Genomic DNA, 57,214 nt, shown 5'->3' on the forward strand with positions numbered 1-57,214 from the left:
CGTCACGCGGTGGCCGTGCAGGAACAACTGGGACTGGATGTGCTGGTGCATGGCGAGGCCGAACGCAACGACATGGTCGAGTACTTTGCCGAACAGCTGGATGGCTATGCCTTCACCCGTTATGGCTGGGTGCAGAGTTACGGCTCGCGCTGCGTCAAACCGGCGATCATCTATGGCGACCTGAGCCGGCCACAACCGATGACCCTGGACTGGATCCGCTTTGCCCAGAGCTGCACCGACAAACCGATGAAGGGCATGCTGACCGGGCCAGTGACCATGCTGATGTGGTCATTCAGCCGCGATGATATCCCCCGCGAGCAGCAGGCACGGCAACTGGCGCTGGCGATTCGCGACGAAGTGGTGGATCTGGAAGCAGCGGGTATCGGCATTATCCAGATCGATGAGGCGGCTTTCCGCGAAGGCCTGCCGCTGCGTCGGGCTGGATGGCAGGCTTACCTGGACTGGGCCACCGAGGCCTTCCGCCTGACTGCCAGCGGGGTGCGTGACGAGACGCAGATCCATACCCACATGTGCTACAGCGAGTTCAATGATGTAATCGAGTCGATCGCGGCAATGGATGCCGATGTGATCACCATCGAGACCTCACGCTCGGACATGGAGCTGCTGCAAGCCTTCGAGCGCTTCGACTACCCCAACGAGATCGGGCCCGGGGTGTATGACATCCACTCGCCACGGGTACCCGCGGTGGAAGATATGCTCAGGCTGCTGCGCAAGGCGGCTGAGCGCATTGCCCCGGAGCGGCTGTGGGTGAATCCGGATTGCGGCCTGAAAACCCGCGGCTGGGAGGAAACCCGTGCGGCGCTGGGCAATATGCTGGAAGCGACCCGGCAGCTGCGCGGGGAACTGGTTCAGGAATGAGCTGCACGCTCTGGATTCCCGCCTTCGCGGGAATGACGGGGTAAAGGGAGGGGTGACTGACTGGATTCCACATGCACAAGTATGACCAGCCAGTGTGTCTGCACAACTCACCGTCATTCCCGCGAAGGCGGGAATCCAGGGCGCCAATCCAAGTAGCAGTCAGCCCCGTGCAACGCGGGACTGACTGCACAAAGCAACTCAGCGGGTCTTGATCACGACCTTGCCAACAGCCTTGCGCGAGGTGAGCATGGCCAGCGCGTCTTCGTACTGGTTCAGCTCATAGGTCTGCGAGACCAGCGGCTTGAGCTTGCCTTCGGTGTGCCAGGCGAACAGCTGCTGGAAGTTGGCCAGGTTGTCCTGCGGCTGGCGCGCGGCAAAGGCGCCCCAGAATACGCCAACCACGGCGGCGCCCTTGAGCAGCGGCAGGTTGGCCGGCATTTCCGGGATGCGGCCACTGGCAAAACCGACCACCAGCAGACGGCCATTCCAGTTGATGCAGCGCAGCGACTGGTCAAACAGATCGCCACCCACCGGATCATAGATAACATCAGCGCCCTGGCCCTTGGTCAGCGCCTTGACCTTTTCCTTCAGCTCGCCATCGGCGTAATTGATCAGCTCGTCAGCGCCAGCCTGGCGGGCAATTTCCAGCTTGTCGTCACTGGAGGCTGCGGCAATCACCCGCGCGCCCATGGCCTTGCCGATTTCCACGGCAGCCAGGCCCACACCACCGGAGGCACCCAGTACCAGCAGGGTCTCACCCGGCTGCAGGTTGGCACGCTGCTTGAGTGCGTGCATCGAGGTGCCGTAGGTCATGCTGAAACCGGCGGCAGTGACGTAGTCCATGTCGTCGGGCATCGGCAGCACGCGACCTGCGTCGGCGGCGACCTTTTCGGCAAAGCTGCCGAAGCCGGTGAGCGCCATCACCCGGTCACCCGGCTTGAGGTGCTTGACGTTTTCACCCACGGCGCTGACCACACCGGCTGCCTCGCCACCCGGGGAGAACGGGAACGGCGGTTTGACCTGGTACTTGCCTTCGATGATCAGGGTGTCGGGGAAATTCACGCCGGCGGCATGGATGTCGATGATTACATCGTTTTTCTTCGCAACCGGATCAGTGGTTTCTTCCAGAACCAGACTACTGGCAGGTCCATAGGCTTTGCAGAGTACGGCTTTCATGGTGGCTCCCTTGGGTTTTTATTTCATCTAGCCAGTGCCGGACACAGGCGTCAACAACCATAGCAGAGGCTGATTGGCTGTCATTGCTGGAGCTGGCAGTACAGCTTCGCTATGCTTGATGCAATTTCAAGGAGCCGAACCCATGCGTTTGATTACCGTATTGCTGCTGGGCAGCCTGTTAAGCACGCCGGCGCTGGCGCAGACTGCGCCGCAATACCACGAACTGTCTCCGGCCTTTGTTGGCGTGCTGGCTGGAAGTGGCGCGCGCATCCAGTACCTGAAAGCCGATGTGGCACTGCGCATCAATGATCCGGCAGCGCTGGCACGAGTGCAGTACCACGACCCGCTGATCCGCAACGAGCTGGTCAGCCTGTTCGGCCAGCAGACCCGCGAAACGCTGGACTCGCTGGAAGGCAAGGAAGCGCTTCGCGCGACTGCCCTGGAACGGGTGCGCGCCGTACTGGAAAGCGAGGAAGGTCAACCCCTGGTCGACGACCTGTTATTCACCAACCTGATCACCCAGTAGCCAGTACATCCTGCCCGGCATCGGCCAGGTAGGCGGCGACAAAGCTGTCGAAATCGACAGTGTCCGCCGCCTCGATGGCCGCCTGCGCCTGCACTGACTGCTCGGCCTCGGCGACAAAGGCCTGCTGTCCGGCCGGCTCCAGCGGGTGCGCGAGGAACCAGCCACGATGCAACTCGGATTGCGCCAGGGCGAAGCTGACGAAGCTGTCGCCATGCTCGCGAATACCTTGCAATACCCGCGCCGAGGGTGTCAGGTCTGGGTTTTCGAGGCGTGCGCGGGCCTCAGCCAGACTGTCAGCGTGCGCGCTGCCGCCTTCAACCCTATCCAGCTGGGCAGCACAGGCGCCAATTTCGTCCAGTAACGCCAGTCCCCACTCACGCAACTCGCGCGGCTCCCCTTGGCAACCCAATTGCAGGCCGGGCTGACGCCCCATGCGCACGGTGCAGGCGAAGTTGGCAGCCACCTCCTCGCACTCGTCATTCTCCAGCAACGGGCTCTCCTGCAGCGCGCAGTAGAGCAGGAAACTGTCGAGGAAACGCGCAGCGGACGGATCGATACCCAATGGCAGAAAAGGATCGATATCCATACAACGCACTTCGATGTACTCCACGCCGCGTGCCGCCAGTGCATGCACCGGCTTCTCGCCGCTCTGGGTCACACGCTTGGGGCGGATCGGACTGTAGAACTCGTTCTCGATTTGCAGCAGGTTGGTATTCAACTGCTGCCACTGGCCGTCGGCATCGTGGGTGCCGAGGGCAGCATAGGGCGGGTAGGGCTGGCTGATCGCTTCGCGCATGCTGCGGATGTAGTTATCCAGACTGTTGTAACAGACATTCAGCCCGGCCTGAGCGTTGTTGTTGTAGCCCAGGTCGCTCATGCGCAGGCTGGTCGCCCAGGGCAGATACAGGGTGTCTTCCGACAGTCCCTGCAGGTCATGCTCGCGGCCCTGCAGAAAACTCCGGCAGACCGCCGGGGAGGCGCCGAACAGGTACATCAGCAGCCAGGCGTAGCGGCGGAAATTACGGATCAGTGCCACATAGCGCTCGGACTGGAAGTCCTGTGCACTGCCCTCACTGCCCTCGTGCTCGCGCAGCAGCGACCACAGCTGCGGCGGCAGTGAGTAGTTGTAGTGGATACCGGCAATGCACTGCATGGCCTTGCCGTAGCGCACCGCCAGGCCGCGCCGGTAGACGTACTTGAGCAGGCCGATATTCGAGCGGCCGTAGCGGGCGATCGGAATACCGGTATCGTCGGCCGGTAGCTGACACGGCATGGAGGCGCTCCACAGGCGCTCGTCACCCAGCTGACTGACGGTAAAGCGGTGGATGCGCTCGAGCTGGCTGAACAGCTCAGCCTGCGAATCGCTGACCGGAGTAATCAGCTCCAGCAGCGCCTCGGAATAGTCGGTAGTGATGCTCGGGTGGGTCAGCGCCGAGCCCAGCGCCTGTGGGTGCGGGGTTTGTGCCAGCTGCGCGCTGGTATCGATGCGCAGGCACTCGCGCTCGATGCCGTGGCGGCTGTGGCCCAGCAGTTGCGGATCGGCATCGGCCAGCCAGGCCAGGCGTTTTTTCAGTGATGACATGGCTGTCACTCCGGAATCAGGCCCGCAGGCCGGGGGTTATTCAATGGTCGCTCAGATTCGCGCAAAGGTGCCCAGCGCCTTGGCCACCAGCTGGTCGTCCTGCCACACCTCGCCGTCCACCACCACGGTGCGGGTACCGGCATGCACCACCTTGCCTCGCCCCTCGAGGGCGCCACCGGTGACCGCCCGAGTGTAGTTGATCTTGCACTCAACGGTGGCCGTCACCTCATGCGGCTCCAGTACACTGAAGGCGGCAGCACCCATGGCCGAGTCGAGCAAGGTGAATACCACCCCGCCATGCACCCGGCCGGTTGAATTGAAGTGCTGCTGCTGGATCTCCAGATGCAGGAAGCATTCACCCCGGCTGATATGCCGGAATTCCAGCCCGACCAGACGGGTAAAATCACTCATGCGGCTTTCGGCAAAGCCCTTGAGGGCGGGATGATCAACCATGGTCAGCGCTTCTTCAGATTCTTTGCATTGGCAAACAGGGCGCCCAAGGTAGCACCGGGCGGTGTGCTGCTGCCAGCGGATTTGCCGCTCTGGCGCGCGGCTGTCCGGGCTTTGGCGGAATCCCCCGCAGGACTGCCGACACGCCCGGCGCCGCTGGCTGCGCTGACCTCGGCATCCAGCCGCATGCTCAGGCTGATGCGCTGGCGTGGAATATCCACCTCAAGCACCTTGACCCGCACGATATCACCGGCCTTGACCACCTCGCGGGGATCCTTGACGAACTGCTGCGAGAGCATGGAAATGTGCACCAGCCCGTCCTGATGCACGCCGATATCGACGAAGGCGCCAAAGTTGGCGACATTGGTCACCACCCCTTCCAGGGTCATGCCGGGCTTCAGATCCGCCAGGGTCTCGACGCCGTCCTGGAAGGTCGCGGCCTTGAACTCCGGACGCGGATCACGACCGGGCTTGTCCAGCTCGCGCAGGATATCGCTGATGGTCGGCACACCAAAGCGCTCATCGGTGAAGCGCGCCGGCTCCAGCTTGCGCAGGAAGCCCGAATCGCCAATCAGGCTGCGGATGTCGCGCCCGGTGTCGACGGCGATGCGCTCGACCAGCGGATAAGCCTCGGGGTGCACCGCCGAAGCATCCAGCGGGTTGTCACCATTCATCACGCGCAGGAAGCCGGCAGCCTGCTCAAAGGTCTTCTCGCCCAGCCGGCTGACCTTAAGCAGGTCGCGGCGGCTGCGGAAGGCGCCATGCTGGTTGCGGTAATCGACGATGTTCTGGGCGATGCCCGGATTCAGGCCGGAGACCCGGGTCAGCAGCGGCACCGAGGCGGTGTTCAGGTCAACGCCGACGGCGTTCACACAGTCCTCGACCACCGCATCCAGACTGCGCGCCAGCTTCAGCTGCGACACATCGTGCTGGTACTGGCCGACGCCGATGGATTTCGGCTCAATCTTCACCAGTTCCGCCAGCGGATCCTGCAGGCGCCGGGCAATCGACACCGCACCGCGGTAGGTCACATCCAGATCGGGAAACTCGCGGGCTGCCAGCTCGGAGGCGGAATACACCGAAGCACCGGCTTCGGAAACCACCACCTTGGTCAGCTGCAGGTCCGGGCATTGGCGCAGCAGGTCGGCGGCCAGTTTGTCGGTCTCACGCGAGGCGGTTCCGTTACCGATAGCGATCAAGCCGACCCGGTGCTTGCGGCACAGGCTGGCCAGCTGTGCCAGCGACTGGTCCCACTGGTTGCGCGGGGCATGCGGGAACAGCGTGGCGCTGTCGAGCAGCTTGCCGGTGGCATCCACCACCACCAGCTTGACCCCGGTGCGCAACCCCGGATCCAGCCCCAGGGTAATCCGCGGGCCGGCCGGGGCGGCCAGCAGCAGGTCCTTGAGATTGCTGGCAAACACCCGGATTGCCTCATCCTCGGCGGCTTCGCGCAAGTCGCCAAGCAGCTCGGTTTCCAGCTGGCCAAGCAGCTTGACCCGCCAGGTCCAGCGCACCACCTCGCCCAGCCAGCGGTCCGCGGCGCGGCCTTGCTGGCTGATGCCGACTGCCTCGGCAATCAGGCCTTCGCAGGGGTGACTGGTGCCGGCCGCCTGCTCACCCTCGCCCAACGCCAGACTGATGCTCAGCACCCCTTCGTTGCGCCCGCGCAGAATGGCCAGGGCGCGGTGCGAGGGCACCTTCGACAGGGGTTCATCGTATTCGAAATAGTCACGGAACTTGGCGCCCTCGGTCTCCTTGCCGGGCACCAGCCGCGATACCACCCGACCATCCTGTTTCAGGGTCTGGCGCAGCCGCTCCAGCAGGTTGGCATCCTCACTAAAGCGCTCCATCAGGATGTACTTGGCGCCGTCAAGTGCGGCCTTGATATCGGCCACGCCCTTGTCGGCATCAACAAAGCCGGCGGCCAGTTGCTCAGGGTCGAGGGTCGGATCGCCATACAGCTGATCGGCCAATGGGCCAAGACCGGCCTCCAGGGCAATCTGCCCCTTGGTGCGGCGCTTCGGCTTGTACGGCAGGTAGAGGTCTTCCAGGCGGGTCTTGGTCTCGGCGGCGCGGATGTCGCGCTCCAGATCCGGGCTCAGCTTGCCCTGTTCGGCAATACTGTTGAGGATGCTGCCTCGCCGGTCTTCCAGTTCGCGCAGGTAGCGCAGCCGCTCTTCCAGGTAGCGCAGCTGAGTATCATCCAGACTGCCGGTGACTTCCTTGCGGTAGCGGGCGATGAAGGGCACGCTGGCACCTTCGTCCAGCAGGGCTACGGTGGCATTCACCTGTTCGGGGCGCACCGCCAGTTCACTGGCGATACGTGCGGCTATGCTTTGCATCAGACTCGGCTTCCACGTGACTTGTTACAGGCGGCGCAGTATAACCGACTCGAACCGCCGGATTGTGCAACCTCGGCAATCACCGGGAAACCTCTTGTAACAGCGCCGGACAGCCCTTCGGACAGGCTTCGGCGACAATAGCTACATCTCACTGCAGGTAGACAACCATGAGCACTGAAGGCGAAAAAATTCTGATTGTCGATGATGACGCGCGCCTGCGTCGTTTGCTGGAGCGTTTTCTCAGCGAGCAGGGTTACCGGGTTCGCGCGGTGGAAAACACCGAGCAAATGGATCGTTTACTGTCCCGTGAACTCTACTCACTGATAGTGCTGGACCTGATGCTACCGGGCGAAGATGGCCTGAGCGCCTGCAAGCGCCTGCGTGATCAGGGCAACGAAACACCGATCATCATGCTCACCGCCAAGGGTGACGAAGGCAGCCGCATCCAGGGCCTGGAAATGGGTGCCGATGACTATCTGCCCAAGCCGTTCAATCCGCGTGAGCTGGTAGCCCGTATCAAGGCCGTGCTGCGCCGACAGGCGCCGCAGGTGCCGGGTGCACCGAGCAGTGATGATGACAGCGTGGCGTTCGGCGAATTCGTGTTGAATCTGGGTACTCGCGAACTGGTACGCGGCAACGAGGTACACATGCTGACCACCGGGGAGTTTGCCGTGCTCAAGGCACTGGTGCAGCATTCGCGTGAGCCACTGACGCGTGACAAGTTGATGCAGCTGGCACGTGGCCGCGAGTGGGATGCTCTGGAGCGCTCGATTGACGTACAGATTTCCCGGCTACGTCGCATGCTCGAACCCGATCCGTCAAAGCCGCGCTATATCCAGACCGTCTGGGGTGTTGGTTACGTGTTCGTGCCGGACGGCAAGTCGGCGTGAAGGGCGGGCCCGGTTGGCATCCGTTGCTGCCACGCAGTTTTTTTGCCAGAACCCTGCTGCTGGTATTGCTGGTCACCCTGTTCTCCAAGGTGCTGACCATGCTGTACCTGCTGAGCAACGAGGATCTGCTGGTCGACCGGCAGTACAGCCACGGCACCGCCATGCTGGTGCGTGCCTACTGGGCCAGCGATCTGCCGGCGCGTGCCGACATCGAGCAATTGACCGGGCTGCAGCTGATTCACCAGGACGTTTTGCCACGTGGCGAGGTGCACTGGCCCTACACAGGCATTTTCATCAACCAGTTGCGTGACGAACTGGGTGATCGCACCCGCGTTCGCGTGCGCATCCAGGACAAGCCGGCACTGTGGATACATCAGCCCGGCTATGGCGAGTATTGGTTAAAGGTCCCCATGTACACCCATCCGCTGCGCGGCCAGCGGATCTGGATGGTGATTACCTGGTTACTGCTGATCGGCATGCTGTCGACCGCTGCTGCCTGGATCTTCGTACGCCAGCTCAACCATCCGCTGAAAGTGCTGGAAAGTGCTGCCCGGCGTATCGGCCAGGGGCACAGTGTGCGTCTGCTGGATACCGGTTGCCCGGCCGAGATTGCCGAGGTGTACCGCGCCTTCAACCAGATGTCGGCAGATGTAGAGCAGGCCAGCCGCGACCGCTCCCTGCTGCTGGCCGGCGTGTCCCACGACCTGCGGACACCCTTGACACGCATGCGCCTGTCCACCGAGCTGCTGTCGTCTGCGGAACCCGAACTGACCGAGGGCATGATCCGTGATATCGAGGATATGGACGAGATCCTCGACCAGTTTATGGCCTATATCCGCGATGGCAACGACGAGCCCAGCGAACTGGCAGACATCAATGAGGTATTGCGTGAAGTGGCTGCGCCGCACAACGGCACCGGCGAATGCGTGCGTCTGTGCCTTGAGCCGGTACCGCTATTCAGCTTCCGTCGACTGTCGGTCAAACGGCTGCTGGCCAATCTGGTGGAAAACGCGGTGCGCCACGCCGGCTGCGGCGTGGAAGTGATCAGCGCGGTGACGCGCAATGCGGCGCAACCCTATCTGGTGATTTCGGTGCTGGATCGCGGGCCGGGTATCGATCCGACCGATGTTGACTCCTTGTTCGTGCCTTTCATCCGCGGTGACCGGGCGCGCTCGACCAAGGGCACCGGCCTGGGTCTGGCGATCGTCAAGCGCATCGCTGACAGCCACGGCGCCACTGTGCAACTACTGAACCGCGAGGGTGGCGGCATGGAAGCACGGGTCAACTTTCCGCTACCCCAGGATAGCTTCTCCTGAATTCAGGCGGCCGGTGGACGCAGCAACTGGTGCTCGTCAAGCAGCTGCTCGATGGCCGGCAGGTCGGGAATCAGCATATCCAGTGCATCATCCGCCAGCCGTACCGACTGCACACTCAGCACCGACGCCTCGCCATGAGCCGACAGCTCGCCACGTTGCACCCTGCGCGAACGCGGAATACCACCCACGCGCAGACCGATAAAGCTGATACCCGGACGCCCGCCCAGGGCATTCAACACCAGGCCGCGGGGGATACCCTCAGGGGCCTGTAGCGGCTGCCCCTGCATGGCCTCAAAATCGACCATCGGCACCTGCTGCTCACGCCACAGGCTCCAGCCGAGAAACCATTGTGGCGCACCTGGCGGTGCCGGCCGGGTGATCCGGTAGCCTACCAGCTCGGCCACAGCCACGTTGGGCAGCAACAGCGTCTCGTCATTCAGTGGAATGATCAGGCTGTTAAGCGTTTCCTGGGCATCAGATGACATTCGACATTTTCCTCATTGATAGTCGCGGGCCGGACTCTCGTGCTGCAGCCAGTCCTGCAGGGCGTCGGCCAGCTGTTCCGGTGTACCTTGCAAGGTACTGTGCCCGGCCTGATATACCGCATCCGGCATCACGGTACAGGTGGCGCTGGCATCCTGGGTCCATATCTCGATACCACGCTCGCGCAGACGGGCGCAGGCCTCCACGCCATCCTCACCCATGCCACTGAAAATGATTGCGCCACAGGCTGGCTGGAAACTGCGGCCCAGCTCATCAAGCAGAACTTCGATGGATGGCTGGTACGGTCCCGGCCAGGGCTGGGCAAGCAACCGTGCACGGCGATCAGCGCTGAAGTGCACGCGCTGGCCGATAGGTGCAATCAGCACCTGTCCGCAGCCAATCGCCTGACCATTATGGCAATTGACAACCTCCCATCCATTGTCCCTACCGACAATGCGCGGTAATTGCTGTTCGAAGCCGGGGTCTATGTGCTGGGCATAGATAAAGCCTACCGGCAGGTCGGCCGGCAGCCGATCCAGAAAAGCTTTTACCGCCGCAGGTCCACCCATGGATGCTGCCAGCAACCAGACACTCCAGGCTTGCGTCCCATGCTCGCCGACAACCGGTCGAGCAACGTTGTGCGGTACACCCAGAACCTCACCCAGCCGCTGCTGCAGGCGGCGACGCCAGCGGGGATAGTCCTCGCTGTCGGTTACCGGCATGTCCCCTGCACCACAGAACACCGGTACACCGGCCTGCTCCAGCAGTAAATCGGTCAAGGCCCAGTCGTCACTCATCTCCAGCAGCCATACCCCCGGCCGCAACTGCTCGACAGCCTCGGCAGTCAGCGTAAAGGGGTCGCCATCAAACGCCAGGACATAGCCCATCTCGAGCAACTCGGCGGCCAAACGGCGACGGCGTTCGGGCTGACAGACCAGCAATCCGATGCCGGCGCCAGCTGGTTCAGTCACGCCGTCCTGCCAAACGCTCGATCAGGGCAAGCAACTCGGCTTCGTGGTAGGGCTTGCCGAGATAATGGTCAACACCGATCGCCAACGCCCGTTCACGATGCTTCTCGCCGGTACGCGAGGTGATCATGATGATCGGCAGATCCTTCATCTGTTCGTCGTGGCGTATCAGCGTGGCCACCTCAAAACCGTCCATGCGTGGCATCTCGATATCCAGCAGCATGATATCCGGCTGCGCCTCCTGCAAATGCGCAATGGCATCCAGCCCGTCCTTGGCGGTAACAACCTCCATGCCATGGCGTTCCAGCAGGCGGCTGGTGACCTTGCGCACGGTGATCGAGTCATCCACCACCATCACCCGCAGTGCGCGCTGTTCAACGGCCGGCAACTCGTTGGCCGCCGGTATCTGCTGCAGATGCAGTGCCTGCTGTGCACGGATTACCGCCAGCAGATCAAGAATCACCACTACGCGGCCATCACCAAGAATGGTTGCACCGGACAGGCCCGGCACCACGGCAAACTGCCTGCCAAGGGTCTTCACTACAATTTCCCGTGAGCCGGCCAGTGCATCGACCTGCACCGCCACACTGTGTTCCGCCGAACGCACCAGAATCACCGGCAACGGCAAGGGCTGACCATGCAAGCGAGGCTGCTGTCCGGTACCCAGCAGGTGGCCCAGGTAATTCAGTTCGTATTGCTTGCCGGCATATTCGAACGGTGGCGCATCACCGGAGTAATAAGCCTCCAGCTCGTAACCGGATACGCGTACGATACCTTCAATACTGTTCAGCGGGATTGCGTAGAGGTCATCACCCGAGTAGACCATCAGCGCACGGTTCACCGACACGGTGAAGGGCAGGCGGATGTTGAACTGCGAGCCCTGTCCCGGATGGCTGTCCAGGCTCATGCTGCCACCGAGCTGACGCACTTCGGCGTTCACCACGTCCATGCCCACGCCGCGTCCGGAAATCTGCGTGACCTGTGCGGCCGTGGAAAAACCCGCCTCCAGAATGAACTGACTGACTTCCTGATCACTCAGCTGTGCATCAACGGCCATAAGGCCGCGCTCGATCGCCTTGCGCCGCACCGCCTCCAGCTGGATTCCCGCACCATCATCCGTCAGCGTCAGCAGTATCTCTCCGCCCTGACGCTGCAGATCCAGGCGAATCCGGCCCTGTTCTGGCTTGCCGGCGGCGCGCCGTTGTTCGGGTTTTTCGATCCCGTGATCCACCGCATTGCGCAGCATGTGCTCCAGCGGACCTATCATCCGCTCCAGTACGCTGCGATCCATTTCACCCTCGGCGTTCAGTACTTCCAGCTCGACCTGTTTGCCAAGCTCTGCCGCCACCTGCCGGACTACCCGGCGCAAGCGCGGCATAAGTCGCTCGAAGGGCACCATGCGTGTACGCATCAGGCCTTCCTGCAGCTCGGTATTCACCCGCGCCTGCTGCAACAGCAAGGTTTCGGCGTCACGGCTGCGCGAGGCGAGGGTTTCCTTCAGATCCATAAGGTCGGATGCGGACTCGAACAGCGAGCGCGAGAGCTGCTGCAGTTGTGAGTACTGGTCCATTTCCAGCGGATCGAAATCCTCATAACCGGTCGCCAGTTCGTCCTGATGGCGCGAGATGATCTGTGCCTGGGTTTCCATGTCCAGCCGGCGAAGCTGGTCTCGTACCCGCTCGATGGTCGCCTCCATATCACCCAGCAACTGGCCGAAATCGCTGACCTGCTGTTCGACGCGACCGCGGAAAATCGAGGTTTCACCCGCCAGATTGACCAGTTCCTCAAGCAGCGGTGCGGCTACCTTGACGCTCTCCTGTACCGCTGCCCGGGCTGGTTGTGCATTCTCCTCGCTGCCGGCCTCCATCGCCTTGCGCAACATGTCGCGTACAGCCTGCAACGAAGGACCCTGAGGCATTTCGCTGGTGCTGGCGGGCGCAGTTAGCGGCTGATCCTGTTGCGGCTGCGGCTGCGGCTGCGGAACGCTCGGCTCTTCGGCAGCAACCTCCGGCTCGGCGGCCGGCGGCATCTGGCTAAGCGCATCAAGCTCGCCCAGCAGTTGCCGCAGGACATCGGTGGCATGCGCGTGTTCCTGGCGGTGCAATCGGGTAGCCAGGGTCTCGGCGCCTTCGGCGAGACTGGCCTGACCGGCCAAACGCGCACTACCGACAAAGCTCTGCAAGCGGTGCTGAAGGTCTGCGGCGGATGCCGGATCGTCGCTCTCGAGCAAGCCAAGGCAGGGCCGCAGCAACTCGTCGGCCTCTTCGAGGAACATGGCCAGCATCGCACCGGATACACCGTCCGCGGAAAACTCCATCGGCATTTCCGCCGGCGTCGTTGCGGGAACCTCTTCCTGCGGCGCCACCACAGCCGCCGGCTGATTGCCGGGCAGCAGCAGCGGTGCATCAGGATTGCGCCGCCACTGCTCAATGCAGGCAATCAATTGACGGCCGTCGCTGATATGCCTGCCAGCGGCAACCCCTTCGATCATGTCGGCAAGCTGGTCATGGCAGGCGTGCAGCAGGGCAAACAGGTCTGCGCCGGGCTGATAGCGCTGGTTGCACAACCCTTCGTAGAGGAACTCAAGCTCGTGACTCAGATCACCAATCGGCCTGATTTCGGCCATCCGTGCGCCGCCCTTGAGCGTGTGCAGGTCACGTTGCAGGGCTTCCACCGGCTGCAGATTTTGCGGCTCGGCGAGCCACTGCTGCAGGCTGGCAGTGGCGCTATCAATAATTTCGTTGGCTTCTTCAAGGAAGATTTCAACCAGTTCGGCGTCGGCATCCGCTTCATCCGGACTCCATTGCCCACCCTCGGTCGGCGCTGCAGCCTGCTGCTCAAGGGTAGCCGGCATGAATTCCGGCTGGTCACTAACCGGGCTATGCGACAACAGGCCCTGCAACACCAGCAACTCGGCATCCGGGCTGCTGACATGCTGATGTGCCGCTACCTGATCCATCATGCTGATCAGCCGCTCATGGGACTGGATCAACGCCTCGACCAGCGCGGATTGCAATGCCAGGCTGCCATCGGCAAGGGCCCGGTATACCTGCTCCATGCCCAGCGCAAGGCGCTCGATATCCGGCAATTCGACATCTGCTGCGACATCCGCAAGATTGGTAAGGCTCTGACCCAGTGCCTCGCTATCCGGGGCCTGGCCGTTACCTGCCTGGTGGTCAGCCAGTTGATCGGCGGCATCAAGCAGCAACTCGATACCATCGGTAAGGAAGATGGACAGCAGGTCTGCGCCGCCCTGTCCCTCGGCCAGATCACTGCGGCTGCTCTCACGCTCGCTGAGCATTCGCTGGTGACTCTGCTCAAGCCGCTGCAGGAATGCCTGACTGCCGGCAATATCGCGTTGTGGGGCGCTGGCCAATTGCTGCAGGCCCTCGGCAATCAGTTGCGAGGCTTCCTGCAGTATCGCCAGTTGCTCTTCGCCAGCCGGTACCAGATTGGCCTTGAACTCCTTGACCATTTTTTCCAGTGGCGTTGCCAGCATGGCAATCGGCAGTATGCCGGCCATATGGGCACTGCCCTTGAGCGTATGCAGGGCACGCTGCAGTGCGTCGCTGAAGGTGCGGGGCAGGCCCTGTTGGCGGCACTGATCGATAAACAGGTCGATCTGCTCCAGATGCCCCTGGGCTTCGTTGGCAAAGATTTCCAGCAGCAACGGGTCAATGATCTCCAGTGACTCGTCGGGCGTTTCGGCTGCCTGGATTGCCACTATCGGCGCACTGACTTCGGGTATCTCTTCCAGCGTGTCTGCCGGCTCTTCCGCGAACGACTCATCCAGCAACAACGGCAACGCGTCGACCGGCTCCGGCGTCTCGGCTTGCTCGATCTGCGTCAGGTCTGCCGGCTCTTCGTCATCCACTGCCGACAGAGACACCGCCTCGCCACGTGCCAATTGCGCAGCCCGCTCACTCAACTGCCCAACCTGCGGGTAGGCTTGCTGGCGCGATGCGGCAAAATCCTCAACCAGTTGCGGCATCAGAGCGCGTACATCATCAATCAGCGCAAAGAGCTCGGGTGACGGCTGTATGCTGTGATCCATCACCCGGTTGAGCATGTTTTCTACCGACCAGGCCAGTTCACCGATAACCAGCGCACGCACCATCCGCCCGCTGCCCTTGAGCGTATGAAAGCCACGCCGGACTTCGGTCAGCGAACGCTGGTCTTCGTGATCTGCGGCCCACTTCGGCAAATACTGGTCAATGGTTTCGAGAACCTCTCCGGCTTCCTCAACAAAGATTTCCAACAGCTCGGCATCCAGCTCGTCCTCTGCTGGTGCTGGTGCTGGTGGCTCTGGCTCTGGCGCTGGCACTTGCAAAAATGGCTGTTCAACAGCTTCTTCGGCGGGCTCTTGCAAAGCGTCGTCGATATCAGCCGGCAATTCGAAAATGAAATCGTCAGCAGCCGTGTCGACCGGTTGTTCCTGTACCGCCTCGCCGTCGGGCTGGGCTGGCGGCTCGACAGCGGTCTGCCGGTCGCTATCGGGAACCCCTGCAGTGACCCCCGCCGCCTCGGACATGCTGCCGCGCAAGCCCTGCAGGGCATCCTCTGCCATACCCAGGATGCCATCGCTGCGCTCGCTGTCATCATCTGCCAGCCGCTCAAGGTAGTAATCGACACTCGTGACCACATCGGCCAGTGCGTCCAGGGCTACCCAGTCAGGCACCCTGCCTGCCTCAATGAGTTCGGTTTGCAGATAGTTGCGACAACCCGCAATGAGGTCGGCAGCACGCTCCAATGGCAGCATTTGCAGGCCGCCCCGCACCGAGTCAAGCCATTCGCAGGCAGGCGTCAGGCACTGTTTGTCCCACTGGTTGATGACATAGGCATTGATTGCTTCGCGCGTCTGCTCCAGTGCGCTGCGTGCCTCGTTGATCACCTGTTGGCGAATTGCCCTCAAGTCTTCTGCCGCCAACATGTGTGCCTTGGGTTCATCCTCCGGCACTGCTGGCGAAGCGGCCTGGTCTGACGGCTGAGGTTCGATGCCGAGAATGCCTTGCACACTGGCCTCGACAAACAACAGGCCGCCTGCCAGATCCATCAGCGCCGCATCATTGATGGCAACGTCGCCGGCTATCAAGCGACCCAGCAGTTCTGCCTGCTGCTGCATGACACGTCTTGGCTGACCCAGCGCCAGCATGGCCAGGGTATCGGCGATACGCTTGAACTGCGGCATAAGTTCGGCCAGCGGTGCGGCACTGCGGTCATCCTGGCGTACATACAAATCCAGCTGATCCTTGACCAGCACCAGCTCTTCGGTGAGCGCCTCGGCCACCGAGTCCATCACGTCACGCCCAGGCCCCGAAGCAGCAACCTGCTGCGGATCCTCGCGCCAGAGTGCCTGCAGCTCGTACTCCTGCTTCAGGGCATCGATACGCGGACTGCCCTCGGGACATTTGGCAATGTAAAACAACAGATTGCGCAACAGTTCGTCAGTCGTACCAGAATCCTGCTGTGCCTGCCCTTCCAGCAGCCCGCGCAGCTCACGATCGCCCTGACGCAGCAGATGACGGATAGCCGCACCGTTTTCAATCCCGCCATTTTGCAGACCTTCGGCAAGACCAGCCAGAACCCGCCAAACGGGTGCCTGCCAACAATGGGACAGGAAACCGGCCAACCGGTCGAACACCCTGACCAGTTGTTCGGCATTGCTGGCAACGTCCTGGTTTCGCACTATGCCGGCCTGAGCCATCTGCATGGCCTGACGCAAGCGACGCAACTGCAGGCTCTGCTGCTGGTCCGGCTGCCAGTCACGGTTGTCGGCGGGCGAGGCGCTGATCACCTGTTTGCCCGGAGAAAAGAGTGCGCTCTCGGAGAGCATCTTCTCGCCACGCGCCGTGCGTACATCATTGAGGATCGGCAGCAACGCCATCGGCAAATCGTGCCTCACCGCCTGGACCCGCTCCAGATAGGCCGGCAACTGCAAAATCGCCTGCATCAGCACTTCCAGTGCCTCGTCATGGCGTGCCACTTGCCCTGCCATGGTCAACCGCAGCAACTTCTCGACTTCTTCGGCAAGCAGAGCGGCGCCGTAGAATTCGACCATCTGCAGGGTTCCATGCACCTGATGGATGTAACTCAGGCAGAAGCCCAGACGGGTGCTGTCTGCCGGGTTGGCGGCATAATCTTCCAACGCCTGACGCGCCTGATTCAGCGTTTCGCTGATTTCGCCTTTGACCCAGTCGAGGGCGACATAATCATGCCGATCACCCATACTCACTCCAGACTCTCGTTGCTGCTGCGGCGCCTGTAGGCCTGTATCCGGTCATCCGGCAGCCGCTCCAGCAGGGAATTGTTCCAGTCCATGACCTCACCCAGCCCGATCACCAGTACGCCGCCCGGCACCAATCGCTTGGCCAGCAGATTGAGCAGGTCGCGACGCCGCCAGCGACGGAAATAGATGAGCAGGTTCTGACAAAAGATCACATCCAGATTGGCAATGGGTGCCTGGGCCAGCTCCAGCACATTGAGGCGGCTGAAACAGACACGCTGACGCAGACTGTCGACCACCTGGTAACGTCCGCCTTCCACCGCCTGCAGGTAACGTGTTCGTTCCTGGTCGGTAAGACCATTCAGACGGGCGCCGGAATAATTCCCGACCCGGGCCTGTTCCAGTGCCTTGAGGCTAATATCGGTGGCCCATACGGCAAAACCGGCATTTTCAGGCACTGCCGAAACAGCATCCGACGCCACCATCGCCAACGAGTAGGCCTCTTCACCGCTCGCGCAACCCAAACTCCAGAGTTGCAGCGGCCGACTGGCATCCTCCTGCAAGCGCTGCTGCAGATGCCTGGCAACCCCGTCAAACGACGGACGATGACGCATAAAGCAGGTTTCGCGCACCGTCAGATGATCTATCAGTGCAGACCACTCGATAATGCCGGTAACGCCATCGGTCACATATTGGTAATAGGCTTCGTAACCATCGATCTGCAGGCTGCGCATGCGTGCCAGCAAACTGGTCTGCAAATAGCTGCGGCGCTGCTCGGAGACGCAGACTCCTGTGCGCGCTTCAAGCAATGCCTGCCACTGACGGAACTGTTGGGTATCCATCTCCGGCAGTTGCTGCAATGACCAGTTCGGCGTTTTCTGCACCCTTTGCCCCTCGCTCATGCCGGTTTCCGGGTAGCCACCATGGCCACCCGGAGCTCAGTCTCAGCCGTTCTGTTGCGGCAGGGTGAAACCTTCCACCGAGTGGCTCATTTCCTCGGCCAGTTTGGCCAGCTCGCCAATGTTGCGGGCAGTAACCGTGGTGCCGGCAGAGGTCTGCGAGGTGATTTCCTGAATCACGTTCATGGTGTTGGAAATATGACCGGCAGAGGAGGACTGCTGGCGCGCCGCGTTGGAAATGTTCTGGATCAGGGCCGCCAGGGTGGTGGATACCTTCTCGATCTCTTCCAGTGCCACACCCGCATCCTGGGCCAGTCGTGCACCACGCACCACTTCGGAGGTGGTCTGCTCCATCGAGATAACCGCCTCGTTGGTGTCGGTCTGAATGGTTTTTACCAGCGCCTCGATCTGCTTGGTAGCCGCCGAGGAGCGTTCCGCAAGACGCTGTACTTCGTCCGCTACCACCGCGAAGCCTCGACCGGCATCACCAGCCATCGACGCCTGAATCGCGGCATTCAATGCAAGGATGTTGGTCTGGTCAGCAATGTCGTTGATCAGGCTTACGATATCGCCGATCTCCTGGGACGATTCACCCAGTCGCTTGATCCGCTTCGACGTGTCCTGAATCTGCTCTCGAATGGTATCCATGCCGGTGATGGTGTTCTGCACCACCTCGTTACCCTTGCCGGCAATGGCTACCGAACGCTCCGCTACCGCCGCCGATTCGGCGGCGTTGGCGGATACCTGATCGATGGACACAGCCATCTCGTTGATCGCTGCAGAAGCCCCGGCAATTTCCTGGGCCTGGTGATCAGAGGCCTCGGCCAGATGCACCGCAGTATCCTGGGTTTCCTGGGCAGCCCGGGTCACCTGTACCGCTGTCTGGTTGATGGTCTGTACCAGTGCACGCAGCTGGTCGATCGAGTAGTTGATGGAGTCGGCGATGGCGCCGGTAAAATCCTCGGTTACCGTCGCTTCTGCGGTCAGGTCACCGTCCGCGAGGTCGGCAATTTCGTCGAGCAGTCGCAGAATCGCTGACTGGTTACGCTCGTTGCGCTCGGCCGATTCGATCAGGCGGGAACGGGTTTCACGACTCAACTGCAAACCGATCAGCACAATACTGAGCAGCGCCGCTACCGCCAGCACATAACCGAGCAGGGTATTGATCCAACGACCCTCGGCACGTACCTGCAGGCTGTCGGACAGCGCCGACAGGCTGTCGAGTACCAGCTGGGAGTCTGTGAAGATATCGTTGGCGGCGGTACGCACCTGATACAGTTCGGGGGAGGTGAGCAGAATCTCTTCTACCGATTCGGATACGAAAGCGAACAGCTCGGCAATTTCCTGCAGACGAATCAGTGCTTCGTCATCGGTTACCTGACCAATATTCGCCGCAGGATTGCCCTGCAACATACCCTGCAGAACGCGACCGAAAAGACTTGCGTCACGGCCGAAGCTCTCGGCTGCCATTACCGCATCGGTGTCACCTGCCAGTACCCGGTTTACCGAACCGAGAATACGCTCGGCCAGCAGTGACTGACGCTGGGCGATGGCGACCTGGTCGACCGGCGCACCGGACTCGATCAGCACCTCGACCACCTCTTCATATTCAACCTGCAACTGGGGCACTGTATCGGCAAGGGTACGTGCCACTTCATGCAGGCCAAGAACCGTGTCACGGCTGCTGACAATGGCATCGGCATTGCGGCGCATGCGATTCCACAGTTGATCCACGCCCTCGACCTGCGGGGCCAGTTGCTGCGGAACCGGTGGCAGACCGGTTTCCTCGCGGCCCTGGGTCAGGTAGTCCCAGCGCAACTGGAAATCGTTTCGCGAAGCCTGCAGCAGATCAAAGGCCTGCGGTGTACCTGTTGCCGCTTCGGTAGCGGATGTCGCGGCCTGCTGTGACAGTACCCGCAGCTCACCGACATGACCCGCATATTCGGTGTCATTGTTGCTCTGGATGTTCACATACACGAAGTTGATGAACAGCAGCAGCAATGAAAGGATCAGCAGCGCGAACAGTCCGGTGACCGTTCTGTTGCTGAACATGGTGGCAATCAACTGTTTGTCGAGCTTTTTCATCATCTGGCCCCTGCCTGGCCTACCACATGGTCTTGTTGTTTGACTCGGTTTGCCGCGCCATCAGCGACGGCGGCCACTGTTGATCAGACGGCGACATCAAGAAATGCCTGATCACGGGCCAGAGCCCGAAAGTTGAAGACGTGCACAGGCGGACGGTCATCCAGCAGATAACCGCCCACCACAAAAGGTTCGATGTCGGCCGGCAACGTCTGGGCGCCCAGCCGGAAGCCGCTTACCGGGAAATGCTGCATGCCCAGTAACTGGTCAACCAGCAAACCGACAAACAGGTCATCGCGATCAAGCACCAGTACTCGCCGCTGCTTGCGCGGAGTCACCACAGAACTGGAAAAGAAGCGAGCAAGATCAACAACCGGCAGCAGACGGCCACGCACGTTGGCCACGCCACGTACCCAACCTTTAACCCGGGGTAGCGGCGTATATCGTGGCTCATGGAGTATTTCACTGACCTCGCCCATAGCCGCGACAAAGTCGCAGCCTGCCAGGCGAAAGCCGATCCCGCTCCAGGTTTCGGACAGCTGCTCCTGAGCCGGAAGACCGGCGGCCTGACGCCGACACTGTCCGGCCAACGCCTTGAGCAGGTCGAAGGGATGTACTGTCTGTGTCATGCCGTCCCTGTTCTGATTGTTATGCGGCAGCAAGTAAGTGTGGCTCAGCTGGCCAGAACGCCCTTGAGCGTACTGATCAGCACAGCTTCGTCAACCGGCTTGGTCAGATAGTCTCGGGCACCCTGACGCTTACCCCAGACCCGGTCGGTTTCCTGATCCTTGGTAGTCACGATGATCACCGGGATCTGGGCAGTTTCCGGATCCTTGGTCAGCTGGCGGGTCGCCTGAAAGCCGTTCAGTCCAGGCATGACAATGTCCATCAGCACCGCGTCTGGCTTTTCGGCACGCGCCAGGGCAACGCCATCGGCTCCGTTCTCGGCCTTCAGTACCTGATGACCGTGCTTTTCCAGCATGCCGGTGAGCTTGTACAGCTCGGTCGGCGAATCGTCGACAACCAGAATTCTGGCCATGTATGTTCTCCCCGCAAAATGAAATATACGCGCAGGAATCAGGCCTGCACGTCTGCCGATTGGGCTTGGGCACCGGACTGCTTGACGTGGGTACGGATGGCGCCAAGCAGCTCCTCCTTGCTGAACGGCTTGGTCAGGTACTGGTCAGAACCGACGATGCGCCCCTTGGCCTTGTCAAACAGGCCATCCTTGCTCGAGAGCATGATGACCGGCGTGGAGCGGAACGCGCTGTTGTTCTTGATCAGCGCACAGGTCTGATAGCCATCCAGGCGCGGCATCATGATATCGACAAAGATGATGTCCGGATGATTGTCAGCGATCTTGGCCAGCGCATCGAAGCCATCGACTGCAGTGATCACCGAGCAGCCAACCTTGGTCAGCAATGTTTCGGCAGTTCGACGGATGGTCTTGCTGTCATCAATGACCATCACCTTCAGGCTCTCGAAATTTTCTTCCATAACACCAGCCCTTTTATTAATTGTGGCGCGCAGCCATCCCGATGCTATCGGGCGCTGCCAATCCCTTTGCGGCTACTTTTAACACAGTTTTTGCAGCCAATCCATAAAGCAACTCCTGTTCGCGCAAGCCTGCCCTTTTACCTGCTGTGGCGCAAGGGTACACTCGGCCCACACTGAATTGTGCACTGGAATCTGCTCATGCGAACCCGCCTTGGCATCGTCATGGATCCGATCGACCGGATCAGCTACAAGAAAGACAGCTCGCTGGCCATGTTGCTGGCCGCCAGCCAGCGCGACTTTGAACTCTTTTACATGGAGCCGCAGGACCTGTATCTGGCCGACGGCCGGGCCATGGGTTGCATGGCGCCACTGCAGGTACATGCCGACCCGCAGCACTGGTTCGACCTGGGGCCTCAGTCCAGACAACCGCTTGCCGACCTGGATATCCTGCTGATGCGCAAGGATCCGCCGTTCGACAACGAGTTCCTCTATGCCACCCACATTCTTGAAGCCGCCGAGCGGGAAGGCCTGCTGGTGGTGAATCGCCCGGCCAGCCTGCGCGACTGCAACGAGAAACTCTTTGCCACCCAGTTTCCGCAATGCACGCCGCCGCTGGTGGTGAGCCGCCGCGCCGATATACTGCGCGCCTTTGCCCACGAACAGCGTGATGTGATCCTCAAGCCACTGGACGGCATGGGCGGCTCGATGATCTTCCGCATCCGCGAGAACGACCCGAATCTCAGCGTGATCATCGAAACCCTGACTGACCATGGCCAACGCCAGATCATGGCCCAGCGCTACCTGCCGGAGATAGTTGCGGGTGACAAACGCATCCTGATGATCAATGGCGAACCGGTTCCCTACTGCCTGGCACGCATCCCGCAACAGGGTGAAACCCGTGGCAATCTGGCAGCCGGTGGTCGTGGCGAGGCCCGCCCGCTGAGCGAGCGCGACCGCTGGATTGCCGATCAGGTTGGTCCAACCCTGCGCGAGCGCGGTCTGCTGTTTGTGGGGCTGGACGTGATCGGCGACTACCTGACCGAAATCAACGTCACCAGCCCGACCTGCATACGCGAAATCGATGCCGCCTTTTCCACCGACATCGGCGGGCAACTGATGGACCTGCTGCAGCGAATGCTGGATGCGCGCCACAGCGACTGATCTCGACACCAGGGAGCACCCATGATCAAGGAAGGCAATACAACAGAAGCCCGTCCGGCAGACCGGCTGGGCTTTACCCTGTTCATTGCCGCAGTACTGCATGCACTGCTGATCATCGGCGTGACCTTTACCCAGCCAACTCCGGATACCCGTAGCAAGAGCCTGGAAATAACCCTGGCCACCCAGCCCAGCGAGAAACCACCGGAGCAGGCCGACTTTCTGGCGCAGCATGACCAGCAGGGAAGCGGCACACTGGATCATCAGGCCGCACCGGAAACGCCGCTGGAGAGCCCGTTCCAAAGCAGTGAGATAGCCGAAACACTGCCGCAACCGGAAGCCGCAAGCCCGCCACCAACAGAGCAGGAAAAACCGGCCATCGTCAGCAGCAGTCGACCGGCACCCGAGCAGGTTTCGCGCACACCGCCACCCACGCCTGTCGAGCCGACACCCAGCACCAGTTTCACCCTCGACTCTCTGCGAACCCAGGCCACCGAGATCGCGACACTCGAGGCACGCCTGAGCGACAGCCGTCAGGAGTATGCACGCCGACCGCGCAAGCACATCATCAACTCGGCCTCGACCATGCGTGACAAGGGCGCTTATTACAAAGAGGACTGGCGACGCAAGGTAGAACGGATCGGCAACCAGAACTACCCGGCCGAAGCCCGCAGCCAGCGCATTTATGGCAGCCTGCGCATGCTGGTATCGATCAACCGTGACGGCAGCCTGCGCGAGGTCGAAATTCTCGAATCCTCCGGTCATGCCCTGCTGGACGAAGCGGCCCTGCGTATCGTCAGGCTCGGCGCCCCCTATGCTCCCTTCACTGGCGACCTGGCCGATGTCGACATCCTTGAGATCATCCGCACCTGGCGCTTCGAACCCGGCGACCGCATGTCCAGCCGCTAGCCTGCCGGGCCTTGCCCTGCCGCTACGCAACCCCAATACTATGGGCATGAGCACACTTGAACCGACCTATCTGAAAGACCAGTTTTTGATTGCCATGCCACAAATGGCCGATCCGCGCTTTGCCCACAGTCTGATTTATCTGTGCGAGCACAATGCCGAGGGCGCCATGGGCCTGATCATCAACCAGCCCAGCGGCCTGAATCTGGGCGACGTGATGCTGCAACTGGTTCCCGATCTGGATATCGTCGGCAACACCGCCGTCCAGCCGGTGTTCAATGGCGGACCTGTACAACCGGAACGCGGCTTCGTGTTGCATGCCAATGGCCAGCCCTGGCAAGCCACGGTGGAGCTGGGTGTGCTGCAGTTGACCACCTCGCGGGACATATTGCTGGCCATGGCCCGTGGCGAAGGGCCAAACGCTGCACTACTGGCGCTCGGCTATGCCGGATGGGGCGCCGGCCAGCTGGATCAGGAGCTGGCAGACAACGTCTGGCTAAGCTGCCCGGCAGACCAGCAAATTCTCTTCAAACTGCCCGCTGACAAGCGCCTGCAAGCGGCTGCCGACAAGCTCGGTATCGACCTCAACCTGCTCAGCAGTCAGGCAGGCCACGCCTGATGGGTAACATCCGCCGCGCCCTCGGCTTCGACTATGGCACCCGCCAGATCGGCGTTGCCAATGGTCAGTCGCTGACCGGCAACGCCGAGGAACTCTGCGTGCTGCGCGCTCGCGACGGCGTACCCGACTGGGAACAGCTGGGCCGACTGATCCGTGAATGGCAACCAACTGATCTGGTGATCGGGCTGCCACTGAACATGGATGGCAGTCCCAGCGAGATGAGCGCCCGCGCCGAAAAATTCGCCCGCCGCCTGCACGGTCGTTTCAACCTGCCGGTACACATGGTCGACGAGCGGCTGTCCACCTTTGAAGCAAAATCCAGCCTGCGCGAGGCAGCCCGCTCGCCAGGCAGCTATCGTGAACAACCGGTTGACGGCCTGGCCGCAGCGCTACTGCTGCAGTCTTGGCTGGCCAGCCTTGATGAGGAAAGCGCATGACCGACCTGCCCGCCGTAGAACCCCTGCTGCAGCGATTGTCCGAAGCCTTGCCGGCCTTGCTGGCGCAGCTGGGCCGCAGCGACCCGGCACTGATCGGCATCCGCACCGGCGGCGTCTGGATCGCCAGCGAACTGCAGCGCCGCTGTCTGCCGGACGCACCGCTGGGTATCCTGGATATCGCCTTCTACCGTGACGACTTCGCGCACAACGGGCTGCCGCAGAAGGTCCAGCCCTCCGACCTGCCGTTCAGCATCGACGGCCGTCACCTGGTGCTGGTGGATGATGTACTGATGAGCGGGCGAACCATCCGCGCCGCACTCAACGAACTGTTCGACTATGGCCGGCCCGCCTCGGTAACCCTGGTCTGCCTGATCGACCTGCAGGCCCGCGAACTGCCGATCCGCGCCGACGTGCTGGGCGCCAGCCTGCAACTGCCGGCCGGTCAGCGGCTCAAGCTGAGCGGTCCGCAACCGCTGCAATTCAACCTGATCTCCCACCCCACTGCCTGAGACGCCCATGAGCCAGACACCTGCCCATCTGCAACTCAACGATCAGGGTCAGCTGCGCCACTTCCTGACCATCGAAGGTCTGTCGCAGGCACTGCTGACCGAAGTGCTGGATACCGCCGACTCCTTCCTCGAAGTGGGCGAGCGGGCGGTGAAGAAGGTACCGCTGCTGCGCGGCAAAACCGTCTGCAACGTGTTCTTCGAGAACTCCACGCGCACCCGCACCACCTTCGAGCTGGCGGCCAAGCGACTGTCCGCCGACGTGCTCAACCTGAACATCGCCACCTCCTCGACCAGCAAGGGCGAGACCCTGTACGACACCATGCAAAACCTCGAGGCGATGGCCGCCGACATGTTCGTGGTGCGCCATGGCGATTCCGGGGCGGCGCACTTTATCGCCGAACGGGTCTGCCCACAGGTTGCGGTGATCAATGCCGGCGACGGCAACCACGCCCATCCGACCCAGGCGATGCTCGACATGCTGACCATCCGCCGTCATCGCGGGGATTTCAGCGGCCTCTCGGTGGCTATCGTCGGCGACATATTGCACTCGCGGGTGGCCCGCTCGAACATGCTGGCGCTGAAAACCCTGGGCTGCCCGGACATCCGCGTGATCGCCCCGCGCACCCTGCTGCCAGCCGGCATCGAAGACTATGGTGTGCGGGTGTTCAATGACCTGCGCACCGGTCTGCGTGATGTCGATGTGGTGATCATGCTGCGCCTGCAGAAGGAGCGCATGCAGAGCGGACTGCTGCCCAGTGAGGGCGAGTTCTACCGACTCTACGGGCTGACCTCGGAGACCCTGGCGCTGGCGCGGCCGGACGCTCTGGTAATGCACCCCGGTCCGATCAATCGCGGGGTGGAAATCGAATCTTCGGTGGCCGACGGACCGCAGTCGGTGATTCTCAATCAGGTGACCTACGGCATTGCCGTGCGCATGGCCGTGATGTCGATGGCCATGACCGGACAGACCAGCCAGCGCCAGCTCAACCAGGAAAGCCCGTAACATGCGACTGACCATTGAAGGAGCGCGGGTCATCGACCCGGCCAGCCAGCTTGACCAGATCACTGACCTGCATATCGACGACGGCCGCCTGCTGGCCATGGGGCCGGCCCCAGAAGGCTTCCGTGCCGACCAGCGCATCGATGCCCGTGGCCTGATTGCCGCCCCCGGCCTGGTCGACCTGAACGCCTCCCTGCGCGAGCCCGGACAAACACGCAAGGGCACTATAGCCAGCGAGACCCGCGCCGCTGCTGCCGGCGGGGTCACCAGTCTGTGCTGCCAGCCGGACACCCGACCGGTACTCGACACCCCGGCAGTGGCCGAGCTGGTTCTTGACCGCAGTGAACGCGCCGGTCAATGCCGGGTTTTTCCGATCGGCGCACTGACCCGCAATCTGGACGGTGAACATCTCAGCGAGCTGGTGGCACTGCGTGACGCCGGCTGCATGGCCTTTACCCAGGGACTGGCGTCAATGAGCAGCAACCGCCTGCTGCGCCGTGCACTGGAGTACGCGGCGGGCGCCGACCTGCAGCTGATCTTCACCCCGCAGGACCCCGGTCTCGCCGAAGGCGGTCTGGCCCACGAAGGTCCGACAGCCACCCGTCTGGGCCTGACCGGCATTCCGGAAAGTGCGGAAACCGTGGCCCTGGCCCGCGACCTGTTGCTGGTCGAGCAGACCGGTGTACGCGCGCACTTCAGTGGCCTGACCAGCGCCCGCTCGATGGATATGCTGGCTGACGCCAAGGCGCGAGGCCTGGCCGTTACCGCCGATGTAGCCATGTACCAGTTGCTGCTGTGCGACGAGGATCTGGCCGGCTTCTCCAGCCTCTACCATGTGCTGCCACCGCTGCGCAGCAGTGCCGACCGCCGCGCCCTGCGCCAGGCAGTGCAGACGGGGCTGGTCGAGGCGATCGCCTCGCACCACCGGCCCCATGAACCCGAAGCCAAGCGTGTCCCCTTCGCGGCGTCCGAACCCGGTATCAGCAGTATTGAAGTGCTATTGCCGATGGCCCTGACCCTGGTCGCCGATGGCCTGCTGGAACTGCCGGCCCTGCTGGCGCGCCTGACCAGCGGCCCGGCAGGTGCGCTACGCCTGCCAGCCGGTCGCCTGGAGCCTGGCTCAATCGCCGACATTGTACTGTTCGACCCGGCTGCCGCCAGCCTGATCGGCGAGCACTGGCTGTCGCGCGGCGACAACTGCCCGCTGCGGGGTCTGGGTACGCCGGGCCGAGTGACCCATACAATCTGTCAGGGAAAACTGGTATACCAGTACCAGCCGGGCTGACACCGGCGCTACAGCTCAACTTGCGGACGGACAGGCAACATGGCGGCTTTCGGATTGCGCGGCAAATCCCTGCTGGCACTGGCACTGGTGTGCCTGCTGGCAATCATCCCGGCGGCACTGGTCGGCTGGCTGGTCCTGCAGGGCATCCACCAGCACTTCGGCGACGCCTATGCACGCAATGCCACCCTGCTGCAGCGCGAGCGCATCTATGCGCCCATTTCCCGCGAGCTGGCCCTGTCGCTGCGCTTTGCCAACTCTGAGGTGACCCGTCAGTGGTTACTGGACGAGAGCAGCGCAGACAAGCGCGCACTGTTCTTCCGTGAGGCCGAGGGCTACCGTCAGGACTTCCGCGACCACGCCTACTTTCTGGTGAATGCCGAGTCCTTCAATTACTACTTCAACAGTGATGCCGAGCCCGTCAATGACCAGCCGCGCTACCAGTTGCGCGAAGGCAACCCGGATGACCGCTGGTTCTTCAGCAGCCTGAGCAACCCGCAGCCGTTCAACATCAACGTCGATGCCAACCCGCAACTGCAGACCACCAAGGTCTGGTTCAATATCTTCGTACAGGACCGGCAGCAGCGAGTGATTGGTTTGGCCGGTTCCGGCCTGGATCTGTCCGGCTTTATCCGCGACTTCATCAGCAGTGCCGAGCCCGGCGTCAGTCCGATGATCGTCAGTGCGGATGGCGCCATCCAGGCCCATCAGGACAACAACCTCATTGCGCTCAACTCGGGCGCCGACAGCGCCAGTCTGACCGAGTCGGATACCCTGTTCGGACTGCTTGGAAGCAGTGCCGAACGCGATCAATTGCGCCAGCAGCTGCTGGCCTTGCGCGACACACCCGGTAGCGTCACCAGCCTGCCGGTTCAGCTGGACGGACGCGACCAGTTGCTGGCCGCCAGCTATATCCCGGAGCTCGACTGGTATGTGGTGAATGCCATCGACCTGCGCGCCGCTCGGGTAATCGACAGCAGCTGGCTGTTGCCGATCCTTGGCATCCTGTTGCTGCTGATGCTGGCACTGATCCTGTTGTTCGCCCTGACCATCGAGCGGCTGCTGCTGCGCCCGCTGCAACAACTCAAGCAGGGCGCCCTGGCGCTCGCCGCCGGACGCTACGACGTGCGCCTGCCGAGCAGCCGGAAAGACGAAATCGGCGAGCTCAGCCAGGCCTTCGGCAGCATGGCAGGGCGCATCCGCGAGCACACCGAACAGCTGGAACAGCGGGTGCATGAGCGTACCCATGAGCTGGAGCAGGCCAACCGCGAAATGGCCGCCGCGCACAAGAAGATCGGCGACTCAATCGACTATGCCAGCCTGATCCAGCGCTCGATCCTGCCGGACCGCGACCTGCTGCGCCACCTGGGCGAACACCACGCAGTGCTGTGGAAGCCCCGCGATGTGGTGGGTGGTGATTTCTACATCTTCCGCAATCAGGATCAGGGCTGCCTGCTGGGCGTGGTCGACTGTGCCGGACACGGCGTACCCGGTGCGCTGATGACCATGCTCGCGCATGCCACCCTGGATCAGGCCATCAGTGACTGTGGCGCAGAAGACCCGGCGGCCATACTGGCGCGCAGCGACGACATCATCCGGCATATGCTCGGCGACAGCCCGGAAGCCCGGGTACTGGCCACCAATATGGATGTCGGTCTGGTCTGGGTCGACCGAGCAGCACGCCAACTGGTTTTTGCCGGTGCCAAGATTGCCCTGTATTACAGTGATGGCCAGCAGGTCGAATGCCTGCCGGCCGGTAAACGACCGATTGCCGGCAAGCGCCCCGGCCAATACCAGAACCAGCAGCTGGCACTGGAGCCGCAGCATACCTACTACCTGTGTACCGATGGCTTCCTTGATCAGGCTGGCGGCGAGCAGGGTTACGGTTTCGGCAACAACCGCTTTGCGCAGATGCTGCGTACCCATGCCAGCTTGCCACTGGCCGAACAAAGCGCCGCCTTTGCCGCGACCCTGGCCGACTACCAGGGCGACTATCCGCAGCGCGACGACATTACCATGCTATGCTTTCGCTACGATTGACTGGCGCAAGCACGCCATTTCAGGTCTTTTCGAGGATTTCCGATGCAGCAGCTTGATCTTTACGCCCTGCGCGAGCAGTTCAACCAACGGCAGATACTGCTGTGCTTCAACGGCCCCATCTCGCGCAGTCTGATCGAGGAAATCGGCAACGCCTTGCGCAATTACCTGAGCGCCGAGGATGCGCCCCCGTCAGCGGCGATGGACGTCTTTGCGGTGTATATCGAAATGACCCAGAACATTCGCCACTACAGCCGCGACAAGGGCTGGAGCGAGCAGGAATCCAGCGCCACCGTGATTGTTTCCCGCGATGATCAGGGGCGTTACGTGGTATCCGCTGGCAATCTGGTCGATACCGCCGACGGCGAACAGATGCTGGCCTCTGTGCACTCGCTGGCCGGACTGGACAAGGTCCAGCTAAAGGCAGCCTACAAAGAGCAGCTGCGCCGTCCGCGTGATGCGGAAAAGGTCAGCGGCGCCGGCCTTGGCCTGATCGATATTGCCCGCAAGTCCAGCGAACCGCTGCAAGCCTCCCTGCAAACCCTTACAGAAGGCCGCAGCTTCCTCAGCCTGCGTGCCGTGATCTGATCAACAAGAGCCATGACCATGAGTGATCTGTCCATCCCCGCCACCCAGTCCACACCCGAGATCCGTACCGATCTGGGCAACGGCAAGGTGTTCATGCAGGGTGACTCCTACCCGGAAAATTCCTACGAACTGTTCAACCAGTTGATCGAATGGATTGAACAGTTTCTGTCCGCCGACAGCCGACCGTTGCATATGGAGCTACGCCTGCTGTACCTGAACACCAGCAGCATCAAGGTGATGATGGATATTTTCGACATCTTCGAGCAGGCACATCAGGACGGCCGCAGGGTGTCTGTGCAATGGCTGTACGACCAGCGCAACGAACGCGTTGCCGAGCTCGCCGAAGAGTTCCGTGAGGACTGCAGCTTCCCCTTCGACATCACCAGCGAAGTGGCTGCCTGACATGTCAAGATCGAGCCATGTAAAGCTCGAGGAGCAGATTACTGCCCTGCTGGACAGCGATGAGCAGCAGGGCAATCCGCTCTACCCCTTGCTGAGCGAACTCTGGGAGGTCCATCAGGAACTGGCGCGACGCATCGACCGTATCAGTCATATCTCCGATGCCTACCAGAGCCTGGCCAAAGAGCGCGAACAAAGCCTGAGCGAGCGGGTAAACAAACAATTGCGGCAACTGGAAAAGGTCGCGCGTATTTCCGACCGCTACCAGAAAATGATGCGCGATCTGAATATCGCCCTGCACGAAGCCTCAACCCACGACCCGCTGACCGGTCTGGGCAACCGTCGTCTGCTGATCGAACGACTCAAGGAAGAAAGCGAACGCGCCCGGCGCAACGGACACAGTTTTTCTGTGGCCATGCTGGATATCGACCATTTCAAGCGAATCAACGACCAGTATGGTCATGAGGTAGGCGACAAGGTGCTGACCGAGGTGGCCCGCGTACTGGATGCGGAAATTCGTGAGGCAGACCTGTGCGGGCGCTGGGGCGGTGAAGAGTTCATCATACTGCTACCGGAAACCACAGCCTTCGACGCACAGCAAGTGATCGAACGGGTGCGTGAGGCAGTGCTTCACCTGCACCTGCACGTCAACGCCGAGAATTTCAGCCTGAGTATCAGTGCGGGCATCGCTGCCCACCACATCGGCAACAGCTACTCGGAAACCGTCAACCGTGCCGACGGCGCCCTGCTGCAGGCCAAGCAACAGGGACGCAACCTGTGTCGGGTAGCCGCTGACCACCCCGCCTGACCCGTCTCTCAGCGGCGCAGACGCGCCTCCTCCTCGTCCAGTTCCAGCGAAAAGCCGCCGCCCTTGTTCATCAGGTGCTTGCCGTCGGTTTCCGAAGCCAGCTTGATCATCAGACGCAGGTCGTTGGCCGAATCGGCATGTGACAGCGCGTCCTCGTAGGTAATCTCGCCATCGCTGTAAAGCCTGAACAGGGCCTGATCGAAAGTCTGCATACCCAATTCGTTGGAGCGCGCCATCAACGGCTTGAGCTCATGCACCTCACCCTTGCGGATGATGTCGGCAGCCAGCGGGGTATTCAGCAGCACCTCGATGGCAGCGCGGCGCCCCTTGCCGTCCGGTGTTGGCAGCAACTGCTGGGCAACGATGCCCTTGAGGTTCAGCGACAAGTCCATCCACACCTGCTGGTGCATGTCCGTGGGGAAGAAGTGGATGATCCGGTCCAGCGCCTGGTTGGCATTGTTGGCGTGCAGGGTCGCCAGACACAGGTGGCCGGTTTCGGCAAAGGCTACCGCATGCTCCATGGTCTCGCGGGTTCGCACCTCGCCGATCAGAATCACATCGGGCGCCTGGCGCAGGGTGTTTTTCAGCGCCACTTCGAAGGAATCGGTATCGATACCAACCTCACGCTGGGTGATGATGCAGCCCTGGTGCTGATGGATAAACTCGATCGGATCTTCAATGGAAATGATATGACCGGTGGAATTGCGGTTACGATGACCGATCATCGCCGCCAGCGAGGTGGACTTACCGGTGCCGGTGGCGCCAACAAAGATCACCAGCCCACGCTTGGTCATCGACAGCGTCTTGATCACCTCCGGCAGGCGCAGATCGTCAACCGTGGGAATGGTGGTCTCGATACGCCGCAGCACCATACCGACCAGATTGCGCTGGTAGAAGGCGCTGACGCGGAAGCGGCCAATGCCGCGCGCACTGATGGCAAAGTTGCATTCACGCTTTTCGGAAAACTCGCGACGCTGAGCCTCGGTCATCACACCCAGTACGGTTTCGCGGGTCTGCTCCGGCGACAGCGGCGCCTTGGTCACCGGCAACAACCTGCCATGCACCTTCATGCTCGGCGCCACACCGGCAGTAATGAACAGATCCGATGCGCCTTTCTCGACCATCAGTCGCAGCAGCTTGTCAAACTCCATGATGTTCCTCTTGTATCCCTGGTGCGACAGATGTGCCGCTGTCTGTTAGTCAGAATCCGTCGGTAGCCTTGGCTTTCTCGCGCGCCGCATCCTTGGTGACAATCCCCTTGGTCACCAGATTCTTCAGACACATATCGAGGGTCTGCATGCCGAGGTTGCCGCCGGTCTGGATCGCTGAGTACATCTGCGCCACCTTGTCCTCGCGGATCAGGTTGCGGATAGCCGGGGTACCGATCATGATCTCGTGGGCCGCCACCCGGCCACCACCGATCTTCTTCAGCAGGGTCTGGGATACCACGGCGGTGAGGGATTCCGACAGCATGGAACGCACCATCGACTTCTCTTCGCCAGGGAATACGTCAACCACGCGGTCAATGGTCTTGGCCGCCGAGGTAGTGTGCAGGGTGCCAAACACCAGGTGGCCGGTTTCTGCGGCAGTCAACGCCAGACGGATGGTTTCCAGGTCGCGCATCTCGCCAACCAGGATGATGTCCGGGTCTTCCCGCAGGGCCGAGCGCAGTGCTTCGGCAAAGCCCAGGGTATCGCGGTGCACCTCGCGCTGGTTGACCAGGCACTTCTTCGACTCGTGAACGAATTCGATCGGGTCCTCGATCGTCAGAATATGCTGGTACTTGGTGTTGTTCAGGTAATCGAGCATCGCCGCCAGGGTGGTCGACTTGCCCGAACCGGTGGGCCCGGTGACCAGTACCAGGCCGCGCGGCACATCGGAAATCTTCTTGAACACATCGCCCATGCCCAACTCTTCCATGGTCAGCACCTTGGAAGGAATGGTCCGGAACACTGCACCGGCGCCACGATTCTGGTTGAAGGCATTGACCCGGAAACGCGCTACGCCAGGCACTTCGAAGGAGAAGTCGGTTTCCAGAAACTCCTCATAGTCCTTGCGCTGTTTGTCGTTCATGATGTCGTAGATCAGCGCATGCACCTGTTTGTGGTCCATGGCCGGCACGTTGATGCGGCGTACATCGCCATCGACGCGGATCATGGGTGGCAATCCTGCCGACAGGTGCAGGTCCGACGCGCCCTGTTTGGCGCTGAAGGCTAACAGCTCGGTAATATCCATAGGGTTCCCCATTGCGTCCTGCAAGCATGTAGAATGCCGGCAGTGCCACTGGTCATGACAAGGTTCTCGGTCAGCTAATGTCCACGATAGCAGAGAATATTGCAAACGTTCGCCGTCAGCTTCAACGCGCCGCACATAGTGCCGGGCGATCAGCAGACAGCCTGACACTGGTGGCGGTCAGCAAGACCCGCCCGGCCGGGGATATCCGTGCGGCCCATGCCTGCGGCCAAACGCATTTCGGCGAGAACTACCTGCAGGAAGCCCTGGAAAAAATCGCCGAGCTGAGAGACCTGCCGCTGATCTGGCATTTCATCGGGCCGATCCAGTCAAACAAGACCCGGGCGATTGCCGAACATTTCGACTGGGTGCACAGCGTTGACCGTCTGAAAATCGCCGAACGCCTGTCGGCCCAGCGCCCGGCGTCACTGCCCCCACTGAATATCTGCCTGCAGGTAAATATCAGCAATGAACCCAGCAAGGCCGGCGTATCGCCAGCCGAACTGCCTGAGCTGGCCGCCGCCGTGGCCGCCCTGCCGAACCTGCGTTTGCGTGGCCTGATGGCGATCCCCGCCCCAGCCAGTGACAGCGACTCACGCCGCGCACCACTACGTGCCTTGCATGAATTGCTGGAATCGCTGCCACTGCCGCTCGACAGCCTGTCGATGGGCATGAGCGACGACCTGGTCGAGGCGGTGGCCGAGGGTGCCACCCTGGTGCGCATCGGCACGGCGATCTTCGGTGCCCGCCACTACCCGAACTCATCCACCCCGCAAGGACATCCGCAATGACTGCTCCCCGCATCGGTTTTATCGGCGCCGGCAATATGGCCAGCAGCCTGATCGGTGGCATGCTGCAGCAAAACTTCAAACCGGCCCAGCTGCTGGCCAGTGACCACAACCCCGAACAGTGCCAGCGCATCGCCCGCCAGTTCGGCATCAGCAGCAGCACTGACAATGCCGTGCTGGCAGCCGACTGCGATGTGCTGCTGCTGGCGGTCAAGCCGCAGGTGATGCGCGAGGTCTGTCAGGCGCTGCCCGCGATGCGTAAACCGGGACAACTGGTGATCTCGATTGCCGCCGGCATCGACTGTCGCAGCCTGAGCCGCTGGCTCGGTGAAGACACACCGCTGGTTCGCTGCATGCCGAATACCCCGTCGCTGTACCGTCAGGGCGTCAGCGGTCTGTATGCCACGCCGTCAGTCAGCAATGCACAGAAACAGCTGACCGAGGCAATCTTCAATGCCGTGGGCATCAGCCTGTGGCTGGATCAGGAAAGCCAGATAGACGCCGTGACTGCCGTGTCCGGCAGCGGCCCGGCGTATTTCTTCTACCTGATGGAAGCCATGATCAATGCTGGCGAACAACTCGGCCTGAACCGCGATACTGCCGAGCGACTGACCCTGTTCACCGCCCTCGGCGCCGCCGAAATGGCGGTACAGAGTGAGGTTGACGTGGCCGAACTGCGCCGCCGGGTGACCTCACCGGGCGGTACCACCGAGCAGGCTATTGGCAGCTTTACCGCCGACCAACTGCCGCAAAGCATCGCCCGCGGCATGCAGGCGGCCGCCCGACGGGCAGGGGAACTGGCGGAACAACTGGGAGACAAGGCATGAACAACAGTCTTGGAATGGCCGCCATCTATGTAGTGCAGACCCTTGGCGGACTCTATGTACTGGTGGCGCTCCTGCGCTTTTTGCTGCAGACCGCGCGCGCGGATTTCTACAACCCGATCTCGCAATTCGTGGTACGCGCCACCCAGCCGCTGCTGGCACCGCTGCGCCGGGTAATTCCGGGGTTTGGCGGGCTGGATCTGGCATCCCTGGTGCTGACCCTGCTGGTGCAGATGCTGGTGCTGGCGATCATCTTCCTGCTGGCTATTGGCAGCCTGCCGAATATCCTGCAACTGCTGGTGTGGTCGATGGTGGCGGTGGTAGCGCTGCTGACCAAGGTGTTCTTCTTTGCGCTGATCATCAGCGTAATCCTGTCCTGGGTAGCGCCGGGCAGTCGTAACCCGGCCGCACTGCTGGTGCATCAACTGTGCGAACCCTTACTGACCCCGATCCGCCGTATCCTGCCTAACCTTGGCGGTCTCGATCTGTCGCCAATCTTCGGTTTTATTGCCCTGCGGCTGGTCGACATGCTGGTAGTCGCCGAACTGGCCAAAGCCACCGGCATGCCACCGGGACTGACGCTGGCGCTCTGAACTCTGCCGCCCGACACTCCTGCATGGTCACTGAAGCACGGCAACGCCGGGCAACGATCTGTGACCGGCGGCCGGTTGCAGGTGCCGGGCCGGCTCTTTAGACTGGCGCATCGACTGCCGTCAGCTCCTTGCAGTCCAAGGGTTTGTCAGAGGAAAACGCTCCCCGATGTCCAGCTATCCGATCGATTCAGTAGGCCTGGTCACGCCGCAGCGCATGGCCTTCAATACGCCGCTGCCGCTGGCCTGTGGCAAGTCGCTGGCGGAATACGAACTGGTCTATGAAACCTATGGCGAACTGAACGCCAGCGCCAGCAACGCCATACTGATTTGCCATGCGCTGTCCGGGCACCATCATGCCGCCGGCTACCACAGCGAGGATGAACGCAAACCGGGCTGGTGGGACAGCTGCATCGGCCCCGGCAAACCAATCGATACCCGGCGCTTCTTCGTGGTCAGCCTGAACAACCTCGGTGGCTGCCACGGCTCCACCGGCCCCTCCAGCGTCAATCCGCAGACCGGCAAACCCTGGGGCGGCAGCTTTCCGGTGGTCACCGTAGAGGACTGGGTACACAGTCAGGCACGCCTCGCCGACGCCCTCGGCATTCGCCAGTGGGCGGCCGTGGTGGGTGGCAGTCTGGGCGGCATGCAGGCGCTGCAATGGGCGATCAGCTACCCCGAGCGAATCCGCCACTGCGTGGCGATTGCCACCGCACCCAAACTGTCGGCACAAAACATCGCCTTCAACGAGGTGGCCCGTCAGGCAATTCTCACCGACCCGGACTTCCATCACGGCGAGTACAACGCCTTTGGCGTGATCCCCAAGCGCGGCCTGATGCTGGCACGCATGATTGGCCACATCACCTACCTGTCAGACGATTCGATGGGCGCCAAGTTTGGCCGTGAACTGCGCAGCGAACGCCTGAACTACGACCTGACCAGTGTCGAATTCCAGGTCGAAAGCTACCTGCGCTACCAAGGTGAGGAATTCTCCGGGCGCTTCGATGCCGACACCTATCTGTTGATGACCAAGGCGCTCGACTACTTTGACCCGGCGGCCCGACATGACGGCGATCTGGCAAAGACCTTCGCCGCTGTGCAAGCCGACTTCATGCTGATGTCCTTCACCACCGACTGGCGCTTTTCACCGGCGCGCTCGCGGGAGATCGTCAACGCCCTGCTGGCAGCACGCAAGGGGGTCAGCTATCTGGAAATCGAAGCCGCCCAGGGCCATGACGCCTTCCTGCTGCCAATCCCGCGCTACCTGCAGGCCTTTACCGGCTATATGAACCGAATCGAGGTGGACTGATGGCCCTGCGTGCCGATCTGCAGATCATCCAGCAGTGGATCAAACCCGACAGCCAGTTGCTCGACCTGGGTTGCGGTGACGGCGAACTGCTTGCCTACCTGCACCAGCACAAGCGGGTGCAGGGTTACGGCCTGGAAATCGATGCCGACAAGATCGCCCGCTGCATCGAGCGTGGCGTGAATGTCATCGAACAGAACATGGACCAGGGGCTGGACAACTTCGCCGATCGCAGCTTCGACACAGTCGTGATGACCCAGGCGCTGCAGGCGGTGCATTACCCGGATCGCATCCTCGAGGACATGCTGCGTATCGGTCGCGAGGCGATCCTGACCTTCCCCAACTTTGCCCACTGGCGCTGCCGGCTGTATCTGGGACTCAAGGGGCGCATGCCGGTGTCGGAATTCATGCCCTACACCTGGTACAACACGCCCAATATCCACTTCTGTACCTTCAAGGATTTCGAGGACCTGTGCCGCAACCGGCAGATTCGCATCCTTGATCGCCTGGTGGTCGACCAGACCCACCAGAGCAACCGCTTCAATAGCCTGCTACCAAACCTGCTGGGTGAAGTGGCGATCTACCGGGTAACCCGCTGAACGAGGAAACACCATGTTGCGTGCCCTGATTCTGAGCCTGTTGCTGCTGCCGCTGGGTGCGCTGGCGCAACAGGAAACCCGCATTGGCGGGCTGACCGTCTACCACAACACCTTCAACAGCAGTTACCTGCAGCCGGAGATTGCCGCTGGCGCCGGACTGGTGCGTGGACCGCGGCATGGCGTGGTGACCCTGGCCGTGCACCGTGATGGCAAGCCGGTCGATGCGCTGCTGCAGGGCCAGGTGACCAACCTGCTGTCGCAGACCACACCGCTGCAGTTCATCCGCATTGAAGAAGGCGAGGCGGTGTATTTCGTCGCCAACTACACGGCCGCCCAGCGCGGCCTGCTGCGCTTCGAGGTGAAGATCCGCGCCGATGCCAACGCCCCGGAGCAGGTGGTGCGTTTCCAGCAGGAGTTCCATCCGGATGAGTGAACTGCCATTCCGCCAGCTGGTGCTGGCCAGCAACAATGCCGGCAAGCTCAAGGAACTGCAGGCGATGCTCGGCGCGCATGTCGACGTATTGCCGCAACGCCAGTTCACCGAGGTGGAAGCGGTCGAGGATGGCCTGAGCTTTATCGAGAACGCCATTATCAAGGCCCGCCACGCCGCCCGTGCCTCGGGCCTGCCGGCGCTGGCCGACGACTCCGGGCTGGCGGTGGACGTACTGGGTGGCGCCCCCGGTATCCACTCGGCGCGCTACGCCGGTGGCGGCGGGGATGCCGCCAACAACGCCAAGCTGCTGGACAGCCTGCGCGGGGTGCCGGATGCCGAGCGCGGGGCGCGCTTTATCTGTGTACTGGCGCTGGTGCGGCATGCCGACGACCCGCTGCCGATCATCTGCGAAGGCCAGTGGCCCGGTCGCATCCTGCATGCCCCGCAGGGTGACCAGGGCTTCGGCTATGACCCGCTGTTCTGGGTGCCGGAAACCGCCTGCAGCAGCGCTGAACTGCCGGCCGACCAGAAGAACCGCCTGAGCCACCGCGCCCGCGCCATGGCCGAGCTGCGCCAACGACTGGGCCTGGCGTGAAGCAACCACCGCTGGCCGCCTATGTGCATATCCCCTGGTGCATCCGCAAATGCCCCTACTGTGACTTCAACTCCCACGCGGCCGGGGCGCAGCTGCCGGAAGCGGACTATATCGATGCGCTGATTGCCGATCTGGACCAGCAACTGGGCGCTGGCGAGTCGCGCGAACTGGTGTCGATCTTCTTTGGCGGCGGCACCCCCAGCCTGTTTTCCGCCGCCAGCCTGGATCGTCTGTTGCAGGCCATGCAGCAACGCCTGCGCTTTGCCAGCGATATCGAGATCACCCTGGAAGCCAACCCCGGCACCTTCGAGCAGGCCAAATTCGCCGATTACCGGCGCGCCGGGATCAATCGCCTGTCGATCGGCATCCAGAGCTTCAATCCGCAACAGCTGAAGGCGCTGGGCCGCGTGCACGACGACCATGAAGCGCTGGCAGCGGTGGACATGGCGCGCCGCGCCGGTTTCGACAATCTCAATCTGGACCTGATGCACGGTCTGCCGCAACAGACCCTGGAGCAGGCCATGGCGGACATCGAGCAGGCGCTGGCACTGGCCCCCGAGCACCTGTCCTGGTACCAGCTGACGCTGGAGCCGAATACCGTGTTCTACAGCCAGCCTCCACAATTGCCGGAGGACGACATCCTCTGGGATATCCAGGAAGCCGGGCAGGCCCGACTGGCCGAAGCCGGGCTACAGCAGTACGAGGTGTCCGCCTATGCCCGCGACCAGCGCCGGGCGCGGCACAACCTCAATTACTGGCAGTACGGCGACTTTATCGGTATCGGTGCCGGCGCCCACGGCAAGCACACCCACAGTGACGGGCGCATCGAACGCTACTGGAAAACCCGCCTGCCGAAGGACTACCTCGACCCGGCCAGAGCCTTCCGCGCCGGCAACCGGATACTCGCGCAGGAAGAACTGGCCTTCGACTTCCTGATGAACGCCCTGCGCCTGGTCGACGGCGTGCCCAGCCACTGGTACAGCGAGCGCACCGGCCAGCCGATCGAGCAGATCGCCAGCCAGCTCGACGCCACCGTCAGTCGCGGCCTGCTACAACCCTGGCACCAGCAGCTGCGCACCAGCGAGCGCGGCCAGCTGTTCCTGAATGACCTGTTGCAGGGGTTTCTGTAGGGAAACGCTGATCAATTGCAGAGAGTTTTCTGAACGCGGTAACCGATGACCTGTTCTGGACCGTCGATGCCCTGGACGGGCATCGCCGAGCTTACAGGGATGTATTTACAGCGTGTCCAGAACAGGCCATCGGTTGCTGCGTTGGCACATTAGCTATTTGATCAGCTTCCCAACAGCCGCTTGCCGCATGCCGCCAGAAGCTTCAAGCTTGCAACTCACCCCACCTGCCAGCGAGGCCGCCATGACTCCGTTTCTGTTTGCCACCACCGCCCAGATTCTCTGCGAGGCCGGCAGTGCCGTGCGTCTTGGGGCGTTGTGCCGGGAACGCGGCGCGCGCCGGGTGCTGATCGTCACCGACCCGGGCATTACCCGGCTGGGCATGCTGGATGCGGTACTGCCTGGCTTTGCCGAGGCCGGCGTCGCGGTGGAAGTGTTCGATCAGGTTGTGGCTGATCCGCCGGAGGCCGTGGTGCTGGCCGCCGTAGCCCAGGCCCGGGTGCTGCAGGCTGACCTGCTGGTCGGCTTCGGCGGCGGCAGCTCGATGGATGTGGCCAAGCTGGTAGCCCTGCTGGCGCATCCACAGTGCAACCAGCAACTGGCGGATATCTACGGGGTTGGCAACGCCAAGGGCCAGCGCCTGCCACTGATCCAGGTGCCGACCACCGCCGGTACCGGCTCCGAGGTCACGCAGATCTCCATTATCACCACCGGCGAAACCACCAAGACCGGCGTGGTCTCGCCGCTGCTGCTGCCGGATCTGGCGCTGCTGGATGCCGACCTCACCCTCGGGCTGCCGCCGGCGGTCACCGCCGCCACCGGTATCGATGCCATGGTGCATGCGATCGAGGCCTACACCAGCAAGCTGAGAAAGAACCCGCTGTCGGACATGCTGGCGCGCGAGGCCCTGCGCCTGCTGGCGACCAATCTGGATGAGGCGGTGCACAACGGCAGCAACCGCGAGGCCCGTCAGGCCATGCTGCTCGGCGCCCTGCTGGCCGGCCAGGCGTTTGCCAACGCCCCTGTGGCAGCGGTACATGCGCTGGCCTATCCGCTTGGCGGGCATTTCCACATCCCCCACGGCCTGTCGAATGCCCTGGTGTTGCCAGCGGTGATCGCCTTCAACGCACCGGCCGCCGAGAATCTGTATGCCGAACTGGCGCCGCTGCTGGTGCCCGACCTGCAGCCGGGCAGCAACGCCCGACTGACCGAGCAGCTGGTCGCCGCACTGGCCGAACTCAGCCCGCGCTGCCAGCTGCCCAGTCGCCTGCGCGACGCCGGCGTTCCCGAGGACAGCCTGCCGATGCTGGCGCGCGACGCCATGCTGCAACAGCGCCTGCTGGTCAACAACCCGCGTGCACTGGCCGAGGCCGATGCGCTGGCAATCTACCGGCAGGCTTTTTAGCCTCAGCTATGCAACCAGTAGGTGACCAACAGCAGCAGCAACAGCAGTGGCATCACGCTGGCGACAAAGCGGCCATTCCAGCCAAACGCCACCCGCCATGGCTGCTCGCCGCTGTAGCGCGCCAGGATCAGGGTCGAGGGCCCGAACGGCGAAAAGATCATCGCCAGCGAAAAGCCGCACATCAGTCCCACCGCCGGCGTCATGATCGGCACCCCGAGCAGCGCCAGCTGGGACAGCAGACCGGCGACTAACGACAGCGAGACAATCGGCGCCACACCAATCACCGCCAGGCTGATGGTACTGAACAGGCTGAGCACCGCCAGCAGCAGGTTGTAGCGAGGCGACTGCGCCAGCCAGGCAGCGAACTGCTCCAGCGGCAACAGCGTACCCAGCGCCCCGCCAAGCAGCGCCGCACAGCCGAAGATAAACATTTCGTTGTGCATGCTGCGCATGTTCTCGCCAATCTCGCGCAGCGCCGTGGTCATCGAGCGCTCGCGCCACAGCAGGTAGCCAAGCACCCCCACCGGCACCAGCACCATGGCCGCCTGCGAGGCGCTCAGCGCGGTGCGCGAGGAGAGCAGGGCGACAGCCGCCAGCCCCAACAGACTGCCCAGCAGCAGACCGCGCATGCCCTCGGCGCGACTGCTGTCGCCGATGCTGTCACGCAGTGCCAGCAGCCCGCGGGTCTCGCGACGCCAGCCAACCAGAATCATCAGGGCAGCCGCCACCGCGCCGTAGGGCAGCATGCTCAGCCAGTCCAGTTTCGGCATTTCCCGTGAAATGATTGCAATGGTCACACTGGTCGGCGCCAGCAGCGGCACCAGGGCAAAGCCGCGCAGGGTAGTGACCATCACGCTGCGCAGGCCCTCACGGCGCTGCTGGTCGCTCAGCGGATAGCGCTTGAGGTGCTGTACCAGGGTGCCGCACAGCAGGTTCATCATGCCGAAGTTGAGGATCGAGCCGATGCTGCCGGCGGTCAGCACATAGCGCGGATAGAGCACCACCTTGGAGCCGGACAGCAGCGCCTTGTGCAGCTCGCGCAGTTGCGGCAGGCGCACCGCCAGTAGCTGCATCAGCCCCAGTGCACCGAGGAAACTGGTGTAGTAAGCAGCCGAGGAGGCCAGCCGTGGCCACAGTTCCAGACCGCTGCGCGGGCTGGCCAGCGCCGCCAGCAACACCCCCAGGGTGATGATACCGAGCCAGCGCGGGTAGGGGTTCAGCCGGCTGAAGTAGCGCAGGAAGTAACCAACAAAGGCCGCCGCCGCCAGCCAGCTGAACAGCGGCCAGCCGGCCAGCAGGGCCAGCAGCTCAAGGGCAACGCCAAGGGGCAGCAGGGCGGCCAGCATGGTTCAGGGCAGGTCCCTGCGCAGGGCGCCCTTCTTGAACACGCCCTCGCCAAAACCAACCAGCCGGTCATTTTCGTCCAGCAGATCGCAACTGGCCATGAATACCTTGTGCCCGGCGCTGCGGCAGCGCGCCACGGCCCGCAGGCGACTACCGAGCCCGGCGGTGGCGGAGAAATTGACATTCATCGACAGGGTGATGGCGACCCGGCGCTCGTCCGGATTGGCGGCCCAGGTACCGCACAGGCCCATGGCAATATCCAGCAGACTGGCAGTGACGCCGCCATGCAGGTTGCTGGCATTGTTCAGGTGGCGCTCGGTGAGTGTCAGGGCCACCACCGCATGGCCTTCGGCATATTCGGTCAGCTCACAGCCCAGATCCTGAAAAAATCCGGTTACTGTGCGTTCCACCTGCCGGCGTTGTTCGTCTGTCACGGACACCTCGTCTTCAACTTCACTACACTGGAGCCTGGTTGCAGCAGCCCTGACGCATCCGTGGTATTGACTGCGGTATTTCGCAAAACCGCGTCAGTATGCCACAGGCAATACCGTTGTGCGGAATGCCATTCCGGATCATTGCCGGTAAACTTGCGTCATCTTGGGCCAGGATTTAATCTCGACCAGTTATTAACGAAACACTGTTTCGCTAAGCGAAACTCCCAATTGACCGAGGAGAATGCGCATGTTCAACCGGATCGGCGTCATCGGCGCCGGCGCCATGGGTCGCGGCATCGCCCAGCTGTTCGCCAGCAGCGGTGCTCAGGTACAACTGTTCGACACCCGCGCCGAGGCCATCGACGAAGCCCTCGCCTTCAACCGCAACCTGCTTGAACGCAACCTGGCCAAGGGCAAGCTGTCGCAACAGGACTTCGATGCCACAGTGGCGCGCATGCTCAAGGCCACCAGCCTGAGCGAGCTGAAGGACTGCGATCTGGTGATCGAGGCGATCGTCGAGCTGCTTGAGGTCAAGCAGAACCTGCTCCGCGACCTGGAAGCCATTGTCAGCGCCGATTGCCTGCTGGCGACCAACACCTCCTCACTCTCGGTGACCCGCATTGCCGCCGGCTGCCAGCGCCCCGAACGGGTCGCCGGCTTCCACTTCTTCAATCCCGTACCACTGATGAAGATTGTAGAAGTGGTTCGCGGTTCACGCACCGAAGAGCGCTATATCGACGGGCTGGTGAAACTGGCCGAGCAGGCCGGTCACTTCGCGGTGATCACCCCGGACACCCCCGGCTTCCTGGTCAACCATGCCGGCCGTGCCTTTGGTACCGAAGCCCTGCGCATGCTCAGCGAAGGCGTTGCCACACCGCAGCAGATCGACCGCATCCTGCGTGATGGCCCGGGCTTTCGCATGGGACCCTTCGAGCTGTTCGACCTGACCGGTCTGGATGTATCGCATGCAGTGATGGAATCGGTCTACGAACAGTTCTACCACGACCCGCGCTACACCCCGTCGTTCATCGCCGCCCAGCGGGTCGCCGCCGGTCTGCTGGGGCGCAAGACCGGTCAGGGCTTTTACCGCTATGAGGACGGCCAGAAAATCGAGCAGCCGGAATCGGCCGCCGCCACCGTGCTGATCAACCGGCCGTTCTGGCTGGACAGCCAGGATGCCGGGCTGCGCAATCAGGTCTCGGCGGTACTGAGCGCCGCCGGCGCCAGCCTGGAAAACGGCGCCGAGCCCAGCGCCAATGCCATCTGCCTGGTCACCCCGCTGGGCGAGGACTGCACCAATCTGGTCAGCCGCCTTGGCCTGCCGGCCGAGCGCACAGTGGCGCTGGACTGCTTCGCCAGCTGGGACAAGCGCCGCGTGCTGATGCGCAACCCGGCAAGCAGCGCCGAGCTGGTCGCCCAGGCCCGTCAGGCGCTGGCTGCCGATGGTGTGCCGGTGGAGGTGATCAACGACTCGCCCGGTTTTGTCATCCAGCGGCTGATCGCCAGTGTGGTCAACCTTGGCTGCGAAATCGTGCAGAAGGGCATCACAAGCCCGGACAGCATCGACCGCGCCATCCAGCTGGCGCTGGGCTACCCCAAGGGCCCGCTGGCCTTCGGCGAGCACTACGGCACGCCGCGCATCCTTGAGGTGCTGAACAACCTGCAGGCGGTGTATGGTGAGCCGCGCTACCGACCCAGCCCCTGGCTGCGCCGTCGCGTGCAGCTGAACCTGCCACTGACCACCCCGGATTCCCAGGAGTAATGCCATGACAGCCTATATCTATGACGGTTTGCGCACCCCCTTTGGCCGCCACGCCGGCGCGCTGGCCAGCGTGCGCCCCGATGACCTGCTGGCCGAAGTAATACGTGCGGTGGTCAGCCGCAATGCCTTCGAGCTGTCGGCCTACGAGGACGTGGTGATGGGCAACACCAACCAGGCCGGTGAGGATGCGCGCAACCTGGCGCGTCACGCCGGTCTGCTGGCCGGTCTGCCGCCGCAGGTGGCCGGGGTCACGGTAAACCGCCTGTGCGGTTCGGGCCTGGCGGCCATTCTGGATGCCGCGCGGGCGGTCAAGGCCGGCGAAGGCGAGCTGTTCATCGCCGGCGGCGCCGAGAGCATGAGCCGTGCGCCCTTCGTCATCGCCAAGAGCGAAAGCCCCTACTCGCGGGAATTCCGCGCCTTCGACAGCACCATTGGCGCGCGCTTCCCGAATCCGAAGGTGGAAAAGCAATACGGTGACGACACCATGCCGCAGACCGCCGACAACGTCGCCGCCGATCTGGGTATCAGCCGGGCCGAGGCCGATACCTATGCCGCGCGCAGTCAGGCGCTGTACGAGAAGGCGCGTGCCGAGGGTTTCTTCGACGCTGAAATCCACCCGGTTGAAGTCTCCCAGGGCCGCAAGAAACCGGCCAAACTGGTCGACAAGGACGAGCACCCGCGTCCCGACAGCGATCTGGCTGCACTGTCCGGCCTGCGTCCGCTGTTCGAGGGCGGTGTGGTTACCGCAGGCAACGCCTCGGGCGTGAATGATGGCGCTGCTGCGCTGATCCTTGGCAGCGAGGCGATCGGCCAGACGTATGGCGTCAAGCCGCGTGGGCGCATCCTTGCCGGTGCCGTGTCCGGTGTCGAGCCGCGGGTGATGGGTCTGGGTCCGGTGGAGGCCTGCAAGAAGGCGCTGGCACGTGCCGGCCTGAGCCTTGAGCAGATGGATGTGATCGAGATCAACGAGGCCTTTGCCTCGCAGGTACTGGGCTGCTGCAAGCAACTGGGCATCGCCTTCGACGATCAACGCCTGAACCCGAATGGCGGCGCCATCGCCGTCGGCCACCCGCTGGGCGCCTCCGGCGCGCGCCTGACCCTGACCGCCCTGCGCCAGCTGGAACGTACCGGCAAGCGCTATGCACTGGTCAGCCTGTGCATCGGTCTGGGCCAGGGTGTGGCGGCGGTGATCGAGCGGCTGGATTAACGCTTATCAGGACTTTGAAGCACTGAACTAAACAAGTTCTGTGCAGGCTCGATTGCCAGTACCCGGTTCCTGACACGCCGCAAGTACATCCATGTAGGCTCGCGTCCAGCCATCCCTGGCTGGACACGGTCAGGAACCGGGTACTGGCAACCGACCGGATGACTACCTTGCTGGCGTCAAGAAAAGCTTGAACGACTTCAATCCAAGCATTGGCGTCATCCAGCCTGAACTGGACCTTGTGACATTCAGCCTATAACCTTCAGGCTACCTCCCTAACCGCACGGCGATTATCCGCATGCAGTCAAGCTCCAATCCCTTCGAATGGCTCGGCAGTGCCCTGGGTACGATTATCCGGGTGGTGCTGGACAGTCTGGTCTGGCTGTTCGAGATTCTCAGCAGTGCCAGCTCATCCTTCGTCAACGGTTTTGCCCGGGCACTGGGCGTGAGCAATGATCTGCTGACCATTGTCGCGGTGCTGCTCGGGCTGTTTCTGATCTACCTGGGCGTACGGCGCTTTCTGCGCAAGCGCTGGGTTGGTGGCGTCATCTGGGTGCTGCTTGGCCTCTGGCTGCTGAGTGCACTGATCCGCTGAACCACGTCCCCTTACCTCAACCACCTACTGCAGGAGTCGACCATGGGATTTGCCTTTAGCAACGACATGCAACTGAGCAGCAGTGCCTTTGCCGATGGTGCTGCGATTGATGCCAGGCACACCGGTGAAGGCGTTGATCTATCCCCGGCACTGAGCTGGGACAATCCGCCCGCTGGCACCAAGGGCTATGCGGTAATCTGCCACGACCCGGATGCACCGCTGATTTCCGCCAACGGCACCTACGGCTTCGTGCACTGGGTGCTGTACAACATCCCGGCTTCGGTCAATGCATTGACCGAGGGCTGCGGCGATTTCACCCAGGGCAAGAACGACTTCGGCAAGCTGGGTTATAACGGTCCGCTGCCGCCGCCAGGCCATGGCCAGCACCGTTACTATTTCTGGGTGATCGCGCTGGATGCCGAACTGGACCTGCCGGCCGGCCTGAGCCTGTGGCAACTGCTGGAGAAGATCGAGCCGCACGCGCGGGCGATGAACCGTCTGGTCGGCACCTACCAGCGCGGTTGAGGCTATTCAGGCGTCTGGACAACCCGACAACGGATCACTCGTTATCGGGTTTGCCCATGGCTGACTGGATCAGCACACCCTTCACTGCCCGGCAATCCGCTGGTGCAGCTGGCGTGACAGTTGTGCCAGGCGCTCCCCTAGCTGGCTGAGTTCCTGCTGCGCCGACAGCAACTCGCCGCTGGCCTGGCGCTGTCGCTGGGTTGCCGCACGTTGCTGACCGCTGAACTCACGCACTTCAATCAACTGGCCGTGGGCCATGTCGAGCTCCTGCTGCTGGCCGGCAATCGCCTCGGCCAGGATCCGGGTCACATCGGCATTGGCCTGCAACGCAGCACCGGCGCTGGCTACCTGGGTAACCCCGGTGGCCACCGTGGCATGCGATTCGCCCAGCACCTGCTGCACGGTATCAGCGGTCTGGTTGCTGCGCTGTGACAAGTTGCGCACCTCGTCGGCAACTACCGCAAAACCACGGCCCTGCTCACCGGCACGCGCCGCCTCGATGGCCGCGTTGAGTGCCAGCAGGTTGGTCTGCTGGGCAATCGCGCTGATCATCTGCATCGACTCGTCGATCCGCTGGTTGCTCTGACGAATCGCCTGCATGCTGGCCTCGGCCTCGTTCATCTGGCTGGCGCACTGCTGGATCTGCCGACTGCTGTCGCCGGTCTGGCGGTTCAGCTGCTGCATCTGTGTAGCGCTCTGCGCCAGCTGGTTCAGCACCTGTTCCACCGACTGATCAAGCAACTGCATGGTCTCGGCCTGCTGGCTGCTGTCGGCATCAATCGCCTCGCAGCGCTGACGCACACCAGCCAGAGTCTGTTCCAGCTGGGCGGCCATCTGCAGCAAATTGCCCGCGCTGTCGCGCACCTCGTCCACCAACAGCTCCAGCTGCTGCTCCTTGAGCACCACCTGCTCACTGGATGAACGCGCTTCCTGAACGCTTTGTTCGGCCTCTGCCAGCGCCAGATTGCGTTGGCGCGCGTTGAACCACTGGGCTACCCAGACCGTCAGCAGCGGCAACAGGAAACCCGAATAGGTATTGATCATGTCGTCCTTCGGGCTCAGTTCAAACATTGGCATTGCTGCGCCACTGCGATCCAGCCGGATCAACCAGATCATGAAAATCGCCGAGATCACCGCCCAGAACACTCCGCTTCGCGGGCTGACCAGCAAATAGGCAAGCACGATCAGCACTGCCGGCCAGTAAATGTGCGCCGACTGCAGTCCGCCCAGCTGATAGACCAGTGACAGGCCGTAACTGAAGGCAAATACCAGATAGACGTTACTGATCATCTCCAGACTGAGCCGGCCGCTGCGCAGTAATAACAGAACCACCACAGTGCCAGACCCCAGAAACAGCGAGCCGGTAGCCAGAGCATCGTTGCCCAGCCGGCCCCACTTGATCCCGCTATAAACAGCTATCAAAAGGCTGAGAAGTGAGGAAAAAACAATGATGCGTGCGAGCATCAGCTCCGATGGCCGCACTATGGAGGGAGGAATGAAGAGTCCAAAGAAGCCCTGCTGCTGCATACCGCTATCCCCGCTGTGGCGTTCGGTGCAGGCGGTAAAAAGCATACCCCCTTCCGGACTGATTGTTTGGTGCCAGTATCGACAAAATCAGGACTGTCTCTAAGCGTCAAAAATGACATTTAATAAGACAAAGGCGTCATACCAGCAGAAAACCCGACAAAGATAAGGCTGTGTCGGCAAATACCGCATGGGGTAGTCAGGACAGTCGGGGACTACAGCAACTCACGCAGCCTGTGCCAGAGCATACCCAGCGCCAGAAACTGCGAGCGGAACAGCCGCCCACCCGGGAAGGTCAGGTGCGGCACCCGGGCAAACAGCTCGAAGCCACCGCCAGCCTGCCCGGTGATGGCTTCGGCCAGCAAACGGGCCGCCAGATGGGTGGCATTCACCCCGTGTCCGGAATAGGCCTGGGCATAGAACACATTCGGCTGTTGCGGCAACTGGCCGATCTGCGGCAGCCGGTTGGCGCCAATACCGATCATGCCGCCCCACTGGTAGTCGATGCGTACATCCGCCAGCTGCGGGAACACCTTGAGCATCTTCGGCCGCATATAGCCGGCGATGTCTGCCGGATCGCGTCCCGAATAGTGACAGGCGCCGCCAAACAGCAGGCGCCCGTCAGCCGACAGACGGTAATAATCCAACGCCACCCGCTGGTCACACAGCGCCATATTCTGCGGAATCAGGCTTCGCGCCCGCGCCGCGCCAAGCGGCTCGGTGGCGACGATATAGCTGCCGGCCGGCAGCACCTTACCGCCCAGCTGCGGCTGCAGATCCTGAAGGTAGGCATTGCAACCAATCACCAGTTGCTTGGCCAACACACAGCCGCCGGCAGTATGCACCCGCACTGTCGGGCCATAGTCAATCGCCGTCACCAGCGACTGCTCGAACAACCGCACCCCCAGTTGCTGCGCCACCCGCGCCTCACCCAGTGCCAGCTTCAGCGGGTGCAGGTGCCCGGACCCCATATCGATCAGACCGCCCACATAGGCCTGCGAACCAACCACCTGATGCATATCCTCGCGATCCAGAAGTCGCAGCTCGGCCTGATAACCCAGACCGCGCAAATCCTCCAGCTCCTCGCGAAAGCCCTGCAGATGCTGCGGCTTGTTGGCCAGGTCGCAGTAGCCCCAGACCAGATCGCAATCGAGGGCATGCTGCTCGATCCGCCGGCGTACTATCTGCACCGCCTCCAGGCCCATCTGCTTGAAGGCCAGCACCCCCTCACGCCCAACTACCGGCTCGAACCGCTCAACATCGTGGCCGACCCCGCGAATCAGCTGGCCGCCATTGCGCCCACTGGCCCCCCAACCAATTCGCCGGCCCTCCAGCAACACCACCGACAGCCCGCGCTCAGCCAGCTCAATGGCGGTATTCAAGCCGGTAAAACCACCGCCAATGATGCACACATCCGCCTGCTGCTCGCCGGCCAGTGCCGGCAGGGGGTCGGGCAGCTGGACGCTGGCGGCATACCAGGAAGGGGCGTGGTGCTCTGAGTGACTGGCGGGCATGGGGCTACCTGTTTGCAAATATCAACAGTGTGTCAATGAAATTTGACATCAGGATACCCGCTGATTCTCGTCCGGTACAGGCAACTCAAGGGTTTCGCGAATTTCCTCCATGACGATATAGCTCTTCGACTCGCGCACCCCGGGTAGCTTCAGCAGAATATCGCCAAGCAGCTCACGGTAGGCGGCCATCTCGGAAATCCGCGCCTTGATCAGGTAATCGAAATCGCCTGACACCAAATGACACTCCAGCAGGTGTGGCAAGCGGGTTACCGCGCGGCGAAACTCGTCAAAGATATCCGCCGACTTGGACATCAGGCTGATCTCGACAAATACCAGCAGGTTGGCCTCTAGCTTCTGCGGATTCAGCCGGGCGGTGTAACCAAGAATAAACTTTTCCCGCTCCAGCCGGCGCACCCGTTCCATGCACGGAGTGGTCGACAGCCCGACCCGCTCACCCAGTTCAACCCAGGAAATCCGCCCCTCGCGCTGCAGGATGCGCAGTATCTGGCGGTCAATACGATCCAGCTCGCGACTGGAGGCTCTGCGGGTTTTCATGGGATTTCACCAGCGATTGAATATTTACCGGAAGAATAGCCAAGAATGCTCTTATAAACGGGAAATTGCACTGGCTGTGTGCTTTTACAATGGAGATATCGTCCTCCAAGGCTTGCTGATCAATTGCAGAGATATTCAGGGGCGCGGTAACCGGTGACCTGTTCAGGACCGTCGATGCCCTGGATGGGCATCGCCGAGCGTACAGGGATGTATTTACAGCGTGTCCTGAACAGGTCACCGGTTGCTGCGCTTGCACACAACCGAATTGATCAGCATGCCCTGGATAACACACAGGCACGGCCAACCGTGCGGGAGCAGCAGTCATGCAGGTTATGGTTCTTGGTGGCGGCGTCATCGGCATCACCAGCGCCTGGTATCTGGCCAAGGCCGGACATCAGGTCACCCTGATCGAACGCCAGGCCGGCCCGGCACTGGAAACCAGCCACGCCAACGCCGGCATGATCTCACCCGGCTATTCGACCCCCTGGGCCGCCCCCGGCATCCCGCTGAAAGCCATCAAATGGCTGCTGTCGCGTCATGCCCCGCTGGCCATTCGCCCGACCACCGACCCGGCACAATACCGCTGGATGCTGCAAATGCTCGGCAATTGCAACCAGGCCCATTACGCGCGCAACAAGGAACGCCTGCTGCGGCTGGCCAGCTACAGCCGCGACTGCCTGCAGCAACTGCGTGAAGACACCGGCATTGACTATGAACAACGCCAGCTCGGCACCCTGCAGCTGTTCCGCAGCCAGCAGCAACTGGACGCCGCCGCCCGCGATCTGGCCGTGCTGGAAGACTGCGGCATACCCTATGAGCTGCTTGATGTGGCCGGCTGTACACAGGTCGAACCGGGGCTGGCCGCCAGCCGGGTGTCACTGGCCGGCGGCTTGCGCCTGCCCCGCGACGAAACCGGCGACTGCTATCTGTTCACCACTCGGCTGGCCGAGCAGTGCCGCGCGCTGGGCGTGGAGTTTCGCTACAACAGCCGGATTCAGTCGCTGACCGAAGACGGCCAGAGAATCACCGGGGTGCGTGTCGATGACCGACTGCTGCAGGCCGATGCTGTGGTGCTGGCGCTCGGCAGTTATTCACCGCAACTGCTGGCTCCGCTGGGCATGCATCTGCCGGTATATCCGGTGAAGGGCTACTCGCTGACCCTGCCGGTGGCAAATGCTGGCATGGCACCGCAATCCACGGTGATGGATGAAAGCTACAAGGTGGCGGTGACCCGCTTTGCCGAACGGGTACGGGTCGGCGGCATGGCCGAACTGGCCGGCTTTGATGCGACCCTGCGGCCGGCACGCCGGGCAACCCTGGAAAAGGTGGTGAATGAGCTGTTCCCGCTGGCCGGCGATGCCGGGCAGGCAGAGTTCTGGTGCGGCTTCCGCCCGATGACCCCGGACAGCACGCCGGTAGTCGGCAGCACCCGCTTGCGCAACCTGTTCCTCAACACTGGCCACGGCACCCTCGGCTGGACCATGGCCTGCGGTTCCGGGCAATTGCTGGCCGACCTGCTGGACGGCCGCCGCCCGGCCATCCGCCATCTGGATCTGGGCATCAGCCGCTATGCGCGCCAGCCGGCAACGGCGCTACCGAAACGGCCATTGTCGGCACACTGAAAACATGCCTACAGGCAACACGGAGTGAGGCAGCTCGATTGCCGATGGCGGGTGCCGGACCGTGTCCAGCCAGGGATGGCTGGACACGAGCCTACAGGGACGTACTTGCGGCGTGTCCGGAACCTGCCATCGGCAATCGAGCTCGCCAGGGCAACACTGATCAAATAGCTTCTGCGACAACCGGTTCCCCGTTCTGGACACGCTGTAAATACATCCCTGTAAGCTCGGCGATGCCCGTCCAGGGCATCGACGGTCCAGAACGGGGCACCGGTCGTCGCGTTCCTGATACCAGTGAGTTTGATCCGTGTTATCCCAAGTAACAGCCCTCCCCGAACCCTTGCCGGTCTGCTAGGCTGGCAGCCTTCAACGCCCCGGTGAACCTGCCCCATGCGCCCAGCCCACGCCCTGATCGACCTTGATGCCCTGCGCCACAACTACCGACTGGCCCGCCAGCTGGCGGGGTCGGCGCGGGCGTTGGCGGTGATCAAGGCAAATGCCTACGGGCACGGCGCGATACAGGCCGCGCAGGCGCTCAGCGGTGAGGCTGACGGTTTTGCCGTGGCCTGCATTGAAGAGGCACTGGAATTGCGTTCGGCGGGCATTCAGCAGCCAATCCTGTTGCTTGAGGGCTGGTTCGAGGCCGACGAGCTGCCACTGCTGGCCGAGCACCGGCTGTGGAGCGTGGTGCACCAGCATGAGCAGTTGCAGCAGTTGCTTAAGGCACGCCTGCCGACGCCGCTGCAGGTATGGCTGAAACTGGATTCGGGGATGCACCGCGCCGGCTTTGCGCCGCCGGAATATCCACAGATCTGGCGCCAGCTGCAGGCCAGTGATCAGGTCGCCGGGCTAACCTGCATCAGCCACTTTGCCCGCGCCGATGAACCCGACTGCGGCGCCACCGAGCGCCAGCTGGCTTGTGTCAGCCAGACCCTGGACGGACTCTCGGCCACCTCGCTGAGCCTGAGCAATTCCGCCGGGGTGCTGGCCTGGCCGCAGGCTCACAAGCATTGGGTACGCCCGGGCATCATGCTGTATGGCGCCAGTCCCTTTGCCTTTGAGCAGCCAGCGGCCGCGCGCTTGCGCGCCGTGATGAACCTCGACTCGCGGATCATCGCTACCCGCGAGCTGCCGGCCGGCGAGCCAATCGGCTACGGCGCACGCTTTGTCACCCCCCGCCCGACCCGGGTCGGCGTGGTCGCCATGGGCTATGCCGATGGCTATCCGCGGCACGCTCCGGACGGCACCCCGGTGCTGGTCGAGGGCCAGCGCAGCCATCTGATCGGACGGGTGTCGATGGACATGCTGACGGTGGACCTGACCGATCTGCCGCAGGCCGGGATCGGCTCGGCGGTGCGCCTGTGGGGAGAGGGGCTGAGCGCCGACGAGGTGGCGGCGCATGCCGGCACCATTGCCTACCAGCTGTTCTGCAACCTGAACCGGGTAGCGCGCCGCTATCGCGGCTGATCCGTTGAAAATTCTGCACAGCCGTGCAATGATCCAGCCCATCTGGCCGCTATGGCCAAGCCTGTCCAGGTTATCCGGTGCAGGCCGACCTGCTGGTGGCCTGTTGCTGACACGCTGTAAACCCATCCCTGGGAGCTCGGCGATGCCCGTCCAGGGCATCGACGGTCAGCAACAGGCCACCAGCAGGCCGGCTGTCCAGCTCCGCTGAGTAACCAGGGCCATCACCGGAGGATTCCACATTTGGACGTTGGCGCCCGCCTCAAGACCATTCGTAAACTCAAGGGCCTGTCCCAGCGTGAGCTGGCCAAGCGCGCCGGAGTGACCAACAGCACCATTTCGATGATCGAAAAGAACAGTGTCAGCCCCTCGGTGAGCTCGCTGAAAAAGGTGCTGGGCGGTATTCCGATGTCGCTGGTGGAGTTCTTTTCGCTGGAGCTGGAGCCGGATACCCAGCGCAAGGTGGTGTACCGCGCCGATGAACTGCTGGATATCGGCTCCGGTGAAGTGACCATGAAGCTGATCGGCAAGGCGCACCCGAACCGGGCGCTGGCGTTTCTCAGCGAGACCTATCCGCCGGGCACCGACACCGGACCGGACATGCTCAACCACGAAGGTGAAGAAGCCGGCATGGTGGTCAGCGGGCGTCTGGAACTGACCGTGAGTGGCGAGGTGTTCATCCTGGAAAGCGGTGACAGCTACTACTTCGAGAGCAATCAGCCGCACCGTTTCCGCAATCCCTTTGAACAGCCCTGCCAGCTGATCAGCGCCACCACCCCCGCCAACTTCTGAGTTCTACTGCGGCGGATACCCGGACAGGATCCTCTGCACCAGGCTGCGCAGCATACGCTCGCGCTCCTGCGGCGAGGGCGAACGCTCGGGCAGCAGCATGCGGTCACTGCCGCGCCAGACCAGCTCATCACTGGCCGCGTCGATCAGGTCGATCTGCAGGGTCGCTTCGCGGCTGTTGATACTGCGGGTTTCGCTGATCACCGGGCCACCGGCCCAACCGCCACCCCAGTAACCACCCAATGCCATGCCGTGACTGATCACCACCTTTTCCTCGCGCGGCTCGACAATCAGATGGGTCCGCACCCGCAGGCTGCCCGGCTGGCCCTCGGCGGCGGGCAACACGCCACGCTGCAACAGCTGGTCAGCCACTGCCTGCATGATGCGCTGGCGGGTCAGGTCGCTTTCCACCCGCGGGTCATCCGCCGGGCTGAAGCTGACCGCCGGCTCGGCCCAGCTCCAGCTGGTGTAGGCGAGGAAACTGCGGCTGGTATCGAAATCCTGTTCCACCGGACTGGTCTGGCAGCCTGTCAGCCACAGCAGGGACAGCAACATCAGAAAGCTACGCATGGAAACCTCCAAAGCCCGGACTCAACATCAGACCACTGCGAGGGCAGGCAGTTTCATCGTTTCCGTGAAGCATGTGCCGGTGGCGAGTGTTATGAATGCAGGCTTGAGGGTACTCTTGGCGCTTCGGAAATGACAATGGGGGCATGCATGCCACAACTGCTGCTGAACTGCGACATGGGCGAAAGTTTCGGTGCCTGGCGCATGGGCCTGGACGATCAGGTGATGCCCTGGATCGACTGCGCCAGCATCGCCTGTGGCTACCATGCCGGCGACCCCGGCTGCATGCGCCGTACCGTGGCACTGGCCGCTGCGCATGGGGTACGGATTGGCGCCCATCCGGGCTACCCGGACCTGCAGGGGTTTGGCCGGCGCTCGATGGCCTGCAGTCCCGCCGAGGTTGAGGACATGCTGCTGTACCAGATCGGCGCACTGCAGGCGATCTGCCGGGCCGAGGGCTGCGAGGTCAGTTACGTCAAACCGCATGGCGCGTTGTATAACGACATGCTGGCGCAGCCGCCGCTGCTTGAGGCGGTATTGCGCGCCGTGCGTCTGGCCGCCCCGGGGGCGCCGCTGATGCTGCTGGCGGGGGCCGGCAATCCCGGCCATCAGGCACTGGCGGCAGCGGCTGGCGTTCCGCTGTGGCTGGAGGGCTTTGCCGATCGCGCCTATGCCGCCGACGGCGCACTGCTGCCGCGCAGCCAGCCCGGCGCGGTCTACCATGACCCCGAGCGGATTCTGGCCCAGGCCCTACAACTAGCACGCGGCGAGCCGATCAGCACCAATGGCGGCCAGTCGCTGCAGCTGCAGATCGACAGCCTCTGCGTGCATGGCGACAACCCCGAGTCGGCGGCGGTGATCCGCCGCCTGCGCCAGGCGCTGCAGGGACTCTGATGCGGGTGCGCATCGACACTGCCGGGCTCGACTGCCTGCTGATCCGACTGTTCGAACAGATCGACGAAAGCAACATGGACTGGCTGCTGTCAGCCGACCTTCGTCTGCGCGAGGTCTTCGGCAGCCAGCTGATCGATCTGCTGCCGAGCTACACCAGCCTGTTGCTGCACTATGACCTGCACTACCTCGACGATGACGCCGCCCGCGCCCTGGCCATGCAGGCCCTGCACGATCTGCAACCGCAGCCAACGGCAGCCGGGCGCGAGCACCTGCTGCCGGTCTGGTATGACCCGCAGGTCGGACCCGACCTGGCGGCCGTAGCACGTGACTGTGGACTGAATATAGCTGCCCTGATCAGCGCCCACAGCCAGCGTGAATACCGGGTGTTCGCCCTCGGCTTTGCCCCCGGGTTTGCCTATCTGGGGCTGCTCGAGCAGCGCCTGGCAATGCCCCGGCTGGCCACGCCACGGCGCCGTGTGCCGGCTGGCAGCGTGGCAATTGCCGAACGTCAGACCGCCATTTACCCCTGCGCCTCACCGGGTGGCTGGCAGTTGCTCGGACGCATGCCGCTGCGGCTGTTCAACCCGAGCAGCGGCAGCCTGCTGCAACCCGGTGACCGGGTGCGGCTGGTGCCGGTCGACCACGCCGAATTCCTCCGCCTCGGTGGTGACGACCGGCCACTGGAAGCCTTGCCATGAGCCTGTATGTCGAGGCTACCCTGGGGCTGGCCCAGTTGCAGGATCAGGGCCGCTTCGGTGTTCGTCATCTGGGCATCGGTCAGGGCGGTGCGCTGGACTGGCAGGCGGCGCTGCTGGCCAACCGCCTGCTGGGCAACAGTACCGACTGCTGTGTGCTGGAAATCCCCGCCGGCGGTCTGACCCTGGGTATTGAAGCCGATACCAGTCTGGCCCTGAGCGGTGCCGATCTGCAGGCCCGGCTGGATGATAAGCCCATAGCCCCCTGGCACAGCCTGCAGGCACGCGCCGGCCAGCGCCTGCGCCTGCAGACTCCGCGCCACGGGCTGCGCGCCTATCTGGCGGTGCCCGGTGGTTTCCAGACGCCGGTGCAGTTCGGCGCCCGCGCCACCCTCAGCCGCGAGGGCCTTGGCGGCCTGCATGGTGATGGCCGAGCCCTGCAGGTCGGTGACCGGCTGCCGTTCGTCGCCGCCACCCGGCCTCCCGCGGCGGTGATCGAAACCCTGCGTCCCGACTACTCGGCAGCACCGCTACTGGCGCTGATTCCCGGCGGCCAGCTGGCCTACTTCAGTGGCACCAGCGTGTTCGCCCTGTTCAACAGCGACTGGCTGGTCGACCCGGCCAGCGACCGTATGGGCATTCGCCTGCGCGGACCGCAACTGGTCTATCATGGCGCGCCCCTGATCTCCGAAGGCATTGCCCTGGGTGCCGTCCAGGTACCGCCGGATGGCCAGCCGGTAGTGCTGCTGAACGACCGCCAGACCATCGGTGGCT

At 62.6% G+C, this 57,214-nt stretch carries 54 protein-coding genes (2 of these 54 only partly in view); 34 read left to right on the forward strand and 20 right to left on the reverse strand.

Annotation, left to right across the window (positions count from 1 at the left end; all coding sequences use genetic code 11):
• Positions 1-879, forward strand: partial view of a 5-methyltetrahydropteroyltriglutamate--homocysteine S-methyltransferase gene (gene metE / locus BMZ23_RS08925; protein ID WP_093475714.1) — the 3' portion only. The gene continues 1,419 nt to the left of window position 1, outside the view; only the last 879 of its 2,298 coding nucleotides appear in the window; its start codon lies beyond the left edge, outside the window; its stop codon occupies positions 877-879.
• 198 nt (positions 880-1,077) lie between these two features.
• Here metE and BMZ23_RS08930 read toward each other — a convergent pair whose 3' ends face one another.
• Positions 1,078-2,055 carry an NADPH:quinone oxidoreductase family protein gene (locus BMZ23_RS08930; protein WP_093475717.1) on the reverse strand — a complete coding sequence of 326 codons (978 nt, stop codon included), beginning with the start codon at positions 2,053-2,055 and terminating at the stop codon, positions 1,078-1,080.
• Positions 2,056-2,197: 142 nt separating this feature from the next.
• Here BMZ23_RS08930 and BMZ23_RS08935 point away from each other — a divergent pair, with 142 nt between their 5' ends.
• Positions 2,198-2,581, forward strand: a complete 384-nt coding sequence (locus BMZ23_RS08935) for a flagellar basal body-associated FliL family protein (RefSeq protein WP_093475720.1) — start codon at positions 2,198-2,200, stop codon at positions 2,579-2,581.
• On the opposite strand, the gene gshA is transcribed toward BMZ23_RS08935, so the two are convergent.
• Genes gshA through BMZ23_RS08950 form a run of 3 tightly spaced genes read right to left on the reverse strand, consistent with a single transcriptional unit; the run spans position 2,571 to position 6,955 of the window.
• Positions 2,571-4,163 carry a glutamate--cysteine ligase gene (gene gshA / locus BMZ23_RS08940; protein ID WP_093475723.1) on the reverse strand — a complete coding sequence of 531 codons (1,593 nt, stop codon included), beginning with the start codon at positions 4,161-4,163 and terminating at the stop codon, positions 2,571-2,573. The two genes, BMZ23_RS08935 and gshA, sit on opposite strands and share 11 nt — an antisense overlap.
• A gap of 51 nt (positions 4,164-4,214) precedes the next feature.
• Positions 4,215-4,616, reverse strand: coding sequence for a PaaI family thioesterase (locus tag BMZ23_RS08945; protein ID WP_093475726.1), 402 nt, complete (start codon positions 4,614-4,616; stop codon positions 4,215-4,217).
• 2 nt (positions 4,617-4,618) lie between these two features.
• A complete protein-coding gene (locus BMZ23_RS08950; RefSeq protein ID WP_093475729.1) occupies positions 4,619-6,955 on the reverse strand; it encodes a Tex family protein in 2,337 nt (778 codons plus the stop codon).
• Positions 6,956-7,122: 167 nt separating this feature from the next.
• Between BMZ23_RS08950 and ompR the strand changes: the two genes are divergently transcribed.
• Both ompR and BMZ23_RS08960 read left to right on the forward strand, forming a co-directional pair.
• Positions 7,123-7,845: an osmolarity response regulator transcription factor OmpR gene (ompR, locus tag BMZ23_RS08955; protein ID WP_093475732.1), complete on the forward strand. Its 723-nt coding sequence runs from the start codon at positions 7,123-7,125 to the stop codon at positions 7,843-7,845.
• Complete coding sequence (locus BMZ23_RS08960) at positions 7,842-9,161, forward strand: ATP-binding protein (RefSeq protein ID WP_245748168.1); 1,320 nt, start codon at positions 7,842-7,844, stop codon at positions 9,159-9,161. Before ompR ends, BMZ23_RS08960 begins: the two co-directional genes overlap by 4 nt.
• A gap of 2 nt (positions 9,162-9,163) precedes the next feature.
• On the opposite strand, the gene BMZ23_RS08965 is transcribed toward BMZ23_RS08960, so the two are convergent.
• The 8 genes from BMZ23_RS08965 to BMZ23_RS09000 form a co-directional block, all read right to left on the reverse strand.
• Positions 9,164-9,646: a chemotaxis protein CheW gene (locus tag BMZ23_RS08965; RefSeq protein ID WP_093475735.1), complete on the reverse strand. Its 483-nt coding sequence runs from the start codon at positions 9,644-9,646 to the stop codon at positions 9,164-9,166.
• A gap of 12 nt (positions 9,647-9,658) precedes the next feature.
• Positions 9,659-10,615 carry a chemotaxis protein CheB gene (locus BMZ23_RS08970; RefSeq protein ID WP_093475738.1) on the reverse strand — a complete coding sequence of 319 codons (957 nt, stop codon included), beginning with the start codon at positions 10,613-10,615 and terminating at the stop codon, positions 9,659-9,661.
• Entirely contained in the window at positions 10,608-16,838 is a 6,231-nt protein-coding gene (locus tag BMZ23_RS08975) for a hybrid sensor histidine kinase/response regulator (RefSeq protein WP_093475741.1), read from the reverse strand. Before BMZ23_RS08975 ends, BMZ23_RS08970 begins: the two co-directional genes overlap by 8 nt.
• A 2-nt stretch (positions 16,839-16,840) precedes the next feature.
• Positions 16,841-17,719, reverse strand: coding sequence for a CheR family methyltransferase (locus BMZ23_RS08980; RefSeq protein WP_425431683.1), 879 nt, complete (start codon positions 17,717-17,719; stop codon positions 16,841-16,843).
• Between the two features lie 60 nt (positions 17,720-17,779).
• The gene (locus tag BMZ23_RS08985; RefSeq protein WP_093475919.1) at positions 17,780-19,819 is read right to left on the reverse strand and encodes a methyl-accepting chemotaxis protein; all 2,040 of its coding nucleotides are present in this window, start codon (positions 19,817-19,819) and stop codon (positions 17,780-17,782) included.
• 83 nt (positions 19,820-19,902) lie between these two features.
• Positions 19,903-20,445 carry a chemotaxis protein CheW gene (locus tag BMZ23_RS08990; RefSeq protein WP_093475747.1) on the reverse strand — a complete coding sequence of 181 codons (543 nt, stop codon included), beginning with the start codon at positions 20,443-20,445 and terminating at the stop codon, positions 19,903-19,905.
• Between the two features lie 44 nt (positions 20,446-20,489).
• Positions 20,490-20,855, reverse strand: coding sequence for a twitching motility response regulator PilH (gene pilH / locus BMZ23_RS08995; RefSeq protein ID WP_093475750.1), 366 nt, complete (start codon positions 20,853-20,855; stop codon positions 20,490-20,492).
• A gap of 38 nt (positions 20,856-20,893) precedes the next feature.
• The gene (locus tag BMZ23_RS09000; RefSeq protein ID WP_093475753.1) at positions 20,894-21,313 is read right to left on the reverse strand and encodes a response regulator; all 420 of its coding nucleotides are present in this window, start codon (positions 21,311-21,313) and stop codon (positions 20,894-20,896) included.
• A gap of 198 nt (positions 21,314-21,511) precedes the next feature.
• On the opposite strand from BMZ23_RS09000, the gene gshB reads away from it, so the two are divergent.
• From gshB to siaD, 11 genes are read left to right on the forward strand one after another with little or no spacing between them, the layout of a single operon-like run.
• Positions 21,512-22,474 (forward strand): glutathione synthase, encoded by a 963-nt coding sequence (gshB, locus tag BMZ23_RS09005; protein ID WP_093475756.1) that lies wholly within the window; start codon positions 21,512-21,514, stop codon positions 22,472-22,474.
• A 21-nt stretch (positions 22,475-22,495) separates the two neighbouring features.
• A complete protein-coding gene (locus BMZ23_RS09010) occupies positions 22,496-23,380 on the forward strand; it encodes an energy transducer TonB (RefSeq protein ID WP_093475759.1) in 885 nt (294 codons plus the stop codon).
• A 46-nt stretch (positions 23,381-23,426) separates the two neighbouring features.
• Positions 23,427-23,996 (forward strand): YqgE/AlgH family protein, encoded by a 570-nt coding sequence (locus tag BMZ23_RS09015; RefSeq protein WP_093475922.1) that lies wholly within the window; start codon positions 23,427-23,429, stop codon positions 23,994-23,996.
• A complete protein-coding gene (ruvX, locus tag BMZ23_RS09020) occupies positions 23,996-24,433 on the forward strand; it encodes a Holliday junction resolvase RuvX (protein WP_093475762.1) in 438 nt (145 codons plus the stop codon). The genes BMZ23_RS09015 and ruvX overlap by 1 nt, the downstream gene beginning before the upstream one ends.
• The gene (gene pyrR, locus BMZ23_RS09025) at positions 24,430-24,942 is read left to right on the forward strand and encodes a bifunctional pyr operon transcriptional regulator/uracil phosphoribosyltransferase PyrR (RefSeq protein WP_093475765.1); all 513 of its coding nucleotides are present in this window, start codon (positions 24,430-24,432) and stop codon (positions 24,940-24,942) included. The genes ruvX and pyrR overlap by 4 nt, the downstream gene beginning before the upstream one ends.
• A gap of 7 nt (positions 24,943-24,949) precedes the next feature.
• Positions 24,950-25,945 (forward strand): aspartate carbamoyltransferase catalytic subunit, encoded by a 996-nt coding sequence (locus BMZ23_RS09030; protein ID WP_093475768.1) that lies wholly within the window; start codon positions 24,950-24,952, stop codon positions 25,943-25,945.
• A gap of 1 nt (position 25,946) precedes the next feature.
• Positions 25,947-27,227 (forward strand): dihydroorotase, encoded by a 1,281-nt coding sequence (locus tag BMZ23_RS09035; protein ID WP_093475771.1) that lies wholly within the window; start codon positions 25,947-25,949, stop codon positions 27,225-27,227.
• Positions 27,228-27,266: 39 nt separating this feature from the next.
• Positions 27,267-29,264, forward strand: a complete 1,998-nt coding sequence (gene siaA / locus BMZ23_RS09040; RefSeq protein ID WP_093475774.1) for a biofilm regulation protein phosphatase SiaA — start codon at positions 27,267-27,269, stop codon at positions 29,262-29,264.
• A 42-nt stretch (positions 29,265-29,306) separates the two neighbouring features.
• Entirely contained in the window at positions 29,307-29,849 is a 543-nt protein-coding gene (gene siaB, locus BMZ23_RS09045; protein ID WP_093475777.1) for a biofilm regulation protein kinase SiaB, read from the forward strand.
• A gap of 18 nt (positions 29,850-29,867) precedes the next feature.
• Positions 29,868-30,251, forward strand: a complete 384-nt coding sequence (gene siaC / locus BMZ23_RS09050) for a biofilm regulation phosphoprotein SiaC (protein ID WP_093475781.1) — start codon at positions 29,868-29,870, stop codon at positions 30,249-30,251.
• Position 30,252: 1 nt separating this feature from the next.
• Positions 30,253-31,056, forward strand: a complete 804-nt coding sequence (gene siaD / locus BMZ23_RS09055; protein ID WP_093475783.1) for a biofilm regulation diguanylate cyclase SiaD — start codon at positions 30,253-30,255, stop codon at positions 31,054-31,056.
• A gap of 8 nt (positions 31,057-31,064) precedes the next feature.
• Here siaD and BMZ23_RS09060 read toward each other — a convergent pair whose 3' ends face one another.
• A complete protein-coding gene (locus tag BMZ23_RS09060) occupies positions 31,065-32,207 on the reverse strand; it encodes a PilT/PilU family type 4a pilus ATPase (RefSeq protein ID WP_093475786.1) in 1,143 nt (380 codons plus the stop codon).
• A gap of 49 nt (positions 32,208-32,256) precedes the next feature.
• Positions 32,257-33,291, reverse strand: a complete 1,035-nt coding sequence (locus BMZ23_RS09065; RefSeq protein WP_093475789.1) for a type IV pilus twitching motility protein PilT — start codon at positions 33,289-33,291, stop codon at positions 32,257-32,259.
• Positions 33,292-33,368: 77 nt separating this feature from the next.
• Here BMZ23_RS09065 and BMZ23_RS09070 point away from each other — a divergent pair, with 77 nt between their 5' ends.
• The 9 genes from BMZ23_RS09070 (at position 33,369) to BMZ23_RS09110 (ending at position 40,955) form a co-directional block, all read left to right on the forward strand.
• On the forward strand, positions 33,369-34,079 hold the full coding sequence (locus BMZ23_RS09070) for a YggS family pyridoxal phosphate-dependent enzyme (protein WP_093475791.1): 711 nt from the start codon (positions 33,369-33,371) through the stop codon (positions 34,077-34,079).
• On the forward strand, positions 34,076-34,903 hold the full coding sequence (gene proC, locus BMZ23_RS09075) for a pyrroline-5-carboxylate reductase (protein WP_093475794.1): 828 nt from the start codon (positions 34,076-34,078) through the stop codon (positions 34,901-34,903). The genes BMZ23_RS09070 and proC overlap by 4 nt, the downstream gene beginning before the upstream one ends.
• Positions 34,900-35,493, forward strand: coding sequence for a YggT family protein (locus tag BMZ23_RS09080; protein ID WP_245748169.1), 594 nt, complete (start codon positions 34,900-34,902; stop codon positions 35,491-35,493). The genes proC and BMZ23_RS09080 overlap by 4 nt, the downstream gene beginning before the upstream one ends.
• A gap of 166 nt (positions 35,494-35,659) precedes the next feature.
• The gene (metX, locus tag BMZ23_RS09085; protein WP_093475797.1) at positions 35,660-36,799 is read left to right on the forward strand and encodes a homoserine O-succinyltransferase MetX; all 1,140 of its coding nucleotides are present in this window, start codon (positions 35,660-35,662) and stop codon (positions 36,797-36,799) included.
• Between the two features lie 5 nt (positions 36,800-36,804).
• Complete coding sequence (metW, locus tag BMZ23_RS09090) at positions 36,805-37,395, forward strand: methionine biosynthesis protein MetW (protein WP_093475928.1); 591 nt, start codon at positions 36,805-36,807, stop codon at positions 37,393-37,395.
• A gap of 13 nt (positions 37,396-37,408) precedes the next feature.
• Positions 37,409-37,828, forward strand: coding sequence for a DUF4426 domain-containing protein (locus BMZ23_RS09095; RefSeq protein WP_093475800.1), 420 nt, complete (start codon positions 37,409-37,411; stop codon positions 37,826-37,828).
• A complete protein-coding gene (rdgB, locus tag BMZ23_RS09100; protein WP_093475803.1) occupies positions 37,821-38,423 on the forward strand; it encodes an RdgB/HAM1 family non-canonical purine NTP pyrophosphatase in 603 nt (200 codons plus the stop codon). The genes BMZ23_RS09095 and rdgB overlap by 8 nt, the downstream gene beginning before the upstream one ends.
• Complete coding sequence (gene hemW / locus BMZ23_RS09105) at positions 38,420-39,553, forward strand: radical SAM family heme chaperone HemW (RefSeq protein WP_093475806.1); 1,134 nt, start codon at positions 38,420-38,422, stop codon at positions 39,551-39,553. Before rdgB ends, hemW begins: the two co-directional genes overlap by 4 nt.
• Before the next feature lie 241 nt (positions 39,554-39,794).
• Complete coding sequence (locus tag BMZ23_RS09110; protein ID WP_093475931.1) at positions 39,795-40,955, forward strand: iron-containing alcohol dehydrogenase; 1,161 nt, start codon at positions 39,795-39,797, stop codon at positions 40,953-40,955.
• A gap of 2 nt (positions 40,956-40,957) precedes the next feature.
• On the opposite strand, the gene BMZ23_RS09115 is transcribed toward BMZ23_RS09110, so the two are convergent.
• Positions 40,958-42,301 (reverse strand): hypothetical protein, encoded by a 1,344-nt coding sequence (locus BMZ23_RS09115; protein ID WP_245748170.1) that lies wholly within the window; start codon positions 42,299-42,301, stop codon positions 40,958-40,960.
• Positions 42,302-42,304: 3 nt separating this feature from the next.
• Positions 42,305-42,739: a PaaI family thioesterase gene (locus tag BMZ23_RS09120; protein WP_425431682.1), complete on the reverse strand. Its 435-nt coding sequence runs from the start codon at positions 42,737-42,739 to the stop codon at positions 42,305-42,307.
• A 241-nt stretch (positions 42,740-42,980) separates the two neighbouring features.
• Here BMZ23_RS09120 and BMZ23_RS09125 point away from each other — a divergent pair, with 241 nt between their 5' ends.
• The 4 genes from BMZ23_RS09125 (at position 42,981) to BMZ23_RS09140 (ending at position 46,819) form a co-directional block, all read left to right on the forward strand.
• Positions 42,981-44,495: a 3-hydroxyacyl-CoA dehydrogenase gene (locus tag BMZ23_RS09125; protein ID WP_093475813.1), complete on the forward strand. Its 1,515-nt coding sequence runs from the start codon at positions 42,981-42,983 to the stop codon at positions 44,493-44,495.
• A 4-nt stretch (positions 44,496-44,499) separates the two neighbouring features.
• On the forward strand, positions 44,500-45,702 hold the full coding sequence (locus BMZ23_RS09130; protein WP_093475816.1) for a 3-oxoadipyl-CoA thiolase: 1,203 nt from the start codon (positions 44,500-44,502) through the stop codon (positions 45,700-45,702).
• 295 nt (positions 45,703-45,997) lie between these two features.
• Positions 45,998-46,294: a hypothetical protein gene (locus BMZ23_RS09135; RefSeq protein ID WP_093475818.1), complete on the forward strand. Its 297-nt coding sequence runs from the start codon at positions 45,998-46,000 to the stop codon at positions 46,292-46,294.
• 42 nt (positions 46,295-46,336) lie between these two features.
• Positions 46,337-46,819: a YbhB/YbcL family Raf kinase inhibitor-like protein gene (locus BMZ23_RS09140; RefSeq protein WP_093475822.1), complete on the forward strand. Its 483-nt coding sequence runs from the start codon at positions 46,337-46,339 to the stop codon at positions 46,817-46,819.
• Between the two features lie 81 nt (positions 46,820-46,900).
• Here BMZ23_RS09140 and BMZ23_RS09145 read toward each other — a convergent pair whose 3' ends face one another.
• The 3 genes from BMZ23_RS09145 to BMZ23_RS09155 all read right to left on the reverse strand — a co-directional run bounded on the left by BMZ23_RS09145 (position 46,901) and on the right by BMZ23_RS09155 (position 50,412).
• Entirely contained in the window at positions 46,901-48,391 is a 1,491-nt protein-coding gene (locus BMZ23_RS09145) for a methyl-accepting chemotaxis protein (protein ID WP_093475825.1), read from the reverse strand.
• A gap of 167 nt (positions 48,392-48,558) precedes the next feature.
• The gene (locus BMZ23_RS09150) at positions 48,559-49,857 is read right to left on the reverse strand and encodes an NAD(P)/FAD-dependent oxidoreductase (protein WP_093475828.1); all 1,299 of its coding nucleotides are present in this window, start codon (positions 49,855-49,857) and stop codon (positions 48,559-48,561) included.
• Positions 49,858-49,905: 48 nt separating this feature from the next.
• Positions 49,906-50,412: an Lrp/AsnC ligand binding domain-containing protein gene (locus BMZ23_RS09155; RefSeq protein WP_093475831.1), complete on the reverse strand. Its 507-nt coding sequence runs from the start codon at positions 50,410-50,412 to the stop codon at positions 49,906-49,908.
• A 323-nt stretch (positions 50,413-50,735) separates the two neighbouring features.
• Here BMZ23_RS09155 and BMZ23_RS09160 point away from each other — a divergent pair, with 323 nt between their 5' ends.
• From BMZ23_RS09160 to BMZ23_RS09170, 3 genes are all read left to right on the forward strand, one after another.
• Positions 50,736-52,034 (forward strand): D-amino acid dehydrogenase, encoded by a 1,299-nt coding sequence (locus tag BMZ23_RS09160; protein WP_093475834.1) that lies wholly within the window; start codon positions 50,736-50,738, stop codon positions 52,032-52,034.
• Positions 52,035-52,421: 387 nt separating this feature from the next.
• On the forward strand, positions 52,422-53,498 hold the full coding sequence (gene alr / locus BMZ23_RS09165; RefSeq protein ID WP_093475837.1) for an alanine racemase: 1,077 nt from the start codon (positions 52,422-52,424) through the stop codon (positions 53,496-53,498).
• A gap of 240 nt (positions 53,499-53,738) precedes the next feature.
• A complete protein-coding gene (locus BMZ23_RS09170; protein ID WP_093475840.1) occupies positions 53,739-54,287 on the forward strand; it encodes a cupin domain-containing protein in 549 nt (182 codons plus the stop codon).
• A gap of 3 nt (positions 54,288-54,290) precedes the next feature.
• Here the strand turns inward: BMZ23_RS09170 and BMZ23_RS09175 are convergent, their stop codons facing one another.
• A complete protein-coding gene (locus BMZ23_RS09175) occupies positions 54,291-54,854 on the reverse strand; it encodes a DUF4136 domain-containing protein (RefSeq protein WP_093475843.1) in 564 nt (187 codons plus the stop codon).
• A gap of 147 nt (positions 54,855-55,001) precedes the next feature.
• Between BMZ23_RS09175 and BMZ23_RS09180 the strand changes: the two genes are divergently transcribed.
• The 3 genes in view from BMZ23_RS09180 to BMZ23_RS09190 are tightly spaced (each overlapping or abutting the next) and all read left to right on the forward strand, a layout consistent with a single transcriptional unit that may run on beyond the window.
• Complete coding sequence (locus BMZ23_RS09180; RefSeq protein ID WP_093475845.1) at positions 55,002-55,745, forward strand: 5-oxoprolinase subunit PxpA; 744 nt, start codon at positions 55,002-55,004, stop codon at positions 55,743-55,745.
• The gene (gene pxpB / locus BMZ23_RS09185) at positions 55,745-56,443 is read left to right on the forward strand and encodes a 5-oxoprolinase subunit PxpB (RefSeq protein ID WP_093475848.1); all 699 of its coding nucleotides are present in this window, start codon (positions 55,745-55,747) and stop codon (positions 56,441-56,443) included. The genes BMZ23_RS09180 and pxpB overlap by 1 nt, the downstream gene beginning before the upstream one ends.
• Positions 56,440-57,214 carry the 5' portion of a 5-oxoprolinase subunit C family protein gene (locus tag BMZ23_RS09190; protein ID WP_093475851.1) on the forward strand. The gene runs 158 nt beyond the window's last position, so the window shows 775 of its 933 coding nt (coding positions 1-775); its start codon is at positions 56,440-56,442; its stop codon lies beyond the right edge, outside the window. Before pxpB ends, BMZ23_RS09190 begins: the two co-directional genes overlap by 4 nt.

It is taken from the genome of Halopseudomonas yangmingensis (genome assembly GCF_900114825.1).
GTDB classification, from domain to species: domain Bacteria; phylum Pseudomonadota; class Gammaproteobacteria; order Pseudomonadales; family Pseudomonadaceae; genus Halopseudomonas; species Halopseudomonas yangmingensis.

Coding starts and splice junctions, on each gene's coding strand:
- BMZ23_RS09125 (WP_093475813.1), top strand. CDS start 42,981: ATGTTCAACCGGATCGGCGTCATCGGCGCCGGCGCCATGGGTCGCGGC.
- BMZ23_RS09145 (WP_093475825.1), bottom strand. CDS start 48,391: ATGCTTTTTACCGCCTGCACCGAACGCCACAGCGGGGATAGCGGTATG.
- BMZ23_RS08950 (WP_093475729.1), bottom strand. CDS start 6,955: ATGCAAAGCATAGCCGCACGTATCGCCAGTGAACTGGCGGTGCGCCCC.
- BMZ23_RS09150 (WP_093475828.1), bottom strand. CDS start 49,857: ATGCCCGCCAGTCACTCAGAGCACCACGCCCCTTCCTGGTATGCCGCC.
- BMZ23_RS08975 (WP_093475741.1), bottom strand. CDS start 16,838: ATGGGTGATCGGCATGATTATGTCGCCCTCGACTGGGTCAAAGGCGAA.
- BMZ23_RS09095 (WP_093475800.1), top strand. CDS start 37,409: ATGTTGCGTGCCCTGATTCTGAGCCTGTTGCTGCTGCCGCTGGGTGCG.
- BMZ23_RS08930 (WP_093475717.1), bottom strand. CDS start 2,055: ATGAAAGCCGTACTCTGCAAAGCCTATGGACCTGCCAGTAGTCTGGTT.
- pilH (WP_093475750.1), bottom strand. CDS start 20,855: ATGGCCAGAATTCTGGTTGTCGACGATTCGCCGACCGAGCTGTACAAG.
- metX (WP_093475797.1), top strand. CDS start 35,660: ATGTCCAGCTATCCGATCGATTCAGTAGGCCTGGTCACGCCGCAGCGC.
- BMZ23_RS09035 (WP_093475771.1), top strand. CDS start 25,947: ATGCGACTGACCATTGAAGGAGCGCGGGTCATCGACCCGGCCAGCCAG.
- BMZ23_RS09080 (WP_245748169.1), top strand. CDS start 34,900: ATGAACAACAGTCTTGGAATGGCCGCCATCTATGTAGTGCAGACCCTT.
- siaA (WP_093475774.1), top strand. CDS start 27,267: ATGGCGGCTTTCGGATTGCGCGGCAAATCCCTGCTGGCACTGGCACTG.
- BMZ23_RS09140 (WP_093475822.1), top strand. CDS start 46,337: ATGGGATTTGCCTTTAGCAACGACATGCAACTGAGCAGCAGTGCCTTT.
- BMZ23_RS09010 (WP_093475759.1), top strand. CDS start 22,496: ATGATCAAGGAAGGCAATACAACAGAAGCCCGTCCGGCAGACCGGCTG.
- pyrR (WP_093475765.1), top strand. CDS start 24,430: ATGACCGACCTGCCCGCCGTAGAACCCCTGCTGCAGCGATTGTCCGAA.
- BMZ23_RS09160 (WP_093475834.1), top strand. CDS start 50,736: ATGCAGGTTATGGTTCTTGGTGGCGGCGTCATCGGCATCACCAGCGCC.
- BMZ23_RS08945 (WP_093475726.1), bottom strand. CDS start 4,616: ATGGTTGATCATCCCGCCCTCAAGGGCTTTGCCGAAAGCCGCATGAGT.
- rdgB (WP_093475803.1), top strand. CDS start 37,821: ATGAGTGAACTGCCATTCCGCCAGCTGGTGCTGGCCAGCAACAATGCC.
- proC (WP_093475794.1), top strand. CDS start 34,076: ATGACTGCTCCCCGCATCGGTTTTATCGGCGCCGGCAATATGGCCAGC.
- BMZ23_RS08935 (WP_093475720.1), top strand. CDS start 2,198: ATGCGTTTGATTACCGTATTGCTGCTGGGCAGCCTGTTAAGCACGCCG.
- BMZ23_RS09110 (WP_093475931.1), top strand. CDS start 39,795: ATGACTCCGTTTCTGTTTGCCACCACCGCCCAGATTCTCTGCGAGGCC.
- pxpB (WP_093475848.1), top strand. CDS start 55,745: ATGCGGGTGCGCATCGACACTGCCGGGCTCGACTGCCTGCTGATCCGA.
- BMZ23_RS09135 (WP_093475818.1), top strand. CDS start 45,998: ATGCAGTCAAGCTCCAATCCCTTCGAATGGCTCGGCAGTGCCCTGGGT.
- BMZ23_RS09070 (WP_093475791.1), top strand. CDS start 33,369: ATGTCCACGATAGCAGAGAATATTGCAAACGTTCGCCGTCAGCTTCAA.
- gshA (WP_093475723.1), bottom strand. CDS start 4,163: ATGTCATCACTGAAAAAACGCCTGGCCTGGCTGGCCGATGCCGATCCG.
- BMZ23_RS09155 (WP_093475831.1), bottom strand. CDS start 50,412: ATGAAAACCCGCAGAGCCTCCAGTCGCGAGCTGGATCGTATTGACCGC.
- BMZ23_RS09060 (WP_093475786.1), bottom strand. CDS start 32,207: ATGGAGTTTGACAAGCTGCTGCGACTGATGGTCGAGAAAGGCGCATCG.
- ruvX (WP_093475762.1), top strand. CDS start 23,996: ATGGGTAACATCCGCCGCGCCCTCGGCTTCGACTATGGCACCCGCCAG.
- BMZ23_RS08990 (WP_093475747.1), bottom strand. CDS start 20,445: ATGACACAGACAGTACATCCCTTCGACCTGCTCAAGGCGTTGGCCGGA.
- BMZ23_RS09000 (WP_093475753.1), bottom strand. CDS start 21,313: ATGGAAGAAAATTTCGAGAGCCTGAAGGTGATGGTCATTGATGACAGC.
- BMZ23_RS09065 (WP_093475789.1), bottom strand. CDS start 33,291: ATGGATATTACCGAGCTGTTAGCCTTCAGCGCCAAACAGGGCGCGTCG.
- BMZ23_RS08965 (WP_093475735.1), bottom strand. CDS start 9,646: ATGTCATCTGATGCCCAGGAAACGCTTAACAGCCTGATCATTCCACTG.
- BMZ23_RS09015 (WP_093475922.1), top strand. CDS start 23,427: ATGAGCACACTTGAACCGACCTATCTGAAAGACCAGTTTTTGATTGCC.
- BMZ23_RS08985 (WP_093475919.1), bottom strand. CDS start 19,819: ATGAAAAAGCTCGACAAACAGTTGATTGCCACCATGTTCAGCAACAGA.
- ompR (WP_093475732.1), top strand. CDS start 7,123: ATGAGCACTGAAGGCGAAAAAATTCTGATTGTCGATGATGACGCGCGC.
- gshB (WP_093475756.1), top strand. CDS start 21,512: ATGCGAACCCGCCTTGGCATCGTCATGGATCCGATCGACCGGATCAGC.
- BMZ23_RS09130 (WP_093475816.1), top strand. CDS start 44,500: ATGACAGCCTATATCTATGACGGTTTGCGCACCCCCTTTGGCCGCCAC.
- siaB (WP_093475777.1), top strand. CDS start 29,307: ATGCAGCAGCTTGATCTTTACGCCCTGCGCGAGCAGTTCAACCAACGG.
- siaD (WP_093475783.1), top strand. CDS start 30,253: ATGTCAAGATCGAGCCATGTAAAGCTCGAGGAGCAGATTACTGCCCTG.
- siaC (WP_093475781.1), top strand. CDS start 29,868: ATGAGTGATCTGTCCATCCCCGCCACCCAGTCCACACCCGAGATCCGT.
- alr (WP_093475837.1), top strand. CDS start 52,422: ATGCGCCCAGCCCACGCCCTGATCGACCTTGATGCCCTGCGCCACAAC.
- BMZ23_RS09115 (WP_245748170.1), bottom strand. CDS start 42,301: ATGCTGGCCGCCCTGCTGCCCCTTGGCGTTGCCCTTGAGCTGCTGGCC.
- BMZ23_RS09180 (WP_093475845.1), top strand. CDS start 55,002: ATGCCACAACTGCTGCTGAACTGCGACATGGGCGAAAGTTTCGGTGCC.
- BMZ23_RS09175 (WP_093475843.1), bottom strand. CDS start 54,854: ATGCGTAGCTTTCTGATGTTGCTGTCCCTGCTGTGGCTGACAGGCTGC.
- BMZ23_RS09030 (WP_093475768.1), top strand. CDS start 24,950: ATGAGCCAGACACCTGCCCATCTGCAACTCAACGATCAGGGTCAGCTG.